The organism is Stackebrandtia albiflava, from assembly GCF_007994225.1.
In the GTDB taxonomy this organism is placed as follows: Bacteria; Actinomycetota; Actinomycetes; order Mycobacteriales; family Micromonosporaceae; genus Stackebrandtia; species Stackebrandtia albiflava.
In genome coordinates this window covers 57,358-112,630 of sequence record NZ_VLLL01000012.1, presented here as the reverse complement: position 1 = coordinate 112,630, position 55,273 = coordinate 57,358, and the positions used below count along the sequence as shown (strand labels likewise).

Genomic DNA, 55,273 nt, shown 5'->3' with positions numbered 1-55,273 from the left:
TCTCACGGTAACCGGCGAGCCGGTCCCGCCCCACCGACATGTCCTGCGGCCCGGTGATCGTGGCGATCCGGGTCCTGCCCTGTGCCACCAGGTACCGCACCGCCTCCCGCGCACCACCCCGGTTGTCGCTGTCGACGTACGGGACCTCCAGCCCGGTGACCGGCGCCCCGCACAGCACGATCGGCAGGCCGGAGTCCCGCAGGTGGGCGGGCATCGGATCGTCACCGTGCAGCGAGATCAACAGGGCGCCGTCGACGTGCTTGCCCAGCAGGTACGGTTCCAGCCGCTCCCGTTCCTGCCGGGACGACGCCATGGTCAGCATCAGGCGCAGCCCCGCCTCGTCCAACTGCTTGGAGATTCCCCGGATGACCCCGGCGAAGTACGGCTCACCCCACAGGCGGTCCGCCGACTCCGAGATCACCAGCGCCACCGTGTCGGTGCGGCGGGTGACCAGGGTGCGGGCGGCCTGGTTGGGGACGTAGCCGAGTTCCGCGATCGCGCGGTTGACGGCCTCCCGGGCACGCTGGCTCACCTGGGAGGACCCGTTGATGACCCGGGAGACGGTGCCACGACCGACTCCGGCACGGGCCGCGACCATGTCGAGCGTCGGCGCGGCGGACGATTCCATACCTCAGATACCTCTCGAACCACCGCGGCGCGCCGGACGGCACACCACGGTGGTCCGAGCCTACGTAACCCGGGCGACCGCGTGACGTCCCGGCCGTCAGCCGTCGAGCCGGCCGGACACGAAGTCGGCGTACCAGCGTCCGCTGTCCTTGACGGTGCGGCGCTGCGTGTCGTAGTCGACGTGGACGATCCCGAACCGCTTCGTGTAACCCCAGGCCCACTCGAAGTTGTCCAGCAGCGACCACGTGAAGTAGCCGCGCAGCGGTACGTCCGCCTCGACGGCCTCCTGACAGGCCGCCAGGTGGTCGCGCAGGTAGGCGAGCCGTTCCGGGTCGTGCACCGCGCCGTCCTCGGAGACGACGTCGTCGAAGGCCGAGCCGTTCTCGGTCACCACGAGCGGGACACCCGGGTAGTCCCGCGACAGCCGCACCAGGATGTCCCGCAGTCCGCCCGGGTCGATCTCCCAGTTCATGCCGGTGACGGGGAGTCCGCTCCCCACGAAGCCGATGTGGGAGTTGCCAGGCCACGCCGAGTCGACGTCGGTGGGCGCCGCCGACGCCGAGGTGCTGCCGGAACCGGCGGCGGTCACGGTGAACCGGCTGTAGTAGTTGACGCAGAGGGTGTCCACGGGGCTTCCGATGACGTCGAGGTCGCCGGGCCGGATCACCGACAGGTCGGCGACGGCCGACAGGTCGTCGAGCACGTCGGCCGGGTACTCGCCGCGCAGTACCGCGTCGGTGAAGAACCGGTTCTGCATGCCGTCGATCCGGCGGACCGCGTCGGCGTCGGCCTCGGAGTCGCCCGCCTGGTGCACGGGGTAGAAGTTCAGGCCCACACCGATCCTGCTGTCGGACCGTTGCGCCCGCATCGCCCGGACGGCCAGGCCGTGACCGAGCATGAGGTGGTGTGCCGCGGCCACCGAGGCGGCCGGGTCGCGACGTCCGGGCGCGTGTTCCCCGGACGCGTAGCCGAGGAACGCGGCGCACCACGGCTCGTTCACGGTGATCCACTCCTGGACCCGGTCGCCGAGCGCGTCGTGGACGACCTGCGCGAAGTCGGCGAACCGGTGGGCGGTGTCGCGGTGCGGCCAGCCTCCGGCGTCCTCCAGGGCCTGCGGCAGGTCCCAGTGGTACAGCGTGATCCAGGGGGTGATGCCGGCGTCGCGCAGGGTGTCCACGAGCCGCCGGTAGTAGTCGAGTCCCGCGTTGTTGAGTTTCGTGTCGCCGTCGGGCTGGATGCGCGGCCACGACACCGAGAACCGGTAGTCGGTCAGGCCGAGCCGCTTCATGACCTCGACGTCCTCCGGGTACCGGTGGTAGGAGTCGACCGCGACGTCGCCCGTACCGCCGTCGACCACCCTGCCTGGCGTGTGGGCGAAGGTGTCCCAGATCGACCTGCCCCTGCCGCCCTCGTCGGCGGCGCCCTCGATCTGGTAGGCGGATGTCGCCGCCCCCCAGGCGAAGTCGGCCGGGAACGCTCCCACTCGGAGGTTCGTGCGTGTCGATCCAGTCATGACTTAACCGCGCCTTCCATGAGCCCGCCCACGATCTGGCGGCCGAATGCGATGAAGATTATCACCAGGGGCACAATGGACAGTAGTGTCCCGGTGAAGATCATTGAGTAGTCGGAACCGTAGTTGGTGTCGGACAGGCCCCGGATCGCCACCTGGATCGTCGGATTGTCCGGCCGCAGGATGATCAACGGCCACAGGAACTCGTTCCAGTTCTGCATGAACGTCAACAACGCCAACACCGCCATACCGGGCCGCACCGCCGGCAGCACCACCCGCCAGTAGACCGTCCACGTGGACGCGCCGTCCATCCGCGCCGCCTCCACCAACTCGTCCGGCACCGCCTGCAACGTGTACTGCCGCATCAGGAAGATCCCGAAACCGTTCACCAGGAACGGCAGGATCACCGCCTGCATGGTGTTGGTCCAGTCCAACTCGATCATCATGATGTACAGCGGCACCACACCGACGTGCTGCAACGGCACCATCATCGTCAACAGTACCGACACCAGCAGCACCGTCCTGCCGCGAAACCGCAGCTTGGCGAACGCGAAGCCCGCCATCGTGGAGATCAGCACGACCGCCACCGTCACCGAACCCGCCACGACGAACGAGTTCCCCAACCCGACGAGCAGATGCGCCGAGTCGTCGGCCAGCGCCCGCGAGATGTTCTCACCCAGGTTGCCGCCCGGCAGCAGCGGCGGCGGAACGGCCGTGGCGTCGGAGACGGTCCGCGACGCGATCACCACCATCCAGTACAGCGGCCACACCGACAGCAGCAGGGCGAAGCCCAGCGTCACCCGCGTCAGTACGGTGGCGTCCCACAGCCGCACACCGCCACGCGATCCGGCCCGCGTCATCGGTCACCTCGAATCCGGTTGGTGAACAGGTAGTTGACCGCCGCGACGATCAGGATGAACATGAACAACAGCCACGCCGCCGCGGCGGCCAGGCCGTAGTTGTTGCGTTCCCGGAACGCCTGGATGATGTAGAGGCCGATCGTCTGGAACTGCCCGGCGGCGCCGCCGTCGTACCGGCCGGAACCGAACATCAGCGGCTCGGCGAACAGCATCATCCCGCCCATCGTGGATATGAAGACCACGAAGATGATGACCGGCCGCAACTGGGGCACCGTGATCTGCCAGAACTGCCTGCGCGGCGAGGCGCCGTCGATCGCGGCGGCCTCGTACAGGTCGCGCGGGATGGTCTGCATGGCGGCCAGGAAGATGATCGCGTTGTAACCGGTCCAGCGCCAGTCCACCATCGCCGAGATCGCCAGCCACGACGGCAGCTTCTCCGACTGCCACTGGACCGGGTCGAGTCCGACGGTCTCCAGCAGCCAGTTCACCATCCCGTACTGCGGGCTGAACAGTTGACTGAAGACGATGGCCACCGCCACGACCGACGTCACCATCGGCAGCAGGATGCCCATCCGGTACAGCAGCCGGCCGCGCATCCGCTTGTTCAGGGCGTTTGCCAGCAGGATCGCCAGCACCAGTTGCGGGATCGTCGCCATCACGAACATGCCGAGGGTGTTCCCGGTGGCGTTCCAGAACCCGGCGTTGGTCAGCAGGAAGCCGTAGTTGTCGAAGCCGATGAACTCCTTGTCGCCGGCGAGCCGCCAACTGTGCAGCGACACCCACAACGTGAACCCGAGCGGGAACAGCCCGAAGACGGCGAACAGCAGGAAGTACGGGGATATCAACAGGTACGGCATGGCCTTGAGGTCGAACCGCGCCCGGATTCCCGGTCGCCGGTTCGCGCCGTGCGCGGCCTTGGGCGTCATGTGAGGTCCTTTGCGAGTCGAACGGGGTCGGGCGCCCCGGTGGCCGGCCATGTCGGAGGACATGACCGGCCACCGGTCCGTACGGGGTCACATGCTGGTGTCGACGACCTCCTGGCCGGCGGCCACGAAGGAGTCCCACGCCTCGTCGGGATCGGTGGAGCCCTCCACCATCCCGAACAGCACGTCCTCGACGGCGGCGCGCACGGCGGAGTGCAACTCGCCGTAGAACACCGGTTGGAACCCGGCGACCGACTCGGCGAAGATCCGGCCGGACGGCGCGTCGTTGAAGTACGGGTTGGTCATGTCGGCCACCGTCGGCTCGGCCTGGGCCTCGGGCGAACTCGGGAAGTTGCTGACCGCCTCGAACGCGGCGACCTGTGCCTCGGGGCTGGTCAGGTAACTGGCCAGCGCGGCGGCCTCCTCGGGGTGCTTGCTCTGCGTCGGCACACCGAGCCAGGAGCCGCCCCAGTTGCCGCTGCCACCGGGCACCGTCGCGACGTCCCAGTTGCCAGCGTTCTCGTCACCGGAGGTGTCGGCGATGACGCCGAGCATCCACGCGGGGCAGCCCATGGTGGCGAAGCCACCGGCCTGCATGGCCTGCTTCCACTCGTCGGACCAGTTCTGGAACTGGCCGACGGCGCCCTTCTCGGACAGTTCGGCGACGTAGTCGAACGCCGTGCGCACGGCGGGGCTCTCCGCCAGCGCGTATTCGCCCTCACGGTCGAAGTAGCTGATGCCGTCTCCGGCGCCGGCCTCCTGGACCATGCGGATGTTGTAGAGCTGGTTGGGGCTGTCGACGAAGGCGGCGTCGACACCGGAGGCGACGAACTCCTCGGCGACCTCGGTGAAGCCGTCCCAGTCGGGCCACAGCGCGCTGACCTCTTCGCGGTCGGTGGGCAGGCCCGCCGCCTCGAACAGGTCGGTGCGGTAGCACATCGCCATGCCCCCGACGTCGGTGCCGAGGGCGGCGAGCTTGCCCTCGGGGGTGTGCCCGAGTTCCCACTTCCAGTCGGTGTAGTCCGACTTGCGGGAGTCGAGCCCGTACTCGGCCAGGTCCACCCAGTACTCCGACATGGCCATCATCTGGCCGACGCCCTGCTCCTCGATACCCACCACGTCGCCGGCGCCGTCACCGGCGTCGAGCTGCTGGATGAGGTTGGGGCGGAACTCGTTGTCGTAGTCGTCGGTGACGATCTGGTAGTCGACCTTGATGCCGGGGTTGTCCTTCTCGTACTGCGCGATCAGGTCCTCGTATCCGAATCCGGCACCGCCGAAGACCTGCACGGTCAGCACGATGTTGCCGTCGGCGTCGAGGCCGTCATCGGAGTTGCCGCACGCGGTGAGCGCCATGGTGGCGACCGCGGCGGCGGCCAGCGCGGCGCTCGTGCCGCGACGTCGGATGAGTGTCATTGCTCGTCTCTCTTCGGGTCTGGCCAGGTGCGCCGGTGGCCGGGTGGGTGGGGGCGTTCGGTCCCGGGGAGGCGGGGACGGTGGGGCCGTCCCCGCCGCATCGGCGTTCACCGATGTATGGGAGCGCTCCCAGTAACGTAACCCGCGTCACGCCCACGGTCAATGCCGATGTCGGCAACGGTTATGAATCCGTAACCTGCGCGAATTGACAAATGTGGATGTAACGGGTGGTATCGGACGACTCCGGTAACCGCCTCGTCGTAATCGGTCGAACGCGACCCGTCGCCGATGCTGGGAGCGCTTCCAGGCCGACCCCTTCAGTCCGGGAGACCGGTCCGCTGATTGTGGCGGCCCGCGATGAGTTCCTGGAGACGGATCTTCGCCTTGATGAGCGGCCTGCGGATCCGCACCTCACGCCAGACGGCCCGGGCCAGCTTGCGCTGCCCGCGCCGGCCCCGCCGGTAACGCCAGCGCGCCCACGGCGAGCCCGGCCTGGCCAGCCGGATCGCACCGATGTAGATCAGCGGCCACAGGAACAGGCCGAGCAGGCCCGTCCAGATCTTGCCCTTGAGCAGCGTGACGACCGCCAGGGCGAGGTTCAGGACGGTGAACGCCAGGCCCCACAGGATGGGGTGCGACGGCGCGTAGGCGGACTCGGCGAGGTCGAAGTCCTCGATGCCGATGGGCCGCAGCCCCAGCAACAGCAGGCCGGTCACCGCGACCGCCACGAACACCGCGTCGATGGACGTACGGCCGGTCTCGGTCCAGTACACGTCACGCAGGTGCAGGATGAGCGCGAACTCGTCGAGGACGAGGGCCGCGCCGACGCCGAACACGGCGGCCGCGGCGGCCCGCCCCGCGGTCAGCTCGTCGGGCACCACCATCTGGGCGACGCCGCCGACGAGCAGGAACACCACGCCGAACACCACGTGGTGGATGTGCAGTCCGCCGGGCGTGATGTTCCCGGGCCACCAGCGCACCTGCGCCCGGATCAGCCTCACCGACAGCCGGATGAATCCGAAGCCGCACACCATCGCGGTGAAGAAGCAGAACAACGGCAGGCGGCCGGTGTCCACGATGCGTTCCTGAAACCACCAGCCCACCCGTCGATAGTGCTTGATTCACGCGCCGTTCGCCGGGCCTTGACGGCGGTGGGCTCGATGACGTCAGTGCGACGTCGTTGCCCTCGGCCGGGGCGTGGCCGGGCGGGACTTCACCGGTGCACGGCCATCAGGCTGCGGGACAGCTCCGCCCGGCTGTGACGGTAGGCGTCGGCCTGGCGCCGCTGTTCATGGCGGTAGGAGTCGAGGTGTGCCGCCGCCCGTCGCTCACGGGCTTCGCGGACCGTCGCACTGACGCGGATGAACGTCTCTTTGATGTAGGTCATGACATCAGTATGACGTCATGATGCCGAAGGTGCAAGTCGGGGGTCCACGAAGGTGAGATCGTTACCTGACCGTGACCGTTTCCAACCGGTCCCTACGCCGTTACTTAGGACGGAGGGTCATATATCCATGCAGCTGACACGGACACAACAACCACGCATGCACAGCGCATACACCCGGCAGAACCCGCCGTCGTACGAACCACCCGCCGGCGTCGAGGAGACGATCGGCTGGCAGCTCGCCGCCCAGACGTGGCGCGAACACCTGCCCGACGACCTGTTGGGCCTCGAATGCGAGACCTGCCACCGGACCTGGCCGTGTGACGCCTGGGAGATCGCCGAGGATCTGCTGAACGGCTCCCGCGCCTACGCCGCCCACGACGGTCCGGACGGCCCCGAGCAGGAGGACGACCTGCTCCCCATCACACCGGTGTTCACCACCTCGACCCCCGCCATCCCCAGACACCGCGCCGGCTGACCCGCCACCTCCCGCGCGGACACCGTGACCAGGTCCCATCACCTGGGCGTGAGACCGGTGCCCGCCCGGATTTGGCTAGTGTGGGGAAGGTGAACCCCAACCTCGTCCGCCGAAGCCGCCGCGAGGAGATCCTCGACCTCGCGGTGGAACTGTTCGCCGCGCGCGGCTACCACGGTGTCTCCATGGACGACATCGGCGCACGGGCCCACATCACCGGACCCGCCCTCTACCACCACTTCAAGGGCGGCAAGGAGGCGATGCTGGCCGAGGCGCTCACACCGGTGAGCCAACGGCTGCTCGACGGCGGTCGCGAACACGTCGCCAGACACCGCGACGACCCACGCGCCGCGGTCCGCGCCCTGGTCGCCTTCCACGTCGACTTCGCCCTCACCTCCCCGGCAGTCATCGCCGTCCAACTGCACGAACTCGACCGGCTGCCCGACGAACCGCGCCGGGAGATCCGCCGGCTGCAACGCGCCTACGTGGAGGAGTGGGTCGGAGTGCTCCGTCGGCTGCGCCCCGAACTCACCGCGGAGTCCGCCCGGGTCCTGGCGCACGCGGCGTTCGGCCTCATGAACTCCACCCCCTTCCTCAACCGGGAGATCCCCGGCGAACGCGACCAGGTCGCCGCGCTGCTGACCGATGCCGCGCTCGCGGCCCTGGACCCACGGCACCGTGGCTAGCCCGAGCCTGGAATCCCGGTTCCCGGCCACACACCGGCCGCGCCACCTGAACGATCGTTCAGGTGGCGCTATGCTCAAGCCATGTTCGACAGCCTGCTGATCGCCAACCGCGGAGAGATCGCCCGCCGCATCGGGCGCACCGCCCGGTCCATGGGCATCCGCACTATCGCCGTCCACTCAGACATCGACGCCGACCTGCCACACGTCACCGAAGCCGACCAGGCCGTCAACCTCGGTGCCGCCGAACCCGCCGCCTCCTACCTCAACACCGAGGCCATCCTCGCCGCCGCCGCCCAGACCGGCGCCAAGGCCATCCATCCCGGATACGGCTTCCTGTCGGAGAAACCGGCGTTCGCGCAGGCCGTGGTCGACGCCGGCATCACCTGGGTCGGGCCGTCACCGGAGGCCATCGAGGCCATGGGCGACAAGGTCAACGCCCGCAACCTCATGGCCCGCCACGGCGTACCCGTCGCACCCGGAGCCTCCGAACCCGTCCACGACGCCGCCGCGGCACAGGCCGTCGCCGAGACCGTCGGCTACCCCGTGATGGTCAAGGCCGCCGCGGGCGGCGGCGGCATGGGGATGGCCGTCGCCGAGGACGCCGCCGCACTCGCCGAACAGACCACCCGCATCAGCGGATTCGCGCAACGGCTCTTCGGCTCCGGCGACGTACTCATCGAGCGCTACTACCCCCGGGTCCGCCACATCGAGGTCCAGATCCTCGGACTGCCCGACGGCCGGATCATCGCCCTCGGCGAACGGGAGTGCTCCGTCCAACGACGCCACCAGAAACTCGTCGAGGAGACGCCGTCACCCGCGCTCGACGACAAGAGCCGCGCCGACATCCTCGCCGCCTCCCGCCGCGCCGGTGAGGCCGTCGGATACCTCGGCGCCGGAACCGTCGAGTACCTGTTCGACGCCGACACCGGCGGCTTCTTCTTCCTGGAGATGAACACCCGCCTCCAGGTCGAACACCCCATCACCGAGGCCGTCCACGGCATCGACCTGGTCGAGGCGCAACTGCGGATCGCCGCGGGCGAGGAGATCGAGGAACCGGGCGCACCCGTCGGCCACGCCGTCGAACTGCGCATCAACGCCGAGGACCCCAAGCGCTTCCTGCCCGGCCCCGGCGCGATCACCGCCTGGCGGGAACCCGTCGGCGAGGGCATCCGCGTGGACGCCGGATACCTGGCAGGCACCGAGGTCCCCAGGCACTACGACTCCCTGATGGCCAAACTCGTCGCCCACGGTGCCGACCGCGACGAGGCCATCCGCCGCGCCGCCGAGGCCGTGGCCGGCTTCGAGATCACCGGCCCCAAGTCGAACCTCGCCTTCCACGCCGAACTCCTCGCCAACCCCGAGTTCACCTCCGGTGAGTACGACACCGGCATCGTGGGGAGGATGCGATGACCGCCGTCCCGGCCGGCGACTGGCCCCGGCGCAGGTCGGCCCTGCCGGAGCGGGTATCCATCCGTGAGGTGGGGCCGCGCGACGGCCTGCAGAGCGAGGACCCCGTACCGGCCGCCGACAAGGTGCGACTCATCGACGCCCTGTCGCGGACCGGGCTGTCCCGGATCGAGGCGGTCAGTTACGTCCATCCCAAGGCGATACCGCAGATGGCCGACGCCGACGAGGTGTGGTCGGCGGTCGACAGGCGACCGGGCGTGCGCTACTCGGCGCTGGCCCCCAACCGCAAGGGGGCCGAACGCGCGCTCGACGCCGGTTTCACCGAGATCGAGGTCGTGGTGTCGGCCTCCGACACCCACAACCGCCACAACGTGCGACGCGGTACCGACGAGTCGCTCGACGACATCGCGGAACTGATCACCGTCCTCCACGACCGCGGCGCGACCGTGGAGGTCATCGTCGCCACGAGCTTCGGGTGCCCCTACGAGGGCGACGTCCCGGTGAGCAGGGTCGCGGGCATCATCGACCGGGTGGTCGCCGACGGAGCCGACCGCATCGCCTTCGGCGACACCACGGGCATGGCCACGCCGCGCCGGGTCGCGGAACTGCTCGACGCGGTCCGGGGCGGTCACCCCGACGTCGACCTGCTGCTGCACTTCCACAACACGCGCGGCACCGCGTTGGCCAACGTGCTCACCGCGATGGACTACGGCGTCACCGAGTTCGACTCCAGCGTCGGTGGACTGGGCGGTTGCCCGTACGCGCCGGGCGCCAGCGGCAACCTCGCCACCGAGGAACTGGTGCACATGCTCGACGACATGGGTGTCGAGACCGGTGTCGACCTCGACGCGTTGCTGGAGGTCGCGGAGCTGGCCGAGCGGCTGGTGGGCCGCACGCTCCCCAGCGGGGTGCTGCGGGCCGGTCCCCGCTCCCGGCTGTCCGGCTGACCGATCCCCGAACGCCCTCGGTGCCCCGCGCGCGCCGGGGGCGTTCGGCGTGTCACGGCACCCACCGGCGTCCACTGTGATACCTCAAAGGACGGACATTCCGCGTCGTCGTGCGGTGCGGCAACGGGCTGAAGAATTGACCTATCAGAATCTTCCCTGATCAGGATGCGAGTGCCCCACGGCCTCCGTCGTCCCCCGGTAAAAAACCGGGCGGCTCCCGTAACCGCTTCATCACCGGAGCGTTTTCCCAAGTGGTTGCCGCGAACGTGACGGCTCGGCCACGGTCGACGCCGCCGCCTTCGTGAGCGCGGTAGACACGACCATCACCACCTTGTGGAGGAACCGTGAGGGTGCTCAACCGGAAGCCTCGCGACTGCCGTCGCGCTGCCCGGTCGCGCCAGCCGCACACCGCCACGGTCCGCAGGGTGGTGATGCTGCTCGGTCTCGCCGGCGCCGCCTGGCTCGCCGGAACCACCGCCGCGTACGCCGATCACTCCGCAGATGGTGGGATCGGCATACCGCCGTCACCCGTCCTCACCCCGGTGCCCGGTCAGTGGACCGCCGCACCAGAGCAGGCCGCGCTGGTCCCAGAAAGCCAGCTGGAGTCGGCCACCGCACCGATCACCGATGAGACGGACGACGGCCCGCAGCACCACCGGCCGGACGGCGGCGCGGATCCGCGTCACGCTCCGGACGCCGATCCGGCGAGGCTCGCCGGTGAAGGCGACGTGCTGCCGAAGACCACGAGTGAGCTGTTCACGCCCCACGGTGTGACCGGCGGTCACCGGACCGGCACCGGAGACGGCGGGATACTCGCCGTGGCCCGGCCGGTCACGGACTCACTCACCAGCATGACGAACCCGGACGCGCCACCGCGACCGTCGGTCGCCACGCCGGTCAATGGGCGGCCGGCGGACACCGCGGTACCCGTGGTGTCCACGCTCACCGGGTTCACCCACCACGCCACGGCCGTGGCGGCTCCGGTGGGGACCATGCTCATGCCGGCCGCGCCGCACCCCGGTTCCGGGGCGGCGGAGGGGAATCCGCCGACCGGCTCGGCCGGCGCGGATCCGACCGCACCGCACACGGGTGCCGGTACGCCGGCATCGGATCGTCACCGGCCCACCGAGACCTCCGCCGTCGCCGAGCGGGTGCAGGCCGTGGGCCACACGGACGACGACCCGGGACGACGGCCCGAACCGACCGGAGACACGGTGCCACGTGACTCCGCACCCGGGCCGATCCGCGACGTGGCGTTCCCCGATCCAGGGATCGCCGCCACGGGAGGCAGCGCGACCGGGGGATACCCCGCCGGCTGCTCCCCGTACGACAGTGGGGCCGGACGCGGCGCGTGCGACCACACTGACCGTGACGCGCAGGTGTCACGCGTCACGCCGACGACGGCCACGGTGGACCTCCCCGATCATGTGGAGGATCCGGCCGTCTCACCTGATTAATCGGTAACCGCCGGCGACGAACGCATCGCGTCTCCAACGCGATCCGCGGGCCCGGGCATCTCGACACAGGCCCGGTGGCGGTTCACCCGACCGCGCAGGCACAGCGCGCGCCACCACCTGAAGAGACTTCGCCCGAACTGAACGATCAGACAGTTCCACAACGGCACACCTGCGACAACCAGCCAGGTGGACCGGGTCTATCCGGCAGACCTCTCGCATTGAAGCCGCAATGTCGTGAGTCGGAGATGCCACGCCAAGCAAGACCGAGAAACAGAGAGGCAACGAAAGCAAATGTCCAAGCGCGTTCTGCGTAATGTGTCGGTGGTCGGTGCGATGGCCGCCGGCGCCATCCTGGCGGCCGGGGGGGCCGCCCAGGCCGCACCCGACGTGACCAGCGTCGGCAACAACGGAATCCTCAACGGCAACCAGGCCGTCGTCCCGATCCAGGTCCCGATCAACGTCTGCGGCAACGCCGTCGCCGTGCTCGGTGTCGCCGGTGCCGGCTGTGACGGCGGGGCCTCCGCCGACATGGGCCACGGCGGCCGCCACGAGTCCGGCGCCCTGGGCGACATGGTGAGCGCCGGCAACAACGGCATTGCCAACGGCAACCAGGTGCAGGCGCCGATCCAGGTCCCGGTCAACGTCTGCGGCAACGCCGTGGGCGCACTGATCGGTGTCGCCGGTGCGGGCTGTGACGGCGGTGCCGACGCGGACCTCGGCCACGGCGGTCACGACCGTGAGGGCGGAAAGGTCACCGAGGCGAAGAACACCGCGCTGACCGCCGGCAACCAGGGCATCGGCAACGGCAACCAGCTCATCGCGCCGATCCAGGTGCCGGTCAACGTCTGCGGTAACGCGATCGCGGTGCTCGGTGTCGCCGGTGCGGGCTGCGACGGCGGCGCCGACGCCGACCTCGGCCACCACGCCGCGCCCGACATGGTGAGTGCCGGCAACAACGGAATCCTGAACGGAAACCAGGCCTTCGTGCCGATCCAGGTGCCCGTCGACATCAGCGGCAACGCGATCGCGGTCGCCGGTGTGGCCGGTGCGGGCAGCACCGGTGGCGCCGACGCCGACCTCGGCCCGTCCCGCTGAACGGCCACCGGCCGGTGAACCACACCGGCCGGTCCTCGCCGGAGGCACCGACAAATGCCTCATTGACGGCGTGGTAACCGGAGGTGCCGCCGTCGCGGTCCTACCACGACGGCGGCACCACCGCCCACGCCGGCACGTGAACGCGGCCGACGGCCGCGCGAGAGATCTCACACGCAACGAGAACCTGAGGAAGGTAAGTACTCAATGAACAAGACGTGGGCCCGCCGCACCGCACAGACCGGTGCCATCGCCGCCGGGATCATCCTGTTCGCCGGTGGAGCCGCCTCCGCCGCCGAGGACATGGTGACCGCCGGCAACAACGGCATCGCCAACGGCAACCAGGTCAACGCGCCGATCCAGGTGCCGATCAACTTCTGCGGCAACGCGATCGCGGTCCTCGGCGTCGCCGGTGCCGGCTGCGACGGCGGAGCCACCGCCGAGAACTCCGGCACCTCGACCGACATGGTCAGCGCCGGAAACCACGGTATCGGCAACGGCAACCAGGTCAACGCGCCGATCCAGGTCCCGATCAACATCTGCGGCAACGCGATCGCGGTCCTCGGTGTCGCCGGTGCCGGCTGCGACGGCGGAGCGTCCGCCGACATGAACGGCCACGACCACCACCGGGGCCACCACGGCACCGAGTCGCAGCGCAGCCCCGAACTGCTCACCGGCACGCTGCCCGGTACCGACGCGGTGACCCAGATGGCGGGACAGGCCACCAAGACCCTGCCGCTGCCCGTCGGCGGCGACGCGGTCGGCAACCTGACCGGCAGCCTGCCGACCCAGGGCGTCACGAACAACCTGTCCGGCGGAAGCCAGTCGCCCGCCGACGCCGCCGCGATGGGCTCGCAGGCGGCGGCCGACGCCAAGGTCGGCAAGAGCCGGGAGAACGGCGGCAACGACGGCACCGACATGGTCAGCGCCGGCAACCGGGGCATCCTCAACGGCACCCAGATCAACCTGCCGGTGCAGGTGCCCGTCGACGTCAGTGGCAACGCGATCGCGGTCGCCGGAATCGCGGGTGCGGGCAGCACCGGCGGCTCCAGCGCCTGGATGAACGGCTGACGACCGGTCGACGCGGCCGTAACGGCCCGAACCGACCGGAGACACCCGGCGTGACACGCCGGCGACATGACACCGGCACCCTGCACGGGGCGAGCCGCCAGACGGCGGCTCGCCCCGTCGGCGTTCACGCGCCCGATGTCACACCCGCCGCCTAGCCTGACCTGGTACGGCAATTCGGTACCCCACCGGCCACCAGGTAGTCTTATCCGTCGGCCGTCGCCAGACGCGACGACCACACAGTGAGACCCTCCTGCCGCGGAACGACCGCGGCCGACCTAGACCACAGGAGGTGGAAGAGTCTTGCGCCACTACGAAGTCATGGTGATCATCGATCCCGACCTGGAAGAACGCCAGGTGACCCCGTCGCTGGAGACGTTCCTGAACGTCATCCGGGAATCGGGCGGATCCGTCGAGAAACTCGACGTGTGGGGTCGCCGTCGCCTCGCCTACGAGATCAACAAGAAGAGCGAAGGCATCTACGCCGTCATCGACCTGCAGTCGGAACCGGCCGCGGTCGCCGAGCTTGAACGGCAGATGCGACTGAACGAGTCGATCATGCGAACCAAGGTGCTGCGTCCCGAACTGCGCTAACAGCCCTCCGGCATCCGCCGGAACAAGCCAGAAGGAGAGGTCATGGCAGGCGAAACTGTCATCACCGTCATCGGCAACCTGACCGAGGACCCTGAGCTGCGCTACACCTCCTCCGGTGCGGCGGTGGCCAAGTTCCGGGTCGCTTCGACTCCGCGGACGTTCGACAAGGCGTCCGGTGAATGGCGTGACGGCGAGGCCCTGTTCCTCAGCTGCAACGCCTGGCGCCAGCTCGCCGAGAACGTCGCGGAGACCCTGTCCCGCGGCAGCAGGGTCATCGTGCAGGGACGGCTGCGTCAGCGGTCCTACGAGACCCGCGAGGGCGAGAAGCGCACCGTCTTCGAGATGGAGGTCGACGAGGTCGGCCCCAGCCTGCGGTACGCCACCGCCAAGGTGCAGAAGGTGTCCCGCTCCGGCGGAGGCGGCGGAGGCCGCCCCGGCGGCGGTGGGATGTCCGACGACCCGTGGGCCACGGCGACCCCGGCTCCGGCCGGTGGATCGTCCGGCGGCTTCGACGACGAACCGCCGTTCTAGCGGACACCCGACCGGCGTCGGCGGCGACAGCCGCCCGGACCAGGGCCGGAGACCGTCCCGACGGCGACACACGCTCTTCGCGCCGGCGCCCCACGCGCCGCGCGCAGTATTGAAAGGCAAGACACATGGCAAAGGCTGCGCCCGTACGCAAGCCGAAGAAGAAGTCGAACCCGCTCGACAAAGAGGGCATCACCTACATCGACTTCAAGGACACCGCGCTGCTGCGCAAGTTCATCTCCGACCGCGGCAAGATCCGGGCCCGCCGGGTCACCGGGGTCACCGCCCAGCAGCAGCGGCAGATCGCCCGCGCGGTCAAGAACGCCCGCGAGATGGCGCTGCTGCCCTACACCAGCCAGTCGCGATAGGAGGCCGGTATGAAGATCATCCTCACCCAGGAAGTCTCCGGCCTCGGATCGCCCGGCGACATCGTCGAGGTCAAGAACGGCTACGGCCGTAACTACCTGCTCCCGCAGGGTTACGCCATCGCCTGGACCAAGGGCGGCGAGAAGCAGGTCCAGACGATCAAGCGCGCCCGCGCCGCACGGGACGTCCGCGACGCCGGACACGCCCAGGAGATCCGTCAACAGCTCGACGCCGTGAAGGTGCGCATCACCGCGCGCGCCGGAACCGGTGGCCGCCTGTTCGGCTCCATCACCCCGGCCGAGGTCGCCGACGCCGTCGTGGCGGCCGGCGGACCCAAGCTGGACCGTCGCCGCCTCGAACTGCCCGGCCACATCAAGTCGGTCGGTTCCTACAAGGTGTCGATCAAGCTGCACCCCGAGGTGCACGCCACGTTCAACCTGGACGTGGCCGCCGCCAAGTAAGGCACCACGGCACGCCACGCGGGCCGGCCCGGGATCTCCCGGACCGGCCCGCGTCGCCGTATCCGGGCTCAACCGATGTCGTAGCCGACGCTGCGCAGGATCGCCGTCGTCAGCCCCGCGCCCAGGATCGCCGCCGCCGTCCCGGTGGCACCGGCACGCCACCCCACGGCGGGAAGCCGCAACAGCACCGCGATGAGCAGGCTCAACGCCAGCGACGGGAACGCCCACGGCAACGCCCCCGACAGGCCCCGCACCAACTGCCCGAACCGGCCGCACACCTCCGCTCCACACCGGTCACCGCCGAAACTGAACACCCACGCCGCGTACAACACCACCGGCAGCAGGTACCACGCCACGGTCGCCAGCAGAGTGGGTGCGAAAGCCCGCTCGCCGGTGGCGTCCTCCGCGTCGTCGGGGCGGCGGTCCGTCTCGGTCACGACGTACCCTCCCGTCCGGTGCCGCGGCGGCGCGCGTCGGTGGGTCTCACGGTCACGGTGTCGGGCTCTCTCGTCACGGGTGGTTTCGTCCAGTCTGCGGTGAATTCCACCCCGCCGGTATCCTCCGAGCGGCCCGGTCGGCGACGCACAGCGAGATTACTTTCGTCCACAGCCTGTGGATAACGAAACGGCTGCTCAACGCCGGTGAAAGCCGGCCACGGCCCGGAAATCCACAGGTTGCACACATCGTTGTCCACAGGTTCTCCACCGGTTGTCCACAGGTTTTCCACAGGGTTGTCCACAGGCCGGTTTGCCGCCGGAGGTTCGGCGCCATAGGGTCGAGTGCTGCGGCCGTTTCCGTCGGACCCGGCTGGTATGAAGAACGACGAGAACGGGGGTGGTTCACATGAGCGATGGTGCCACCGATCGCCGGGCGGGCCGGGCAGCCGTCACCTCCCACATGGACGACGACGTCCCGCTGCCCCCCGAGCCGGGAGTCGAGTTCGAGCGCACGCCACCACAGGACGTGCTGGCCGAACAGTGCACCCTCGGCGGGATGCTGCTGAGCAAGGACGCCATCGCCGACGTCGTCGAGATCCTCAACTCCAACGACTTCTACAAGCCCGCGCACGCCATCATCTACGACGCCATCTGCGACAAGTACGCGAAGGGCGAACCGGCCGACGCCATCACCCTCGCCGCCGCACTGGCCGACTCCGGCGACCTCGGCAAGATCGGCGGCGGCCCCTACCTGCACACCCTCATCGCGTCGGTCCCGACCGCCGCCAACGCCTCCTACTACGCGCGGATCGTGTCGGAACGCGCGATCCTGCGACGGCTCATCGAAGCCGGCACCCGCGTCGTGCAACTGGGTTACGGCGCCGCCGCCGGTGGCGGCCGCGACATCGACGACCTGGTGGACCTCGCCCAGCAGGCCGTGTACGACGTCACCGAACGCCGCGTCAGCGAGGACTTCGCGGTACTGTCCGACCTGCTGCAACCCACACTGGACGAGATCGAGGCCGTCGGTGAGTCCGGCGGCACCATGACCGGCGTCCCCACCGGCTTCGCCGACCTCGACCGGCTCCTCAACGGCCTGCAACCCGGTCAGTTGATCATCGTCGCGGGCCGGCCCGGCGCCGGGAAGTCCACCGCCGCCATGGACTTCATCCGGCACGCCTCGCTCCATCACCAGCAGGCCGCCGCCATGTTCTCGCTGGAGATGAGCAAGATCGAGATCGTCATGCGGGTGCTGTCCGCCGAGACCCGGGTACCACTGCACGTCCTGCGGTCCGGCGGCCTCTCCGACGACGACTGGACGCGACTCGCCCGCCGCATGGGCGAGATCGCCGAGGCACCGCTGTTCGTCGACGACACGCCGTCGATGACGCTCATGGAGATCCGCGCCAAGGCGCGCCGCCTCAAACAACGGCACAACCTGAAACTCATCGTCGTCGACTACCTCCAGTTGATGAGCTCCCCGAAGCGCGTGGAGAGCCGCCAACAGGAGGTCTCCGAGATCTCCCGGGGCATGAAACTGCTCGCCAAGGAGGTCGAGTGCCCCGTCATCGCGGTCGCCCAGCTCAACCGCGGCCCCGAACAACGTACCGACAAGCGCCCCCAACTGTCTGACCTCCGTGAATCGGGCTCACTAGAACAGGACGCCGACGTCGTGATCCTGTTGCACCGCGACGACTACTACGACAAGGAGTCGCCCCGCGCGGGCGAGGCCGACTTCATCGTCGCCAAGCACCGTAACGGCGCCACCGACACCATCACCGTCGCCGCGCAGCTGCACCTGTCGCGGTTCGTGGACATGGCGGTGTGACCGCCCCGGCCACCGGCGAAACCGGATGAACCACCCGGAAACGCCCAAACCGGGCGATGTGCGCGGCTCGGATATCCTTGGGTCCGTAGTCCCCCATCAGGAGGAGAACCTCGTGGCCCGATTCGCCACCCGTATGCTCACCGCCGCCGCGAGCGGCGCCATCGCCGTCGCCGCATTCACCGGCTGCTCCCAGGTCAACGCGGCCGTCGACTGCGCCACGGTCGCCGACACCATGATGGAGGTCAGCACCAACGTCACCGGCGACCCCGAGACGCTCAAGACCAGCACCGAGAAGCTGCGCACGCAGGCCGAGGACATCGAGGACCAGGCGTTGAAGCAGTCCGCGATCGACTTCGCCGACCAGGCGGACGAGCTCAACGCGGTGCTCAACGGGGACATCAGCGCCGACATCAGCGCCGACCCCACCGCGCTTCAGGACTCGCTGGACGCGTTCACCCAGCAGTGCGGCGTGTAACCACCGACAGACGGGAGCCCTCACCGGTGACGGTGAGGGCTCCTGCCGTTTCACGGGTCACCGGCGTAGTTGCGCCACCCCGATGGCGGCCAGGCCGGCGACGACCGCCAGACCGAGCAGCCACACGGCGCCCGTCAACGCGAACGCGCCGGTGAGCAGCGGAGCCACCACGGCCGCGACGATCCCGAAACCCGCGAGTTGGTCGTGGTCGGCGACCACCCGCAACTGCGTGGCGACCTCCGGCGGCAGCCTTCGCCACATGACGACGAGCAGGATGATCGCGATCACCGTCGCCACGCCGGCCCAGGTCCGGCCGGTCGACACGTCGCCACCGGACCACAACGACACCATCACCGGCAACAGGATCCCGATTCCGCCGGCGGTTCGCAACAGACGGCGTATACCGCTCGGCAGGGAGGTGGTGGGTGTCGCCCGCCGAGGCGCCCCCGGCGCGTCCTCGACGAGACCGGCGGTGAACGGCCGGTCCGGGCGGCCGCGCAGCAGCGCCGGACCCAGCGGCCAACCCACGGTGGTGATGGCCGCGTTGAGGCGGCGGGCGGTCTTCCTGGCGCGCTTGGCCAGGTCGTCCAGTCCCAACGCGCCGGCGACCGCCCACAGCGTCAGGTGGGCGCGGGGTTCCTCGGGGGCGAGTTTGACGGCCACCCACGCGGAGTCCAGGGCGTCCTGGCCGTTCTTGGCCTCGAACACGACCAGGGCGTGGTGCACGTTGTGCCACCAGGATTCGGGCGCGCGTTGCTGGATCTCGTCGGCGGCCCGCAACGCCTGGTCGGTGCGGCGGGTCAACGCGAGAGCGTGTGCCCGCGCCAGGATGGCCGGTTCGTGGGTGGGTTCGGCCGCCAGTGCGGCGGTGGCGGCGGTCAACGCCTCCTCGTTGTTGCCGACGAGCATCTCCAGGACGGCGAGGAGGGTCAGCGACGGCACGTGCGCCGGGTCGCTGGACAACGCGCCGCCGAGTTCCTCCCGCGCCTCGTCGAAGCGGTCCAGCTCGAACATCATCTCGGCGCGGGTCAGGTGGGTATCGGCGTCACCGATGTTGCCGAAGGAGGAGTTCACGCATTGAAGCGTAACCGCCGGGCCTGGGCCGGTTCCGGAGCCGAGTCTCCGTTCAGCGGGGGCGGAACGGCGGGTGACGGGGTGCGGGCGGGTGGGAAGCCGAACGAGGTGTGCGGGGCCGCGCAGTCCGGGCAGTCGCGGGCGGGGCACTCCACCGCGTGCGCGACCATCCGCCGTGAAGCCGCGATCTCGGCGGCCCGCCGTTCCAGGCGTTCGGCGTGCCCGCGGAGCATGCGGACGCGGTCGGTGGGGTCACCGGTCAACATGACGCGGATCTGTTCCAGCGACATTCCGGCCGCCTTGGCGCACTGGATGAGCCGGATCCGGGAGTCGTCCTCGGTTCCGTACACGCGGTGGCCGGCGCGATTCCGGGACGGGTGCAGGAGCCCGACGTCCTCCCAGTGGCGCAGTACGTGCGCCGGGACGTGGTGGGTCTCGGAGGTCTCTCCGATTGTCGCCATGTGACCGGTCTCTCCGTTGACTTCAGGTCGGCCTGAAGGTGAATGCTTCCCGCAAGCCTATTCACGCGATCCGAGGAGAGAGATGAGCGCGACCGCGACACTGATCCGCATTCTTCACGACTTCAACGAGGGGGAGGCGTTCCATGGGCATCTGGCGCCGGACGTCGTCCTGGAGTTCCCGTACGGTCCCACCAGCGGCATCCCGGAACGTTTCGAGGGCGCGCGGGACGTCTCGGCCCACCTACGCGGTGTTCAGGAGGCCGGGTTGACGTTGGTCGATCCGGTGGTTCGGGAACTCACGTCGGGAGGCTACGTGGCGGAGTACACCGGCCGGTATCGCGTCGGCGGCGGCCGGTCTCTGGACGTCCCGCTGATCTCGCTGATCCGGTTGACGGGAGTCCGCGTCGCCCTGATCCGGGAGTACTGGGACACCAAACGGTTGGCTGACGCGATGCGTTGAAGTCCTTCGCCCCGTCGTCGGCCCGGCGGCGGCGGGGCGACACGCGTCGTCCACAATCCCCGGGTTATCCACAGCCCACCCCGCGACGGCTGGACTCGGTACCGGTCGCCCCCATAGGCTCGACGCCATGGGGAGGAGGAGTGGCGGCCCCCCACACGAGTGACCGGGGCGGTGAATCGCTCCGCCACCCGCCGGGCCGGTCAGATCCGGTAGACGAGCGCGACGGCGGTGGCGGCGAGTCCTTCGCCGCGGCCGGTGAACCCCAGGCCGTCGGTGGTGGTGGCCGACAGGCGCACCCGGGCTCCCAGCGTCTCGGTCATCAACTGCTCGGCCTCGCTCCGGCGTGCCCCGAGCTTCGGGTACACGCCGATGATCTGGACCGCCACGTTGCCTATCTCGTAACGTGCCCGCCGGACCCGGCGGGCGGTCTCCGCGAGCAGCGCCAGTCCGGAGGCGCCGGCCCATTCGGGGCGCGAGGTGCCGTAGTTGCTGCCGAGGTCTCCGAGACCCGCCGCCGACAGCAGCGCGTCGCAGGCGGCGTGGCAGGCGACGTCACCGTCCGAGTGCCCGGCGAGGCCGGGCGTGTCGTCCCAGCGCAGGCCCGCCACCCAGCAGGGCCGTTGCGGGTCGTAGGCGTGCACGTCGGTGCCCATGCCGATCTCGGGGATAGTCACAGCCCCACAGCGTACCGGCGTGGTGGTGCGTCGTTCCGGGCGGAGACGGCGAAGAGGGAACCCACCGGTCCTTGCCACCGGTGGGTTCCCTCTCGACGATCAAGCCTCCGTGAGAACCTTGTCGAGCAGCAGCTCCGCGTCGTCCTTGGTGCTGGACTCCGCGAGGGCCACCTCTCCGACGAGAATGTCACGCGCCTTGGTGAGCATCCGCTTCTCACCGGCGGACAGGCCACGCTCACGGTCACGGCGCCAGAGGTCGCGGACTACCTCCGCGACCTTGAGGGGGTTGCCGGACGCGAGCTTCTCCAGATTCGCCTTGTATCTCCGAGACCAGTTGGTCGGTTCTTCGGTGTGCGGTGCGCGCAGTACATCGAACACCTCGGTCAGACCCTCGGCGCCCACTACCTCCCGGACACCGACCAGTTCGACGTTGGTCGCCGGAACCCGCACCGTGAGATCACCCTGTTCGACGCGCAGGACCAGATACTCCTGCTCGACGCCTCGGATGGTGCGAGTTTCGACTGCTTCGATGAGTGCGGCCCCGTGATGGGGGTAAACAACGGTCTCGCCGACACTAAAACTCATAGGATCGAAACCCCTTTCGCTGTGTCAAGGGTAACACGGCCGTGCCCTGCGACGTCGTTCTCCGAGACAGAGAAATTGCAGGTCAACCAATGTGTGAGCAAAAGCTCGCGCGGCGGATACCCGTCGTCCTCACGGATCGTGACGACACTGTGGTGGGTGCTCCGATCCGTTTCAAGGGTACTCGGGGCGCCGGAAACCCCGCCAGCTCTGGCGATCCGGGTCACTTTCCGGCAAGCTGAGATCGTCGGCATACGGAAGGCGTGCCATGCCAGGACGACCCGATGAGAACGGCATCCCCGGCCTGCCCGAGGAGTGGGGTGTCATCCGCGTCCCCGACGACGCGGCGGAGCTCGAACCGCTCGCCGTGGCCGTGCGGCGCGAACTACGGCGCCGCGAGGCACGCGAACGCCGCCTCCCCTACCTGGTGCTCACCGTCACGGTCGTCGTGACGTTGATCGGGATGTTCGCCGTGCCGTGGCTCGGTGGCGCGACGCGGCCCGCGCCGCAGCCGACCGTCACGACCACCACCGTCCCGGCCACGGGTTCTCCCGGGGCGTGTGGGACGGCGGTCACCTGCGCGGACTCCGACGAGTCGTCTCCGGCCGCACGCACGAGCGCGGCCGGGCCCGGTACCGACGGTGCGTCGTGACCGGGCACGGCCGCGTGGTCGTCACTTCTTCGCGGTTCCGGCGGACCGCAGGTTCTCGCACGCCTCCACGACGCGCTTCGCCATTCCGGCCTCGGCCGCCTTCCCCCAGGCGCGGGGGTCGTACGCCTTCTTGTTCCCGACCTCGCCGTCGACCTTCAGGACGCCGTCGTAGTTCTGGAACATGTGGGCGGCGGCGGGCCGCGTGAACGCGTACTGCGTGTCGGTGTCGACGTTCATCTTCACCACGCCGTAGTCCACGGCGCTGCGGATCTCCTCCAGCAGCGATCCGGAACCGCCGTGGAAGACCAGGTCGAACGGACGCTCCTTGCCGTATTTGGCGCCGACGGCGTCCTGGATCTCCTTGAGGATCTCCGGGCGCAGCTTCACGTTGCCCGGCTTGTAGACGCCGTGGACGTTCCCGAAGGTGAGGGCCGTCATGTAGCGGCCCTTCTCGCCCACTCCGAGCGCGGCGGCGGTGGCGAGACCGTCCTCGACCGTGGTGTACAGCTTGTCGTCGATGGCGCCGACGACGCCGTCCTCCTCACCGCCGACCACACCGACCTCGATTTCCAGGATGATCCTGGCGGCGGCGGTCTTGGCGAGCAGTTCCTCGGCGATCTCCAGGTTCTCGGCCAGCGGCACCGCGGATCCGTCCCACATGTGCGACTGGAACAGCGGCTCCTGGCCCTTCGCGACCCGCTCGGCGGAGATGTCCAGCAGCGGGCGTACGAAGCCGTCGAGCTTGTTCTTCGGGCAGTGGTCGGTGTGCAGCGCGATGTTGACCGGGTAGTTCTTGGCGACCTCGTGGGCGAACGCGGCGAAGGCGACCGACCCGGTCACCATGTCCTTCACCGTGGGGCCGGAGAGGTACTCGCCGCCGCCGGTGGAGACCTGGATGATGCCGTCGCTCTCGGCTTCGGCGAATCCGGCGAGCGCGGCGTTGAGGGTCTGTGAGGAGGACACGTTGATGGCGGGATACGCGAAGGCGCCGGCTTTGGCGCGGTCGAGCATGTCCGCGTAGACCTCGGGTGTCGCGATGGGCATTGCTGCTCCTTCTTACGAGTGTGTCGTGCTGGCCAAGACGGCGCTGTCCCACCTGGCATTCTGCTCCATCAATTCCGGGCTGTACCGCTCGGCGTGCGGATTGGCGTCGTAACGTGGCAGGCATGGCGACCGAAGACTGGGAAGTTCCCGACGCCGACAAGGCGGAGCAGACCGCACCGGTGTCGGACGACGAGGAGTCCGACGGTGATCTCCCCGAGACCGACGAGGCCGACGTGGCCGACGCCCTGGAGCAGACCAGGGCGGTACCCGATGACGAATACCGCCCGGAGTAAACGGGTGTGACCCGAGGTGGTGGTGTTTGGTAGATTGGCCATCACCTCGGGAGGCCTCGCATAGTGGACTAGTGCAGCGGTCTTGAAAACCGCCAGGCGTGGCGACACGTCTCGTGGGTTCGAATCCCACGGCCTCCGCCGACACCCCTCTGACCAGCGGCGACGCTGGAACCACCCCACCTGCGCTGTGCGACCGCGTGCGGCCCGACGCGGGTGTCCGTGACCGCGGCGCGGTCGGGGATCGCGTCGGCTTGTTCGTCCATCGTGGGCGAATGCGTCGTTCCCGAACGGGTCACTGTGTCGGCCGTGACGCCGGTGCGGCGCCGGTAGGGTGGGCGCGTGTCGACTGTTTCGCCGGGCGCTCGGGCGCGCATCGTCACGGGTTTCCTCCGCGACGGCGACCGGGTCCTGTTGTGTCATCGATCCCCCCGGCGGCGGGTGCTTCCCGACGTGTGGGATCTACCCGGTGGGCACGTGGAACCCGGAGAGCCCCCCGCCGCGGCACTCGCCCGGGAGTTGCGTGAGGAGCTAGGGATCGATGTGGCGCCGCCGGTCGGCCCGCCCGTGTGGCGGATCCACGGCGATACGTTCGACATGCGGATCTGGCTGATCGACGCCTGGTCCGGGATCCCGGTCAACGTCGCGGTCGGTGAGCACGATGCCGTCGGGTGGTTCCAGGCGGATGAACTCGGCGGGCTGCGACTGGCTCACGACGCCTATCCCGTGATGTTCGCCGAGGCGTTGCCGGTGCATTGAGCGGCACCCGGGGGTGTCGGCGGCCGTGTCCGGAGAAGTGTGTCCGCGAGGACCGGCCCCGTACCGACCGGCGCCCGTCCGGATTCGTCTCATGTGGAGAGTGCTCCGGACGGCCGTGATCCGGCGACCGGCTCAGCCGGCGAGATGGCGGTTCAGGACCTCCGCCTCCGCCCGGAGCCGTTCGGCGGTCTCGGTCTGGCCGAGCCGTTCGTACTCCTCGGCGGCGGAGTTCCGCTCCCGTACCTCGGCCGCCACGACCGCGCGGACGTCTGCGTCCGTGAGGTGACGGCGTGCCGTCTCCCCGGCACCGAGGCCGACGGACCCCGCGACGTGCGCGTTCCCCGTGCCCGCCTCCGCGGTGTCGTCGACCGGGACGGCGCCCGCGTTGTCGACGGCCGCCAACGCCGATCGCAGCGCCGCGACCGCGACACGATCACGCTGCTTCATGGCGGACTTGAGGCCGGTGCGCATGTCGTCGAGCATGTGGGGAAACCTAACCCCGGCCGGTGCCCGCCGCAACGCGTTTCCGGTCTCCCACCGTGGCGAGTGGGAGACCGTCGTTCCCGTCAGTGGTGTTCGGCGTGGACCGTGCGGCCGGACAACTGGTCGTCGAGCAGTTGCCGGTCGGCGTCGACCATGAGTTTCGCCAGGTCACGCCAGTGCGTCTTCGCCTCCCAGCCGAGAATCCGCTTGGCCTTGGAGGCGTCGCCGATCAACGCGTCCACCTCGGCGGGCCGCTCCTGACCCGAGTCGTGCCGGACGTACTTCTCCCATTCGAGACCGGCGTGACCGAACGCGACCTCGACGAAGTCGCGCACGGTGGCGCCCTCCCCGGTGGCGAGCACGTAGTCGTCGGGCGTGTCGTGTTGCAACATCCGCCACATGCCCTCGACGTACTCGGGTGCGTAACCCCAGTCGCGGACCGCGTTGAGGTTGCCCATGTAGACGGCGTCCTGGATACCGGCGGCGATCCTCGCCACGGCACGGGTGATCTTGCGGGTCACGAAGGTCTCGCCGCGGCGCGGTCCCTCGTGGTTGAACAGGATGCCGTTGCTGGCGTGCAGCCCGTACGCCTCCCGATAGTTGACGACCGCCCAGTACGAGTACAGCTTCGCGACGCCGTAGGGGCTGCGGGGGTGGAACGGGCTCTCCTCGTTCTGCGGCGGCGGCGTCGACCCGAACAGTTCGGAGGTGGACGCCTGGTAGAACCGGGCGCCGCAGTCGGACGCCCGGACCGCTTCGAGCAGCCGGATGGTTCCCAGCGCGTCGACGTTGCCGGTGTAGTCGGGGATCTGGAAGCTGACGTGGACGTGGCTCTGCGCCGCGAGGTTGTACACCTCGTCGGGTTGGATGTCCCGGATGACGTTGGTGAGCATGCTGGCGTCGGTGATGTCGCCGTAGTGGAGGAAGAGCTGCTGGTCGGGGGTGTGCGGCGGCTGGTAGATCCCGTCGAGTCGGGAGTTGCCGCTGATGGTGGAGGACCGGCGGACGATGCCGTGCACCTCGTAGCCCTTGCCGAGCAGCAGCTCGGCCAGATGGGAGCCGTCCTGTCCGGTGATGCCGGTGATCAGTGCGGTGCGACGGGGTCGATTCATGGTCGTCCTTTACGTTTCTGTGATCCGCGACGGTTGAGCCTACACAGCTTCGCGGGATCGGCTCGGCGGTGAGGTTGGTAGGCTTCACGCCCGACGCGTGCGCCTAGCGAGGAGAGACGATGCCGACGGATTTCCATCACGACATCCCGAAGGACGCGAAGATCTACATCGCCGGTCACAGCGGGTTGGCGGGGTCGGCGATCTGGCGGGCGTTCGAGGCCGAGGGGTACCGGAACCTGGTGGGCCGGCGCAGCGCCGAACTGGATCTGATGGACCGCGCCGCCACCTACGACTTCCTGTCGCAGGAGCGTCCGGACTACCTGATCGCCGCGGCCGCGAAGGTCGGGGGCATCTACGGGAACGCGGCCGCCAACGCCGACTTCCTGTCGGACAACCTGCGCATCCAGTTGAACCTGCTCGACGGTGCCCGGGAGTTCGGGGTGACCCGTGCGGTGTTCCTGGGGTCGAGTTGCATCTACCCGAAGTTCGCGCCTCAGCCGATCCGGGAGGATTCGCTGATGACGGGGCCGTTGGAGCCGTCGAACTTCGGATACGCGATCGCGAAGATCGCCGGCGTGTACCACGTGCAGGCGTTGCGGGAGCAGTACGGCTGTTCGTTCGTCTCGGCGATGCCGACGAACCTGTACGGGCCGGGCGACAACTTCGCGCTGCCGGGCGCGCACGCCTTCCCGATGCTGCTGCGTCGGCTGCACGACGCCAAGGTCGCCGGGGACGAGGAGTTCGTCGTGTACGGCACCGGTACGACGATGCGGGAGTTTCTGCACGCCGACGACCTGGGCCGGGCGGTGTTGACGTTGCTCCGCCGGTACGACGGGCCGGAGCCGGTCAACGTCGGTTTCGGTGAGGACATCGTCATCAACGATCTGGTGGCGTTGATGGCGAAGGTGGTCGGTTACGAGGGCCGGATCGGCCACGACCTGTCCAAGATCGACGGCACGCCGCGCAAGCTCATGGACTCCGGCCGGATCCGTTCTCTCGGTTGGGAGCCCCGGATCGGATTGGCGGAGGGTGTCACCTCGACGTACGAGTGGTTCCTGGCGAATCAGGAGACGTTCCGGCGCTGAGCCGCCGCGTCCAGGCGCCGGTTGCGGCGGCCGTCGGTGAGTACCCCGTACACGAACGAGGTGTTGCCGATGAGGTATCGCCTCCACAGTCGGCGGGGCTCGGTCGCCAGCCGGTACGCCCATTCGAGGCCGTTCCGCTGCACGAACTTCGGTGCCATCGGTTTGTTGCCGGACCAGAAGTCGAAGGCGGCGCCGACGGGGACGAGTGTGCAGCGGAGCCGGGCGGCGAATCCGGCGACGAACTCGTCCTGCCGGGGCGTGCCGAGCCCGACCCAGAACAGGTCGGGTTTGACGTCGGCGACGCGGCTCTCCAGGTCGGCGGCCTCGGCGTCGGTGAGGGGCCGGAACGGCGGTGACTCGGCGGCGACGATGTCCACGCCGGGGAGTTTCGCCTCCAGGGCGGTCTTGAGTTTCGCGACGGTCTCGGGCGACGCCCCGTACAGGTAGTGCCGCAGCCCGAGTTCGCGGCCCGCGTCCATGGCGTGGAACATCAGGTCGGGGCCGTAGACGCGTTCGGTCATGAGGGTCTGGCCGCGTCGTTTACCGACCATGGCCAGGTAGTGGCCGTCGGAGAAGTTGATGTCGGCGTCGTTGAGCATGTCCCGGTACGCGGGGTCGCGCAGCGCCAGCGACAGCGTGTAGGCGTTGCACAGGTGGGTGCGGCGCGGCGTGCCGTAGCGCGAGGCGAGCAGCGCCGTGGTCGCGGTGGCGGGGTCGTACCCGTCGATGAGCACTCCGCAGCAACGGAACCGGCCGGGGGAGTCGGGAATGTCTGACATCGTCGGCCAGGATACCGAATCCGGGACGGTGTGGTCGTCACCGAAGTCCCGGGAACGGGCGAGGTGGGCCGGTGTCGGGCGGAACGGGGCGTCGAAGCCGGCCCGGCCGGCCGGTTGCGGCGTATCCGCCGCGTGACCGGGCATGTGTCGGGTGCGCGTGTCGGACTGGCGGCCAGACCCCGCCCCGACCGGGGGCAGACCACCCGCGACGATGCGTCCATCCTCATCCGGGTCACCGTCGGTCGTCAATCCGTTATTCAGGGTGGCTTCAGGTTCGCCCGCCCGCGCCGCCGCCGCCACGTCCTCGGCCGCGTCTCACCCGTCCCGCATCCCGGCTGTCCTGGTGGCGACCGGCACCGCGGCCTACGATCGAGACATGTACGCCGTGGAGATCGACTCGCCGGGTGGACCCGAGGTGCTGCGTTGGCGTGAGGTGGCGGATGTGGTCCCCGGTCCCGGTGAGGTCCGGATCGACGTCGCGGCGGCCGGAGTGAACCGGGCGGACCTGCTGCAGCGGGAGGGCCGTTACCCGCCGCCGCCCAACGCGTCGGAGTTCCCCGGCCTGGAGTGCTCCGGCGTGGTCTCGGCGGTGGGGGAGGACGTCACCGCCTGGCAGGTCGGCGACCGGGTGTGCGCGCTGCTGTCCGGCGGCGGGTACGCCGAACGGGTCACCGTAGACGCCGGCCTGGTGCTTCCGGTCCCGCTCGGGGTGGGCCTGATCGAGGCGGCGGGCCTGCCCGAGGCCGCCGCGACCGTGTGGTCGAACGTGTTCGCGCTCGCCGGTCTCGCCGAGGGCCGGACCCTGCTGGTGCACGGCGGGTCGGGCGGTATCGGCACCTTCGCGATCCAGTTGGCGGCGGCGCGCGGCTGCCGCGTGATGGCGACCGCCCGCGACGCCAACCGGGACGCGTTGCGGGCGTTGGGTGCCTCCGTCGTCGTGGACTACCGCGACGAGGACTTCGTGGCGGAGGCGCACCGGTTCACCAACGACCGCGGCGTCGACGTGATCCTGGACAACATGGGCGCCGCCTACCTGGAACGCAACATCGCGGCGCTGGCCCCGGGTGGTCACCTCGCGATCATCGGCATGCAGGGCGGCACGAAGGCGACGCTGCACATCGGCGCGCTGTTGGCGAAACGCGCGGGCATCACGGCCACGGGCCTGCGTTCCCGGCCGTTGGACGAACGCATCGACATCGTCGACGCCGTGAACAGGGAGGTGTGGCCGCTGCTGGCGCGTGGCGCGATCCGGCCGGTCGTGGCGCGGCGGCTGCCGATGGCCGAGGCCGCCGAGGGCCACCGGATCCTGGAGGCCGGCGGACACGTCGGAAAGGTCCTGTTGACGGTGTGACGTCACCGCCGCGCCGGGTCGGCGTTGACGTACCCGGGATTGGCGGCGACCCAGGCGGCCAGCGTGTCGTCTCGGATCGCGGCGAACAGCGACTGTGACAGCACGTCGTCGGTACTGCCGGGTTGGATGACCACGTATGAGACGCCGTCGATGTTCTGTGTCGTCGACGGCAGTTTCAGGGTCTGCATGGTGTCGGGGTCGATGTGGCGCAGCGCCACCGCGAAGTCGACGACGTCGCGGCCCTGCAGGTCGTAGACGATCTGCCCTGCCATCGCGTCGATCAGCGCGACGACCTTCGTCGGGTCGGACAGGTAGCCCTCCTGCTCGGCTCTCTTGAGCAGTTGCCTGAGGAAGTGTTGCTGCATCCGCTGCCGGCCGTAGTCGCCGTCGGGCCAGTTCTTGCGTTCCCGCACGATGGACAGGGCGTCGGAGGGGTCGTACTCGTTGCATCCGGCGGGGTAGAAACCGTCGCCGTGTTCGGTGTAGAGGTCCTGCGAGAGACACAGTTCGATGCCGCCGAACATCTCCACGGTGCTGAGGAAGCCCTCGAAGTTGACGACGGCCGCGCCGTCGAAGGTCACGCCGGTGAGGTCGGTCAGGGTGGTGGCGAGGTTCGCCATGGAGTCCTCCACCTTCGGGCCGACCAGCGAGTACGAGGCGTTGATCTTGTCGAGGCAGCCGGCGCCGCCCGCGTCCGGTCCGCAGTCGGGGATGTCGACCCGCAGGTCACGGGGGATGGAGACCAGGGTCGCGGTGTCCAGGTCCCGGTCGATGTGCAGGACGATGATGGTGTCGGCCAACGCCCGGTTGTGCCGGTCGACCCGCAGGTCGGCGCCGACGAGCAGGATGTTCAGCGGCCCGGTGATCTCGTCGCCCGGGTCGGGGGCCTCCTGGTCGGGCAGCAGCGGCTTGTCCTCCAGCGCGGCGTCCACGGAGTGGAGGAGGACCGCGCTGTAGCCGAGTGTCGCGATCGACAACACGGTCAACAGCGCACCGAACCCGGTCAGCGGGAACGCCCACCAGGGCGGGCGTGGAACGGCGTGCCGGCGTCCGGCTTCACGTGTGCCCATCGTGTCGTCCTCGGTCGGGGAGTGGGACCACTTGAGGAACGCACTGAGACGGGTGTGGAGTTGCCCGGTGACGTGAGTTGGTCGGGATCGTGGCGACGCCGGAGGTCGATCCGGGTGGTCACTTGTCGTTGTTGACCCAGTCGGGGTTCTTACCGACCCACGCCGACAGGTCGTCGGTGCGGACCGCCGCGTACAGGGCCTCGGCGGCGATCTCCTGCGGCCCCGGTTGGGTCACGACGTAGGAGGTGCCGTTGATGTCCATGGGTTCGGACGGGATCCGGATGGTGGTGAGCGCGGTCGGGTCGATGCCGCGCAACGCGAACGCGAAGTCGATGACGGACCTGCCGCCGAGGTCGAGCAGCATCTGGTCGCCGATGCCCTCGATGAGGGTGCCGACCTTCGTCGGGTCGGTCATGTAGCCGAGGTCCTTGGCGCGTTTGAGGAGCTGTTTGATGAAGTGCTGCTGCATGTGCTGCCGCCCGAAGTCCCCGATTCCCCATTCGGGTGTCCAGCCGGGCGTCTCGGGGCCGTACGAGTAGCGTTCCCGGACGATCCCCAGGGCGAGCCGGGCGTCGTAGTCCTTGCAGCCCTTCTCCACGAAGGTGCCCTTCGGGTGGGCCAGCGTCATGTCGAACGGGACGCACAGTTCGACGCTTCCCAGTGTCTCGACCATGTCCGCGAAACCGTCGAAGTTGATCATGGCGGCGCCGTCGAAGGTGATCCCGGTGTGTGAGGTGAGGGTCTGGGCGAGGTTCTGCACGGACGCGGCGGCGTCCTTGCCGCCGGCGGCGAACGCGTCGTTGACCTTGGACTGGCAGGGGCTGGTGTACAGGTCGCCGCAGTCGGGGATGGTGACGTACAGGTCACGCGGCACCGAGATGATGTTCGCCGACGTCAACGTCTCATTGACGTGGACGATCATGATCGAGTCGGAGTGGGCGCTGTCCCAGTCGTCACGCATGTCGGAACCGATGACGAGGAAGTTCAACGGTCCGGTCAGGTCTCCCCCCGGCTCGCTGTCGTCGCCCAGGAGGTCGTCGGTGGTGATCGCGTCGTTGACCTGGTTGAGGAGCACCTGCGCGTACCCGACCGTGGCCAGCGACACGACCATCAGGACCGCCCCGAACCCGACGAACCCCTTGGCCCACCATGGGGAACGGGCGGGGGTCATCCGCCGGCTGCCTCGTCGTCTGCTCATGAGTGTCGTCCCTTGATCGCCGATGCGGTCCGATGTCGAACGGTCTCGCGGGGGTGCCGGGCGGCGCGGCGCGCGGCCCGGTGCGGCAGGGGACCAGTCTAAGCACCCGAACGGATGAACGGCGACGGCCCGACACGCCGCGCCGGGCGCGTTCGGCCGGGAAATCCCGCCCGGTCGGCGGAGTGGCGCGCACCGCCGGGCGGGTCGTCACTGGGTATCGGCGTCGCTTCCCTTGACGGCGTCGGGGTGGTTCTTCACCCATTCGGCCATCTCGTCGTTGCCGATCGCCTGGAACATCGGCCCCGCGTTCTCCGGATCCGACACGACGACGTCCTCGTCACCGATGATCTGGCTTCCCAGGTTGGGGCAGGTCAGGAACACCAGGTCGTCACTGCGCAGGTGGGAGAATTGCAGGGCCGTCGCGACCAGGTCGAACTCCTGGTCCACCTTGACCGCGTCGAGTACCGACGTCAGGAACGACTGGAGGGCGTTCGGGTTGGTGATGATGCCGGCGCTGGTCGCCTTGTCCATCATGGCCATCAGCAGTTCCTGTTGGTGCCGCATCCGCGCGAAGTCGCCGTCCTGGAACTGTTTGCGCTGCCGGACGTAGTCCAACGCCTCCTCGCCGTCGAGTTCCTGCTCGCCCGCCTGGAACTCGCGGTAGGGCTTGTGGATCGACACGAGCGTGTCGTAACCGGTGGCGGGTTCCACGTCCATCGTGACGCCGCCGAGCGCGTCGACGACCTCCTTCAACCCGTCGAAGTCGATCTCCATGACGTGGTCGATCCGGACGCCGCTGTAGTTCTCGACGGTCGCCACCATCAACGGCAGTCCACCGGAGGACAGCGCCGAGTTGAGCTTGCCCATGCCGCCGCCCCACGAGCCGTCCTCGCTGGCGGGGATCTCGACCCACAGGTCACGCGGCAGCGAGACGATGTACGCCTTCCCGCCGTCGGCGGGGACGTGCAGCATCATGATGGTGTCGGCGCGTGAGCCCTCGCTGCTGTCGGGGTTGCGGGAGTCACTGCCCAGGACCAGGACGTTGAGGCTGCCTTCGACGACCTTGTCGGGGCGGTCGTCGAGGCCATCGAACGCGTCGAACCGGTCGAGGCCGCCGTTGAGGGACGCCAGGTAACCCCAGCCGCCGATGCCGCCGATCGTGGCGACGATCGACAGGATCAACGCCACCAGGACGAACCGGTTGGCGCGGCCGCCGGGTGGTGTCGTGCGGCGTCCGGAGCGTCCGCCGTAGGTGGTGCCCCGGCCGCCCGAGCCGGCGGCGCCGCGGCGCCGTTCCCCCGCCGTGGGCACCCGCGACACGGCCCGGGCGCTCGGCCGTCGCGATCCGGGGCCGTTGCGGGATGAAGCGGTCATGTCACAAGGTTACGACCACCGCGCCGTCACTTCCGGCGTAACGCGTGTCTCGCGTGACGGATCGTTCAGTACGCGCCCTTGCGGCGCAGCACGACGGCGACGGTGCGCATGAGGATCTGCAGGTCCGCGGTGAGCGACCAGTTGTCCACGTAGTACAGGTCGAGGCGGACGGCGTCGTCCCACGACAGGTCGGAGCGTCCCGACACCTGCCACAGCCCGGTGATGCCGGGACGCACCAGCAGGCGCCGCCGCACGTCGCCCAGGAAGTCGCCGTTCTCGGCGGGCAGCGGCCGGGGACCCACCAGCGACATCTCACCCTTGAGGACGTTGATGAGCTGCGGCAGTTCGTCCAGGGAGGTGCGGCGCAGGAACCGGCCCGCCGACGTCACCCGCGGGTCGTCCTTGATCTTGAACAGCAGCCCGTCGGACTCGTTCTGCATCATGAGGGCGGCCTGGCGTTCCTCGGCGTCCATGTACATGGTGCGGAACTTCCAGCACCGGAACGTCTTGCCCTCCATGCCGACCCGCGGCTGCCGGAAGAACACCGGGCCGGGGCTGGTGACCCGGATCGAGATCGCCACCGCGATGAACACCGGCGTCAGCAGGGCGAGGCCGATGAGGGCCGCCGCCCGGTCCAGCAGGGTCTTGACCAGCCACGACACGCCCGCGAGGGTGGGTTCCTCCACGTACAGCAGCGGCAGGCCCTCCACGGGCCGGATGTGCACGCGGGGGCCGGCGATGTCGGTGAGTTGGGGGGCCACGACGAGGTCGCGGCCGGTGCCCTCCAACTGCCACGCGAGGCGGCGGAGTTCACCGGGTTCGGCGCCGGCGTTGCCGCACACGGCGATGGTGTCGGCGTCCAGGTCGGCGGCCAGTGTCACGACGTCCCGGTTGGCGAACGTCGGGACCGGCGTGTTGATGCCGCGCACCGAGGCGGCGCCCTCGGTGAGGAAGATCCCCACGGGGACCAGGCCGGCCTGCGCGGTGCGGGTCACGACCCGGTGCACCTCCAGCGCCTCCGGGTACGACCCGACGAGCAGTACCCGCTGCACCGCCTTGCCGTTCTTGCGAAGCACGTACAGGGTGCGCCGCGCCAGGTAACGCAGCAGCGAGATCAGCAGCAACGCCACGGTGAGCGCGGTGAACACCGCGAGCCTGGACAGGTCGGTCTTGACCATCAGCGCCAGCACCGACACCACCGACACGACCGACACGAACGCCCGCACGACCCGTTTGAACTCGTCGGTGCCGATGCCGAGGTAGCGGCGGTCGTAGGCCCCGTTCGCCCACAGCGCCAGCAGCCACGTCAACGGGAGCAGCCAGTACGCGATGGCGAAGAAGATCGGGTCGAGTTCCTGGGTGACCTTGTCGGTGAATCCGGCGGTGGGGCTCGGTGTGAACACGATCGCGGTGGCGCTGGACACGACGGCGGCGAGGAAGTCGAGCGCGAACAGCAGCGTCGCGTAGGGGCGGTGCCAGGTCGCGGCGGTGGATCGGCGCAGCCACGCCGACCGGGGCACGCCGTTTGTCACCGGTTCGACGTTCACAGTCACTCGCGTCTCGATCAGGCGGCGTCCCATCGGATTCGGACGCTGCAGGCTTGTGGTCACCACATATCCTTCACACCAGAATCGTCAAGGTACCGGGCCGGAGGGGCCGGACGACGCGACGGGTTGGCTCGGCGCACGAATGCACTTTAGTGGGCGGCTTCGCGCCGGTCGCCATTCGGGGAGTACGCGGCGACGTTCGGCGGATGCGGTGCTGGTGGCGGCGGCGTCACCGGTGGATGCCGGCGGCGGCTCTCGCGCCACCCGGCCTGCCGGGGCGGGCCACTAGGATTGTCCGGTCGCGGCGGACCCGGCGCGGCGTTCCCGGTGATGGAGTGGGATGTGAAGGTCGTCGTCGCGCACAACCGGTACTCCTCGGCGCAGCCGTCCGGCGAGAACGCGGTCGTCGACACCGACATCGCCCAGTTGCGGGCCGCCGGTGTGGAGGTCGTGCCGTTCCTGCGGTCGAGTGACGAGATCGCGGACCTGTCGGCGGTCGGGAAGTTGACGCTGGCGGCGTCCCCGGTGTACGCGGCCGGGGCGCAACGCGACCTCGCGGCGCTGCTGGAGCGGGAACGCCCCGACGTCCTGCACCTGCACAACCCGTACCCGCTGCTGTCCCCGGCGGTGGTGCGGACCGCGCAACGCCACGGGGTGCCGGTGGTGCAGACGGTGCACAACTTCCGGCACGTGTGCGTCAACGGGTTGTTCTTCCGTGACGGGGGCCCCTGCCACGACTGCATGGGACGCGCCGTGCCGCTACCGGGTGTGCGGCACGCCTGCTACCGGGGCTCGCGCGCGCAGAGCACGGTCATGGCCACCGCCCTGGTGACGCACCGGTCGACGTGGCGGCGGGTGGACCGGTTCATCGCCCTGACCGAGGCGATCGCGCAGTTCCTGCGGGACTACGGGATCGACCCGGACGCGATCGCGGTCAAACCGAACTCCATCCCCGACCCGGGCGGGCACGACACGCCGGGTGACGGGTTCCTGTACATCGGTCGCCTGTCGGCGGAGAAGGGCGTGGACCTGCTGCTGTCGGCGTGGCGGCGGCACCCGGAGGGGCGGCTCGGCACGTTGCGGATCGTCGGCGACGGTGAACTGCGTGACCACGTGACGGCGGCGGCGACCGAACGCGGCGACGTCGAGTACGTCGGGCCGGTGCCGCACGAGGAGGTGGCCGGGCACATCCGGCGGGCCTCGGTGGTGGTGAACGCGTCGGTCTGTGAGGACGTGCTGCCCACGGTCGTGATCGAGGCGTTGGCCAACGCCCGGCCGGTGTTGACGACCGACCTGGGCGGGCCGCCCCACATGATCGCCGACGCCGGTGTCGTGACGGCCGCCGAACCGGCGGCGTTCGCCGACGGCATGGCGCGGATCGCCGCGGCCTCGGACGGCCTGCGGGTCGCCGCGCGGGACCGCTACCTGGCGCACTTCTCGCCGGAGGTCGTGGTGGCGCGGCAACTGGAGATCTACCGGCGGGTCCGGGAGAGCCGCCAGGGGTGACGCCGTCAGCCCCGCAGGGCGGTGCGGGCGGTGAAGGCGATGCTCGCCAGTAGGAACAGCCCGTTGGTGACGGTGAAGAACCCCGTGAACCACACCATCCACTGTGGGGCGACAACGAGGATCAACGGCATCACCAGGACGATCACCCCGGTGTCGCGGATCAGTTTGATCACCTCGAACACCGGGTTGCGGGACGACACGATCGAACCGCCCAGCTCCCCGGTCTGCAGGATCGACGTCACCAGGTTCACCATCCACAGCGACGCGAACCCGGCGACGAACCAGGTCGGCAGCTCCGGCGAGTACGCGGTCGACACCGTCGCGACCGCCGCCACGAATCCGGTCTGGCTCACCACGTCGCACAGGATGTCCACGCGCGCGCCCGCCGCAGACTTCATGTCCGCCGCGCGCGCCAGCTGCCCGTCCGCGCAGTCGAGGCTGTACGCGAGCTGCCACGCCACGGCCGCCGCCACCGCGGTCGGCCACCACGGGGTGTCGCCGGCCGCCGCCGACGGCGCCACCACGACCACCAGCGCCGCCGCCCCCACCGAGAACAGCAGGTTGATCAACGTCAACACGGTGGGTGCCCACCCCAGCCGGTACGCCACCAGCGCCAACACCGCGCCGATCCGCTGGTTCACCACCTGCGTGTAGAGGTTGCCGCCGCGGTTGTTGCCGAGGAAGTCCTGGTAACGGAGGGTGCGGCCGGGTGCCTGTGAGCTCATCGTCTTCCTTGTCTCTGCGGTCCGCGCCGGGCGCGGGTCGACGCTCACGATACGGACCCGCCGCCGGTGCCCTGCGAGACCGGTACGCCACCCGGAAGTGCCGAACTTCGGGCAAGTCGTTGCGGTGCGGGGGCTTTGCCGGGATGATGTGGGAACGCCCACCGTTTCGGCAGGGGCCGTGGCGAGCCGGTCCCCCGGGAGATTGGAGGTGACGGCGATGCGAGTCACCGAGGCCATGACTACCGACGTGCTGGCGGTCGGGCCCGCGCACAGCCTGCGGCAGGCCGCCCGGTTGATGGCGGACCGGCGGGTGGGCGCCGCGGTGGTGGTGGACCCGGAGGCCCACGGTCACGGCATCATCACCGAACGGGACATCATGATCGCGATCGGCGCGGGCCGGGATCCCGACCTGGAACTGGTCGCCGCACACCTCACCGGCGACCTGGTGTTCGCCGATCCCGAGTGGACGTTGCGGGACGCCGCGGCCGCCATGGTGCGGGGCGGTTTCCGGCATCTGGTCGTGGTCGACGCGGGCGAGGTGCGGGGTGTCCTATCGGTACGCGACATCGTTCGAGTGTGGAGTGGAACCGCCGCGGCGGACGTCCCCGGATCGGCTCATCCCCCTGGTGAGCTGGCTGTCTAGTGTGCTGTCGGCCTTCCGACAGAAGTGATCCATCAGTGACCCATAACGGTTCTTTTCGGGCACGCGCGAGGTAGCGGATCCGTCACTTGTCGCTCTACGGTTGTGGTCTACCACAACTAGACCGGGGAGGTCCGGATGGGTGACGAAGTCGAGCGGAGGGCGTTCACGTTCGCCGACCGCAGACACTACCGATCCAAACTGCGACAGTGCCTGGACGCCTTGCGGCTGCTCGCCGACGAGGACCGGTTCGCGGTGGAACGCACTTTAACCGGCATGGAACTGGAGCTCAACCTCGTCGGCGACGAGTGCGAGCCCGCGATGAAGAACCACGAGGTGTTGTCCTATCTGGCCGAAGGCGGCGGTGTCGCGGGCGTGGACGTGCAGGACGAACTCGGCCGGTTCAACCTGGAGTTCAACCTCCCGCCTCGCGGCGTGGCCGCGAACGGCCTGGCCGATTACGAACGACTGCTGACCTCGTGGCTGCACGAGGTCGACGAGCGCGCCCGCAAGGCACACGCCGGGTTGGTACTGATCGGCACGCTGCCGACGATGCGGCACGAACACGCCCATCCGGGGGTGCTGTCACCGGGAGACCGGTACCGGCTGCTCAACGAACAGATCCTCGCGGCTCGTGGCGAGGAGATCGAGATCGACATCAAGGGGGTGGAGTCACTCAAGGCCTTCGCCGACTCCATAGCGCCGGAGGCCGCCAACACCAGCGTCCAGTTCCACCTGCAACTGACGCCCGAGCAGTTCCCCCGCTACTGGAACGCCGCGCAGGCGTTCGCGGGCCCGCAACTCGCCGCGGGCGCGAACTCGCCCTACCTGTTCGGGAGCCGCCTGTGGGCCGAGACCCGCATCGTGCTGTTCGAGCAGGCGACCGACACCCGGACCGCCGAGATGCGGGTGCAGGGCGTCAGGCCGCGCACCTTCTTCGGTGAACGCTGGATCAAGTCGGTCATGGACCTGTACGAGGAGAACGTCCGGTACTTCCCGGCCCTCCTGCCGATATGCGACCCGGAGGAACCGGTGGAGCTGGCCAGAAGCGGACGCACCCCTCGGCTGTCCGAACTGCGGCTCCACAACGGCACCGTGTACCGGTGGAACCGGCCGGTGTACGACGTCGCCGACGACGGACCGCACCTGCGAGTCGAGAACCGGGTACTGCCCGCCGGCCCCACCCCGGTGGACGTGTGCGCCAACATGGCGTTCTACCTGGGAGTGGTACGGGCCCTCGCCGAACAGGGCGAGCCGATCTGGCGGAAGCTGCCCTTCGCGGTGGCCGAACAGAACTTCCACGCCGCCGCCCGGCACGGGCTCGACGCGCACTTCAGTTGGCCGGGCGTCGGGGAGATCCCCGCGCGGCGGTTGATCCTCGACCGGTTGCTTCCGTTGGCGGACGCCGGACTCGCCGACCTCGACGTCGACGCGCCGGTGCGCCGCCGACTGCTCGACGTCATCGAGGGCCGGTGCGTCACCGGCGTCAACGGCGCGATCTGGCAGATCCGCTGTGTGGAACGGCTGGAGAAGACCGGTCTGAGCCGCACCGAGGCGCTGCGGGAGATGCTGCGCCGCTACATCCACCACTCGTCCGCGAACCGACCGGTGCACGAGTGGCCGTCGGAGTGAACCAGCTCGCGACCCGTGACTCGTGACACGGCGTCGAACCGCCGGACGGGCCGGCCCGGCACAACGGGGTGCCGGCCGGCCCGTCCGACCCGAGTCCTCTGAGGACTCACGTGCGTGTGACCCGTCAGGAGACCCTGCGCAGCACCGTGTACTGGGTCGCGTGCGGCCGGTAACCGAGCCGGTTGTTGACCGCCAGCATGGGCGCGTTGTCGGCGTCGTTGTTGGTGTAGGCGTCGGTGGCGCCGCGGGCGGCGGCGTCCCGGAGCGCCGCGATCTTGACCAGCCGGGCCAGGCCACGACCCCGGTACTCCCGGTCGGTCCCGGTCAGGCCCGACCACACCCGGTCGCCGATGCGGTCCAGCCACGCCACCGCGACCGGCCGGTCCCCGTCGAAGAGCAGGGTGGTCGACTCACGGTCCAGGCGCGGATCGGAACCGTGCAGGGCGACCCAGTCGTCGTAGCTCAACACGCTGTACGGCTCGTCGGACGGGATGTCGGCCACCACGACCGAATCGATCCGGTGCAGGGCGTGCATGTCGGGAAGCTCGGCCAACCGCCGCAACCGGTACCCCGCCGGGAGCTCCGGCAGTTCCGGCAGGCCGGTCAACGGCCGGTGCGAGATCCGTTCGGTGCGGGACTTCGAGAACCCGTTGCGCGCGGCGAACCGCGCGGCGCCGTCGTCGGTCAACCGGCCCGCCACCATCGTCGACCCGATCCGTCGCCAGTGCCCGCGCAACTCGTCGATCAACCGGGTACCGACCCCTTGTCGCCGGTGGGCCTCGGCCACCACGACCTGCGCCACGGTCGCGCCCGGCAGGTCGCTCTCCGCGTCGAGCTGGGTGGAGGCGAACCCGACGACCCGGCCGTCCTGTTCGGCGACCAGGTCCAACCGGTGATGGCGCGCGGCGGCGCGGATCCGGTGCGCCAGGTAACCGGCGTCGTACAACAGGAAGGGGAACGCCTCCCCGAACAGGCCGGCCACCGTCTCGGCGTCGGCGGTCAGGTCGAGCGGGCGGATCTGCGCGGACGTCATACGACCGATACTGGCACCGGCCGTCCACCGGCGCACCGGAATATCGCGGCGCGCGCCGCCGTCAGTCCGCCTTCTTACGGCCCAGCCGTTTCCGCTTCTTGGGTTCGGGTTCGGCGGGTTCGGTCGCGGCCGGCTCGGTCTCCGCGAAACCGTACGGGTCGTCGTCCTTCAGCCCGGTCACCCAGTCCTCGGTCGCGTCGGCCGCGGCCGGTTCCGGCACCGGATCGGGCGTCTTCGTCTTCTTGGTGGCCCGTCCCCCGGCCTTCTTGGGGGCGGTGACGGTGGTGGCCGGTTCGGGTTCGGGTTCGGGGTCCGGGCCCGGCGGCGGGGGCGGCATGATCGGATCGGTCCGGTCGGTCGCCGCCCAGGGGTTCTCGTCGTGGTCGACCCGCAGGTACGGCGCAGGTGACACCGGTTCCGGCTCGGTGACCCCGGTCGGCTCCGGCACCGGCTGTTCCGTCGGGGCGGGCGCGGGGCGGCCCCGCAACGCGGTCACCAGCAGCGAACCCAGCAGCCCCGCCACCGTGGCGTACAGGCCGGTCCAGATCCCCGACCACTGCGGGTCCACGCCCACGTCGGGTTGACCCGCGGCGGCGTAACCGACGATGAGCAGGACCGGCCCCGCCATGCCCGACACCGCCACGACACGCGAGTCCGAGTCGCCGGACCGGCCGGCGGCCCACGCGGTCACCGCACCGATCAAGAGCGAACCCAGCAGCATCGGCGGCGCCAGCGACACCGCGCCGGTGCCCAACGCCCCCACCAGGTCCCGCCAGGAACCCCAGATCCCCAACCGGATCGGCTCGTCGAGACCGCCGACCGGAACGAAGGTCGCCAGTCCGGCGAGCAGCCACGTCAACAGGATCGACGCCGCGACGTTCACCGCGACCGCCCGCGACGCCAGGGCCACCGCCGTCACCGCCACACCGGCCAGCACGCCGATACCGGTGGCGTAGAACGGCGCGGCCGACAGTCCCGCGTCGGCGAACCGCATGGCCGGGATCGCGATCAGCGGGGCCACGGTGAAACCGCCCAACGCGGCGGCGGGCAACGCCAGCACCCGGCCCGCGGTTCCCTGCGCCATCCGGCTCCCGATCGCACCTCCCACCACTGTGGATGCGGCGGCGAGCCACGCCGCCCAGGACAGGTGGGACGCCCAGTAGTCCGGGGTGGTCTCCCGCCAGATCAGGATCGCCAGGCCGGACGCCAGGCCGAGCTGTGCCAACGCGGTGGCCACCGCGGCGCCGAACGCCGCACCGGCCGCCGCCATCGGAGCAGATTTAGACATGGATGAGAGCCTATGGGTTGCGAGGTGTGGCGGCAAATTCCGGCACGAAACGTCACCGCGGCACCGCCGACCGTGACAGATTTTCGACGCGAAGCCGGAAATGCCCGCGAAACCGTGACGCATCGGGCACCCTGACGGAGTGAAACAACCCGATGACAAGAACGACCTCCCCCCGGACGGATACGACCCCCGGCAACGCGACCCCGGCAGACCCGTCGCCGTCGACGACCGGCGCGACCCGACCGGTGCCGAATATCACCGGCTGCCGCGCGGCGAATACCCGCAGGGCTTCCGCGCCGACCGGATGCCCAGGCCGCGCGACATGACCGTCGACGAGTTCGACGGCCGTGACGACGCTCACCGGTCCATGGCCGTACACCCACTTTTTCGCGGACTGCTCCAGGAACTGCCGCCCCGATCCTCGGCCCCGTCGAAGGAATGGCTGGACAGGTGGAGTGAGACCGCCCGTTCCATCCTCGACCTGCTGTACAGCCGGGATAACGGCGGCTGAGCTCCCGATATAGCCTCACAACCGACGACAGGCGTCGAAGCGTGAGGAGTGCCATCACAATGAGTGACCAGTACACGAGGTTGACGCGGCGGCTCGCCGACGCCGACCCCGATATCGCCGCGCTCATCGAGGCGGAGGGCAGGCGGCAACACGACAAGATCCGGTTGATCGCCAGCGAGAACTACGTGTCGCAGGCCGTCCTCGACGCCACCGGCACCGTGCTCACCAACAAGTACTCCGAGGGCTACGCCGGACGCCGGTACTACGAGGGCCAGCAGATCATCGACCAGATCGAGGAGATCGCGGTCGCCCGCGCCAAGGCGCTGTTCGGCGTCGAACACGCCAACGTGCAGCCGTACTCCGGCTCCCCCGCGAACCTCGCCGTCTACCTGGCCTTCATGCAGCCCGGCGACACCGTACTGGGCATGTCACTCCCGATGGGCGGACACCTCACCCACGGCGCGAAGGTCTCCGCCACCGGCAAGTGGTTCAACGCCGTGCACTACGGGGTGCGCCGCGACACCGGCCGCATCGACTTCGACGAGGTCCGGGAGGTCGCGCTGCGGGAACGGCCCAAGCTCATCGTCGCCGGCGGCACCGCGATCCCCCGCACCGTCGACTTCGCGGCGTTCGCGCAGATCGCCACCGAGGTGGGCGCCATCCTGTTCGCCGACATCGCCCACATCGCGGGCCTGGTGGCCGGTGGCGCGCACCCGACACCGGTCGGGCACGCCGAGGTCGTCTCCACCACGACCCACAAGACGCTGCGAGGGCCGCGCGGCGCCATGCTGATGTCCACCGCCGACCGGGCCAAGGCGCTCGACAAGGCGGTGTTCCCCGGCCTGCAGGGGGGACCGCACAACCACACCACCGCCGCCATCGCGGTCGCATTGCGGGAGGCGGCCCAGCCCGACTTCGGCACCTACGCGCACCAGATCGTCGCCAACGCCAAGGCACTGGCGGCGGCGATGACCGAACGCGGCTTCGACCTGGTCAGCGGCGGCACCGACAACCACCTGATCCTGGTGGACCTGACCGGTAAGGAGATCGGCGGCAAGCCCGCGGCCAAGGCACTGGACGCCGCCGGCATCGAACTGAACTTCAACACGGTGCCGTTCGACACCCGCAAACCGATGGACCCGTCCGGGCTGCGCATCGGGACGGCGGCCGTCACGACACGCGGCATGACCGAGAAGGACATGCCGCAGATCGCGGCGTGGATCGACGAGGCCGTCACCGCCGCCCGAGAGGGCAAGGAGGAGGCCCTCGACGGTATCGCCGCCCAGGTCCGCGACTTCTGCGCGGCCTTCCCCATCCCCGGATGGTCGCAGGACTGAACCGTCACACCGGCGGCCGGGATCCGTCCCGGCCGCCGGAGGTGGGCGATGCGGTCGCCGCTCGGACGTGGTCGGGGGCCGCCACTCCTCCTCCCCATGGCGTCGAGCCTAGGTCCGTTGCCGGGACCGTGTCGAGGCGTCGCCGTCGCGCCTGTGGAGAACCCCGGGATTGTGGATAAGCCACTGTGGAGCGGTCTGGCGGTATCGTCCCCCCGTCGGTCCCCGCCGCTAACATCCCGGCATGACGGTTCCCGGTCTCCGGTACATTCCCGACTGGCTGCCTGCCGCCGAGACGGCACGGCTTCTGGCCGCCGTCGACACGGCCGAGTGGGACGACACGTTGCGGCGGCGCGTCCAGCATTACGGCCACCGTTACGACTACGGCAGCCGCCGGGTCACGACGACCCGGCCCGCGCCACCGATGCCCGAGTGGGTGACCGGCGTCCTCGACCGTCTCGTGTCCGAAGGACACATGGCCCGCCCGGACCAGTTGATAGTCAACGAGTACGCACCGGGCCAGGGCATCTCCGCCCACGTGGACCACGTCTCGGGTTTCGGGCCGGTGGTCGCGTCGATAAGCACGGGTTCCCGCTGCGACATGGACTTCACCCACCCCGGAACCGGCGCGAAGCAGACCGTGACGCTGGATCCGGGCGGCCTGTGCCTCATGACGGGCGAAGCCCGATACACGTGGCGGCACGGCATCGCGGCCCGCCGCACCGACCCGTCCCGCCACGGACGCATACCACGCGGCCGCCGCGTGTCGCTGACGTTCCGCACCGTCGCAGCCGGGTGATCACAGTCCCGCGAGCGCGCCCTCGTTCGCCCGGAACACCTGCCAACTGTGGCAGTCGGAGACCGACGCCAGCCCGCCACCGGTCAACACCTCGGCCGCGTCCACGAGCGCGACCAACCCGAACGCCACCGGCAGCGCCGCGTGCTCCGGGCCGGTCAGCATCCGGGCGCTCCGATACCCGGCGACGAGCGCCTCGGCCGGTGCGGCGGGAAGCCCGCGGTCGGGCTGCGCCACCGCGAGGTAGAACAACGCCCGCGCCAGATCGATCACCAGCGGTCCGTGGTTGAGCTCGTCGAAGTCCAGTACCGCCGTGATCCTTCCGTTCTCCACCAACAGGTTCGCACCGTGCATGTCGTGGTGCAACGGACCGGCCGGCAGCTCCGCCAACTCCGCCAACCCCGTCGAGTTCTCCGCCAGGAACGACTCCACGGCCGCCCGCCACTCCTCGGCACCGGGCACCTCGAAAGGACCGTCGATCGTCGCCCGCAGCGCGGCGACCCGGTCGTACTCGGGTATCCGCGCGTCCAACCAGCCCGACGTCAGGGTGTGCAGCCGCGCCAGCAGTTCACCGGTCTGGGCGGCCGGTGCCCCGTCGGAGCCGTCGGCGGCCCGGCCCCGGGCGAACTCGAACACCGCCACCGGCGGCTCCTGTTCCGACAGGAACCGTCCCGCCCGCAACGGCAGGGGAGCCGGAGTCGGGTAACCCCGCCGTGCGAGGAAGTCCACCAGTTCCAGCTCCGCCCGGATCCGTTCCAGCGGCGACCTCAGGTACTGCCGCACCACGACGTCACCGAGGTCGGTGCCAATCCGCAGGTTCCGGTTGTCCTGACCTCCCGGCAGCTCCACGGGTTCGGTGGTGGGGGTACGGCCGTACCGGCTGAGCAGCTCGGCCGGGTTCAGGTCCATTGTCATGCGTCATCCTGTCTGAGGCGATCGGGCGACGAATCGGAAAACCATCCACAATGGCGACACGTCGACCGGCCCACGGCTGCGGAACCCCCGGAGTTTACCCACCGGATCGATGTCCGATTCGTCACGCAGCGTGCCGGACGCGCATGTCGTGGTCAGTCCAGGCCGGGCAGCAGCCGAGTCAACGTCGAGGGGCTGCTCGGACTCGTCCCGGATGATCGCCACGGCGTTCTGCCGCATCTCGTCATCATGACCCGCCCGCGCTCCGGAGGATCCGGTGACGGCGCGCGGACGCCGGGATATCGTCGGTCGCGCGCGACCGCCGCCCGGCGGGGCGGCGGGGACACGGGAGGTATGCGGTGCGGATCGATCTGTCGGGCAGGACCGCGCTGGTCAGCGGTTCGACGCAGGGCATCGGGTTGGCGATCGCCACGGGACTGGCGGCGGCGGGCGCCCGTGTCGGGGTCAACGGGCGCGGTGAGGAGTCCGTCGCGGCGGCGGTGGCGGCGGTGAGGGAGAACGTGCCGGGAGCGGAGCCGGTCGCGGCCGTCGGCGACCTCACCACCGAGGAGGGCACGGCTGCGGTGTTGGAGGCGGTGCCGACCGTGGACATCCTCGTCAACAACCTCGGGATCTTCGGTGAACGGCCGGCCCTGGAGATCACCGACGACGAATGGCGTCGCTACTTCGAGGTCAACGTGTTGTCGGGCGTGCGGCTCACCAGGCACTATCTGCCGCGGCAGATGGAGGCGGGATGGGGCAGGGTCCAGTTCGTCGCCAGCGACTCGGCGATCGCGACACCGGCCGAGATGATCCACTATGGTATGTCGAAGACGGCGTTGCTGGCGGTGTCGCGCGGCTTCGCCAAGACCACCGCCGGGACCGGCGTCACGGTCAACTCGGTGATCGCCGGGCCCACCGAGACCGGTGGAGTCCGCGACTTCGTCTACGAGCTGGTCGACCCGGCACTCCCGTGGGAGGAGGCGCAGCGCGAGTTCATGCTCCGCCACCGGCCCAACTCGTTGCTGCAGCGGCTGATCCGGCCGGAGGAGATCGCGAACATGGTCGTGTATCTGTCCTCCACGTTCGCCTCGGCGACCACCGGTGGCGCGTTGCGGGTCGACGGCGGGTACACCGACGCGATCCTGCCGTAGCCGGGACCTCCGTCCGTTGTGGGCGGAGATCCCGGATTGGGCGACGGCGATGCCGGGAGGCCGGTCGCCGTCGCGTAGAAGTTCTCAGTGGATGGTCAGCAGCAACGGTAGGTGCTGGTGCGCTTGGCGGTGCACGAGCTCGTGATCACCCATCGCCATTGGGCGGTGCCCTTGGCCCACACGCAACCGTCGTGGCCGTAACAGGTGGTCTCCCAGTAGTACTCGGTCGGGCAACCCGCACCGGCACGCCTGCCGATCACGAGCCGGTCGAGGGCCGAGTCGGCGAGTCTCGTCAAGGTCTTGAGCATGTATTCGTCGCCTTCTGTGTGAGCGGCGCGATTCGTTGACCGCCCCAGCCTACCGCCCCCGTCACCATCCCGCCACGCTCCGAAAGACCCATCGGCCGATCCGGGCCGTCCGTGGGGGTTTCCGCGAGCCCCGGGCACCGTGCGTGATCGTCATGTGCGCAGAGGGTTGCTTTCCACTCGGTGACGCCCTATGCTTCATGTCAGAGTCACATTAATTGGGATCGCGTCGCAACCGGCGACACGTCTCATTTGCCGAACACGCAATGGCCACCGTGTCGGGCAGGTCGCCCGGTACGTGAGAACCCGACACTCCCGTATCCCGTGGCGCCTGTTCCGCGGCACGTAACCGAACTCCACTCGATTCATCCGACGAAGTAATCACCGTTGTTGGAGGCGCAATGTCCGAATCAGACGTCGTCGTAGTCCTCACCGCGCTGAACCTCGAATATCAAGCAGTGCGACGACACCTTTCAGGAATCCGGAAGCAACGTCACAGTGCGGGAACCCGCTTCGAAGTCGGCACGGTCCACGGCACCGGATGCCGGATCGCACTCGGGCTCACCGGCGCCGGCAACTCGGCATCCGCGGTGCTGGCCGAACGCGCGATCCAGGAGTTCTCTCCCGCCGCCGTCCTGTTCGTCGGTGTGGCCGGTGCCCTGCGAAGCTCGTTGCGATTGGGTGATGTGGTGGTCGCCGACCGGGTCTACGCCTATCACGGCGGCACCAGCGAGGACGACGGCCTCAAGGCACGCCCACGCGTATGGGAGGCGTCGCACCCTCTGAGCCAACTCGCGAAAGACCTCGCTCGTGACAAGGACTGGATGAGACGGCTACCACCGGAATCCGGTGCCCCGCAGGTGCGTTTCGGTTCCATCGCGGCCGGTGAGGTTCTGCAGAACTCGCGGAGATCGCCCGAAGCGGCGTGGATACACAACAGCTACAACGATGCGATCGCCATAGAGATGGAGGCCGGCGGAGTCGCCCAGGCCGGTCACCTCCACAACACCCACGTGGGAATCGTGCGCGGAATCAGCGACCGCGCCGACGGCACCAAGAACCCCCGAGAAGACCTCACCCGCCAGCCACTCGCGGCGGCCAATGCCGCCGCCTTCGCGGTGACACTCGCCGCCCACTACCTCGACGAGAGGACGGAGAACACCATGTCCACGCCCGATGCCGGCCGCGCCACTCCTGAGACTGCGGGCGGTCCCGTGTTCAACGTGTCGTCGGGAACGGTCGGAATCCAGGCCGCCCACGTCTCCGGCAGCACCGTGTCGATCAACGCGACACCCGTCGCGGGAACGCTCGACGAACTGCTGAAGGTGGTTTCCGCTCTTCGAGACCGACTCGACCGCGACCACGCCAACGGTGAAATCGACGACGACTCCTATGTGGCAGCCCGCGACGAGATCGCGAACGCGGAGAACGGGCTACGCGTACCCGATGGAGAAGGGCGCAAGAAATCGGTTCTCGCGTTGAAACGCCTCAGTGGCCTGGTGGCCGGGACCACGAACATCGCGGGGGACGTCGCTCAGGTGATCTCGGCCGTGAACGGGTTGTCATGAACGGCAGTGCTTCCGGGGTTCCGCCCCACACCTCCACCACCGCGAACTTCGCCGCTCACGGCGCCACCGTCGGTATCCAGGCGCGAGAGGTTCACCACGCCACCGTCTATCAGGTGGCACCGGATTCGTCGCCGCAGGAAAAGTACCGGGTCGGACTGCGTTACCTGGAGGACGGTGTGCCGGTTCGGGCCGAGGAACTGATCAGCGAGGCGATCGCAGGCGGGCATGACAGCGCCGAGGTCCGGTTTCATTGGGTACTGGCAATGCTGAGCAAGCGTGCTTATCGAGACTTGTCACGTCAGGAGCGCGATCGGCTTGGCGCGGTCGCGCGGGACGGGAGGGTCTATCCGGACGAGCACATGGAGGTGCTCGATGCGGTCAGGGAGTTGCTACGCCATCTCGAATTCAACGAGGGTGACCATCAGTCGGCGGAGAAGCGGATCCTGGAGCTTCCACCCGGCCTTCGTACGAAGATCGACCGTCATCTCGGCCTGGTGCTGTCCGGTGCCGTCAGGGACGAACTGTGGCGGGAAACGAAGGCGAACGCCGAAACCGAACGGTTCGGTAACGGTCGCCGGGATCGGATGTGGGCCTACTTCCATCCGATTCCGGCTCCCCCGAGAACGAAACCGGCGGATCCGTCGAAGGCGACGCCGGCGGATCGTCTCAGGGCGCGCATCTCCACATCGTTGTTCGGTGCCTTGGCCGCGTACCTGGGCTGGTTGACGCTCGGAACCGCCGACGTCTTGCCGCTCTTCGCGTTTCCGAGTGCCGTCGTGGCCGGCTTCATCGGGGCGCGTCATGGATTCGAATGGTGCTATAGCGCTCGTCGTATCGATTCGGAGAACCGGGATTACCGACGACATACGGCCATCGGTCACCTCCGTGGTACCGGGTTCGCCAAGGCGGTGAGCGTGGCGTTCGACCACTACTTCGTGAAGTATCGACCCCATGGTGTGGGCGTGGAGGCGTGGCTTCATGAGATCGCCGACATCCGAGGCCGACTCCGCAAGGAGGTGGCCGGTGTATACCGCGAGACAGGCATCCCGGTAGGACGCGTCAAGTGGTTGATCGGATACCTGGCACGCGACGCCAGAACCCGTTGGCGGAACGGTGAACTGTACGCGCATCTTGAACGGTATCGGATCGCACTATCCACCAGGGTCCACACTCTGTTGGGTCTCTCCGTCGTTCTGTCGTGTGCGGTCGTCGTCGCGGTGTCGGTGTTGAGGATCGAACCGCTGGCCGGTGCGATGACGATCATCGGGATCGCAGCCACGGGTACCTATGCCGCGCGGAAGTGGGAGTTCATACTTCGCGAACAACGTCGTGAGGCGGAGGACATGGAGGATTGCGAACGGCGCCACGCCGACAGACTGGCGGAATACCGTCGTTGGAAGGCCAAACTCGACGCGACCCGGCCCTCTGAGAACGAGATGGAGACCTGGCTGCAATGCGACAGAACGGTCCTGATCGACAACGCTCTTCGGCATTACCGGCTCTCGTGGCGAGATGTCGTCTCTCACGCCGTGTTCCAGGGACCGGCCAAGGGACGGACGCGGGCGCGGGTATCCGGTGGGCCGTGGCGGTTCTCCAAGTACGCGCTCCGCTTGTTCCTCATCACCGAGGACGGCGTCAGGGAGGTCGCCTCAGAACTAGACTTCCGGGCGCCGAAGTTCATCGGAGAACAACGCGACAACTATCGATTCGAGGCGGTTTCCTCGGTCCGGGTGGAGTCGGATTCGGGCAAGCGACTCACGATGAAGCTGACCTTGATGAATGGACCTGCTAGGGGCATCACCGTCACCGAGAGCGAAGAGCTAACCGCTGACGCGGGCGATGAGCCGAAGGATTTGCAGAGGATAAATCTCGCCGCCTCGGGATTCGCTCACGCGTTGCGGCTGCTGGAGGGGATCGCCGCGGAAGGGAAGGGATGGCTTGAACGCGACGGCGCGGCCGGGGCGGACGGGTCCACGGTAAGCATTGTGGCGCAACGACAGCGAGAATGAATAGGATTCACGCATGCCCGGTGCCGCACTGTCTGTCGACTTCGGAACCTCACACACGGTCGCCGTCGTGAGGCGTGCCGACGGGCGGGTGGAGCCGTTGCTGTTCGACGCGACGCCGTTGCTGCCCTCGGCCGTGTTCGCGGCGGCCGAGGGTCTGACGGTGGGCCGGGAGGCGGTGGACGCGGCCCACTTCAGGCCCGCCTGTTTCGAACCGCATCCCAAGCGCCGCATCGACGACGTCACCGTCCTGTTGGGGGACGAGGAGTTCACCGTGGTGGCGTTGTTCGCCGCGGTGCTGGGCCGGGCGTGGGACGAGGCGGTGCGGGTCCTGGGCGAGACACCCGGCACCACGGTCCTCACACACCCCGCGCAGTGGGGCCCGACCCGGCTGCTCGTACTGCGGGACGCCGCCGAGCAGGCCGGCCTCGTCTCGCCGGTGTTCGTGCCGGAACCGGTCGCCGCCGCGCACTACTACCTGACCCGGCTGGCACACGACGTGCCGACGGGTTCGGTGGTGGTGGTGCACGACTTCGGCGGCGGCACCTTCGACGCCGCCGTGGTGAGACGCACCGGCACCGGTTTCGAGGTGGTGACGGTCGACGGGCTCGACGACCTCGGCGGCGTCGACGTCGATGCCGCGATCATCACGCACCTCCGTCACCGGATCGACCGGCCCGGCGACTGGAACGCGCTGCTGTCCCCGACGACGGGTGCGCAGCGCCGCGCCTGGCGCAACTTCCACGAGGACATCCGGCAGACCAAGGAGACCCTGTCGCGGCGCAGTGGGGCGGACCTGTACGTGCCGACACTCGACGTCGACACCCATCTCACCCGGGACGAACTCGACGCGCTCACCCGGCCGCTGCTGGCCCGGGCGGTCCGGGTGATGCGGGCGGTGATCCGGTCCTCCGGTGTCACCGACTCGGAGATCGCCGGTGTCTTCCTCGTCGGCGGCGCCTCCCGGATGCCGTCGGTCGCCACCACGATGCACCGGGAACTCGGCCACGCGCCGACGATCACCGACCAGGTGGAGCAGGTGGTAGCCCACGGTGCACTCCTGTCGGCCGACACGGCGAACCGGGCCACGGCCCCTTCGGCGGTGCCGCCCGTCCCGGCCACCGTGCCACCGGAACCGGCGGTGGCGGCCGCGCCGCCGGTGTCGTCGCACTCGGTGGCGGTCTTGTCTTCGCCGATCGCGTCGGAGCCGCAACCCGTGACACTGCTCCCGCCGTCACCTCCGGTCACGACCCCACCTCCGGGAGCCGTGGCCCCGCCGCCGATCGCTGCAGAGTCGCGACCGAGGCCGGCCGGCGGCGAATCCTCGCGCCCGCCGTCGCAGCCGGACCCGGCCGCCGACCCCGGTCCAAACGGTGTCCCGCCGCGTCGCGCACTGCTCATCGCCCGGGTGACGATGGCGGTGCAGGTCCTCTTCGCGTTGCGGGTGTCGGTCGTGGATCTTCCCGCTTGGGTGGGCGTGGCGCTGACACTCACCGTGTTCGGACTCTCGTGGCTGCTTCACCGGCGGGCCGTGCGGGTGGCCGTCCTCGCCCTGCAGGTGGTGTACTTCGTCAACGTGGCGGCCACGGGGGCATATGGTCTGGGACGGGTCGTCGCCATGGAGTCCACGGAGTGGTGGTTCCTGCTGGACCTCGGCGCGGCGGCGACGGCGGTGGCGGTGCCGGCCCTGTTGACGCGCCACCGCAATCCGATGCTCGCGGCCATGGCGATACCGGCGGGCGCGATGTGCTGCCTGAACGTCTTCGGCACCTACGACACGATCGCACTCTACAGTGGAGGCGCGCTGATGGTCGCCGGCGCGTTGTTCGGCCTGCGGCCGTGGAGATCGGTGCTCCACGGTGTGCCGCGTTGGTTGCGCGGCCGGTCGGTCCGCGTCGGCGTCACCGCCATGGCGGCCTTGATCCCGATCGGCACCGCGACGTACGAGGTCACCCAGTGGCTCGACCACGTCGGCACCGTCACCGAGGGCATGTCCGACGAGATGATCGCGTTCATCGGTGATTGGCCGCAGGTGTTGACCGGTTGTGAACCCGAGGAGGTCGCGAAGTCCTTCGAGGCCCACGTGTGCACCGTCGACGAGCCCGAGATCCAGGAGGTGCACTTCATGCGCCTGGAGACCGTCGCCCTCGCCGCCCGGACCGCGCATCTGAGGGAGGACCACGAGGGGACGGCGGACACCGCCCACCGCTCGTACGCCTACCACACGTCCGCGTCGCTGTCCTATTGGGACGAGGACCATCCGCGGTGCCTCGCGGTCCTGGACGCCCGCCAGGTGAACACCGTGCCCGCCATGGACCTCGACGTGCTCACCGACTACTACCTCACCTACCGGGCCGTCCCGTGACGCCGGTCAGCCGGTCTTGACCGTCGCGTCCTCGGGGAGCGGCTTCGCCGGCGGCGACACGAACTTGTAACCGACCTGCCGGACGGTGCCGATCATCGCCTCGTTCTCGCTGCCGAGTTTCGCGCGGAGCCGCCGCACGTGGACGTCCACGGTGCGGGTGCCGCCGAAGTAGTCGTAGCCCCACACCTCCCGCAGCAGTTGGTCCCGTGAGAACACCCGGCCGGGGTGCTGCGCGAGGAACCGGAGCAGCTCGAACTCCTTGTACGTGAGGTCGAGCGGGCGGCCCCGCAGCTTCGCCGCGTACGTGTCCGGGTCGATCGTGAGGTCGCCGGAGCGGATCACCGAACGGCCGGTGTCGACCTCGGCGGCGGAACGTCCCGCCGCGAGCCGCAGCCGCGCCTCCACCTCGGCCGGCCCCGCGCCCGCCACGATGACGTCGTCCACGTCCCAGTCGGCGTGAACGGCGGCGAGCCCCGCCTCGGTCAGTACCGCGATCAACGGCACCGTCAGTCCCGTCGATTTCAGGACACGGCACGTGGAACGCGCTTCGGCCAGGTCGGCGCGGGCGTCGACCATCACCACGTCGGCGTGCGGCCCCGCCAGCAGCACCCCCACGTCGGGGCGGGTGCAACGGCATCGATGCGGTAGCAGGTCCAGCGCCGGAAGCACCGTCCCCGCCGTCTCCGGCGAGGCCAGTGAGGTGAGGATGGTGATGTCCACAGTGTCTCCTACATGCAGCGCGTATCGGGCGGCCCGACGTCGGCGGCGGGGGGACTGCCTGCCACCCTATCGGTGCCCGGGCGGCTTGTCGACCTCGATCGTTGACATCATGCCCCCGAATCGTTACAGCGGTGTTTCCGCCGTTTCGGCCCGGTGAAAGGGCCCGCCTCCACGCCGTGCAGAGCCGTCATACCCGTTTCCCGTGTGAATCAGTCACGCCCGTCCGGCCGTGCCGTACCGGATCGACGCGACACGTAATCTCGACGGCGTGATTGATCCCAGGCACCGGCCCGCCCGTCCCCGGCCTGAAGCCGCTCCGGCGCCCGCCGAGCCCGATTACAGTGACCCCACGATGCCGCCGCCCACGCCCCGGCGGCTCGCCTCGGCCGCGGTCGTCGTCTGGGTGTTGCTCGTGACCTGCGGAATCCTGTTCGGTGCCGGGCTCGACCGGCTCGTGTTCACCGCCGGAATCGCCGGCCTGCAGGTCCTCACGGTGGTCGGTTACGTCCTGCACCGCCGACCGCCCGGCCCGTTCGTGGTCGCCGGCGCCGGCCTGGTCGCCGCGCTCGGCGCCGACCTCGTGATGCTCTACACCGACCCGTTCGACCCGGGCGGCCTCGTCTACGTCCTCGCGGGCGCGTTCGGTGTCGCCGTGATCGGTCAGTTCTTCCGCGGCGAGGCCCGCGAGAAGTTGACGGTGTCGATGGGCGCCGCCGCGTACCTGGCCGTCCTGGCCGCCGCGTACTCCGGGTTCATCGGCCTGCTCCGGCACCCCGGCGGGCAGGCCGCCCTGTGGACCTGCGTCATCGCCGCCGGGACCGCCGTCATGACGGCCCGCGCCATCGACCTGACGATCCCGAAGCCCCGCATCAACCGGCAGGTGCCGCGCGGCGCGTTCGGCGTCGTCATCGGCGGGATGGTCGGCACCGCCGCCGCCGCGTACGCGGGGGTGTTGCTGGACGGTCCCACACCCGACAAGGCCGCGATGGGGGGCCTCGTGATCGGCCTGGTCGCCGTTTTGGGAGACCTGTCGGCCGGGTACAGCCATGCGGGCCGCCGGATCGATGGCGACGGCGTGGCACCATGGCCGGTACGCCACGGGCTCGGGCCGCTCCTGGCGTTCGCCACCGTCGCGCCGGTGGTGTACCTGCTCAGCGTGTACTACATCGTCCGCGGACTCTGACCTCTCTTCCGACAGGAGCACTCCTCGATGGCATCACGTCGTAAGAAGCTGATCATCTCGCTGATCTCACTGGGCGTCGTCGCCGGGATCCTGGTCGTCGGCGACCGGGTGGCGGCCGGCGTCGCCGAGGACAGGATCTCCGGACTGATCGCGGACCGGGCGGCCGACCACGGGGTGCGTTCCCAACGGCCACCGGACGTCGACATCGCGGGCTTCCCGTTTCTGACCCAGGTGTTGGGAGGCGAGTACCAGCAGATAGACATCAACCTCGTCGACCTGTCGTCGGGTGAACTGACACTGCCGAGACTGGAGATCCAGGCGACCTCGGTGACGGCCGCCCTGTCGGACGTCATGAACGGTTCCGGGCCGATCGTGGCCGGCCGGATGACCGCCGACGGCCACATCTCCTACGAGTCGTTGACGACGGTGCTGGAGGAGGCGACGTCGGCGACGATCACGCCCCTGGGCGACGGCATGCTGGAGATCAAGGCGAACGTCGACGTGTTCGGGCAACAGATCCCGGTGACGGGAACGGCGTCCGTCACCTTCGACGGCACCGTCCTCCAGGTGACCGGGCAGGGCTTCACCGCCGACGGCGTCGAACTGCCCCAGGGCGGCCAGGGCCTGTTGGACACCATGGCGCAGAACTTCACACGGCAGATCGCGGTCCCGGAACTGCCGTACGGGTTGACGCTGGAGGACCTGCGGCTGGAACAGGACGCCATGGTGGTGTCCGCCTCGGCCGAGAACGTCCCCATCGCCTGACCCGTCTCCACATCGGCCCGCACACCGGGTGGCGGCGGCCGGCGGATTATGGCCGCCTCATGGAACCTGCTGGTGGTATTCCTCGAATGCCGACCAGCCCGGTCGGCTGCCCTCGATGCCGCTGGGCGGCGCGCTGCCTCCCGGTGTTGGTGGGCTCTCCTCGAATGCCCAGGGAGGGTCGATGCGACCACGAGATCTCAGGCACGGCCGGCGAGCCGCCGTCGCCCTGACGGCACTGGCCATGACGGCCGGCGTCGCGGCCGGTTCCGGAGGGACCGCGCAGGCGGAACCCCCCGC

General features: G+C 69.4%; 59 protein-coding genes and 1 tRNA gene (2 of these 60 running past the window's edge). 33 read left to right on the top strand and 27 right to left on the bottom strand.

Going from position 1 to position 55,273, the window contains the following annotated elements:
• The 7 genes from LX16_RS25840 to LX16_RS26815 all read right to left on the bottom strand — a co-directional run.
• A protein-coding gene (locus LX16_RS25840) for a LacI family DNA-binding transcriptional regulator (RefSeq protein WP_147144589.1) crosses the window boundary here: on the bottom strand, positions 1-628 show its 5' portion. The gene continues 389 nt to the left of window position 1, outside the view; only the first 628 of its 1,017 coding nucleotides appear in the window; it begins with the start codon at positions 626-628; the stop codon falls past the left edge of the window.
• A gap of 96 nt (positions 629-724) precedes the next feature.
• On the bottom strand, positions 725-2,140 hold the full coding sequence (locus LX16_RS25835) for a GH1 family beta-glucosidase (protein ID WP_147144588.1): 1,416 nt from the start codon (positions 2,138-2,140) through the stop codon (positions 725-727).
• Complete coding sequence (locus LX16_RS25830) at positions 2,137-2,997, bottom strand: carbohydrate ABC transporter permease (protein ID WP_147144587.1); 861 nt, start codon at positions 2,995-2,997, stop codon at positions 2,137-2,139. The genes LX16_RS25835 and LX16_RS25830 overlap by 4 nt, the downstream gene beginning before the upstream one ends.
• Positions 2,994-3,923 carry a carbohydrate ABC transporter permease gene (locus LX16_RS25825; protein ID WP_211354778.1) on the bottom strand — a complete coding sequence of 310 codons (930 nt, stop codon included), beginning with the start codon at positions 3,921-3,923 and terminating at the stop codon, positions 2,994-2,996. Before LX16_RS25825 ends, LX16_RS25830 begins: the two co-directional genes overlap by 4 nt.
• An 87-nt stretch (positions 3,924-4,010) precedes the next feature.
• Positions 4,011-5,333, bottom strand: a complete 1,323-nt coding sequence (locus tag LX16_RS25820; protein ID WP_147144585.1) for an extracellular solute-binding protein — start codon at positions 5,331-5,333, stop codon at positions 4,011-4,013.
• A gap of 317 nt (positions 5,334-5,650) precedes the next feature.
• Positions 5,651-6,436, bottom strand: coding sequence for a hypothetical protein (locus tag LX16_RS25815; RefSeq protein ID WP_147144584.1), 786 nt, complete (start codon positions 6,434-6,436; stop codon positions 5,651-5,653).
• Positions 6,437-6,546: 110 nt separating this feature from the next.
• The gene (locus LX16_RS26815) at positions 6,547-6,720 is read right to left on the bottom strand and encodes a hypothetical protein (protein WP_158645747.1); all 174 of its coding nucleotides are present in this window, start codon (positions 6,718-6,720) and stop codon (positions 6,547-6,549) included.
• 157 nt (positions 6,721-6,877) lie between these two features.
• Between LX16_RS26815 and LX16_RS25810 the strand changes: the two genes are divergently transcribed.
• The 11 genes from LX16_RS25810 (at position 6,878) to rplI (ending at position 15,798) form a co-directional block, all read left to right on the top strand.
• A complete protein-coding gene (locus tag LX16_RS25810) occupies positions 6,878-7,195 on the top strand; it encodes a hypothetical protein (protein WP_147144583.1) in 318 nt (105 codons plus the stop codon).
• Positions 7,196-7,284: 89 nt separating this feature from the next.
• Complete coding sequence (locus LX16_RS25805) at positions 7,285-7,878, top strand: TetR/AcrR family transcriptional regulator (RefSeq protein WP_244615984.1); 594 nt, start codon at positions 7,285-7,287, stop codon at positions 7,876-7,878.
• Positions 7,879-7,959: 81 nt separating this feature from the next.
• Complete coding sequence (locus LX16_RS25800; protein ID WP_147144581.1) at positions 7,960-9,288, top strand: acetyl-CoA carboxylase biotin carboxylase subunit; 1,329 nt, start codon at positions 7,960-7,962, stop codon at positions 9,286-9,288.
• A complete protein-coding gene (locus LX16_RS25795; protein WP_147144580.1) occupies positions 9,285-10,232 on the top strand; it encodes a hydroxymethylglutaryl-CoA lyase in 948 nt (315 codons plus the stop codon). Before LX16_RS25800 ends, LX16_RS25795 begins: the two co-directional genes overlap by 4 nt.
• Before the next feature lie 425 nt (positions 10,233-10,657).
• The gene (locus tag LX16_RS25790; RefSeq protein ID WP_147144579.1) at positions 10,658-11,689 is read left to right on the top strand and encodes a hypothetical protein; all 1,032 of its coding nucleotides are present in this window, start codon (positions 10,658-10,660) and stop codon (positions 11,687-11,689) included.
• Between the two features lie 291 nt (positions 11,690-11,980).
• The gene (locus LX16_RS25785; RefSeq protein ID WP_147144578.1) at positions 11,981-12,784 is read left to right on the top strand and encodes a chaplin family protein; all 804 of its coding nucleotides are present in this window, start codon (positions 11,981-11,983) and stop codon (positions 12,782-12,784) included.
• Between the two features lie 204 nt (positions 12,785-12,988).
• Positions 12,989-13,852 carry a chaplin gene (locus tag LX16_RS25780; protein WP_147144577.1) on the top strand — a complete coding sequence of 288 codons (864 nt, stop codon included), beginning with the start codon at positions 12,989-12,991 and terminating at the stop codon, positions 13,850-13,852.
• Between the two features lie 300 nt (positions 13,853-14,152).
• On the top strand, positions 14,153-14,443 hold the full coding sequence (rpsF, locus tag LX16_RS25775) for a 30S ribosomal protein S6 (RefSeq protein WP_147144576.1): 291 nt from the start codon (positions 14,153-14,155) through the stop codon (positions 14,441-14,443).
• 42 nt (positions 14,444-14,485) lie between these two features.
• Positions 14,486-14,974 (top strand): single-stranded DNA-binding protein, encoded by a 489-nt coding sequence (locus LX16_RS25770; protein ID WP_147144575.1) that lies wholly within the window; start codon positions 14,486-14,488, stop codon positions 14,972-14,974.
• Positions 14,975-15,099: 125 nt separating this feature from the next.
• Positions 15,100-15,339 carry a 30S ribosomal protein S18 gene (gene rpsR / locus LX16_RS25765; protein WP_147144574.1) on the top strand — a complete coding sequence of 80 codons (240 nt, stop codon included), beginning with the start codon at positions 15,100-15,102 and terminating at the stop codon, positions 15,337-15,339.
• A gap of 9 nt (positions 15,340-15,348) precedes the next feature.
• A complete protein-coding gene (rplI, locus tag LX16_RS25760; RefSeq protein WP_147144573.1) occupies positions 15,349-15,798 on the top strand; it encodes a 50S ribosomal protein L9 in 450 nt (149 codons plus the stop codon).
• A 68-nt stretch (positions 15,799-15,866) separates the two neighbouring features.
• Here rplI and LX16_RS25755 read toward each other — a convergent pair whose 3' ends face one another.
• Positions 15,867-16,235, bottom strand: coding sequence for a hypothetical protein (locus LX16_RS25755; RefSeq protein ID WP_147144572.1), 369 nt, complete (start codon positions 16,233-16,235; stop codon positions 15,867-15,869).
• 460 nt (positions 16,236-16,695) lie between these two features.
• On the opposite strand from LX16_RS25755, the gene dnaB reads away from it, so the two are divergent.
• Positions 16,696-18,063 carry a replicative DNA helicase gene (gene dnaB / locus LX16_RS25750; protein ID WP_147144610.1) on the top strand — a complete coding sequence of 456 codons (1,368 nt, stop codon included), beginning with the start codon at positions 16,696-16,698 and terminating at the stop codon, positions 18,061-18,063.
• 112 nt (positions 18,064-18,175) lie between these two features.
• Positions 18,176-18,538, top strand: coding sequence for a hypothetical protein (locus LX16_RS25745; RefSeq protein ID WP_147144571.1), 363 nt, complete (start codon positions 18,176-18,178; stop codon positions 18,536-18,538).
• A 57-nt stretch (positions 18,539-18,595) separates the two neighbouring features.
• Here the strand turns inward: LX16_RS25745 and LX16_RS25740 are convergent, their stop codons facing one another.
• On the bottom strand, positions 18,596-19,612 hold the full coding sequence (locus LX16_RS25740; protein WP_147144570.1) for a hypothetical protein: 1,017 nt from the start codon (positions 19,610-19,612) through the stop codon (positions 18,596-18,598).
• Positions 19,609-20,073 carry a MerR family transcriptional regulator gene (locus tag LX16_RS25735; protein ID WP_147144569.1) on the bottom strand — a complete coding sequence of 155 codons (465 nt, stop codon included), beginning with the start codon at positions 20,071-20,073 and terminating at the stop codon, positions 19,609-19,611. The genes LX16_RS25740 and LX16_RS25735 overlap by 4 nt, the downstream gene beginning before the upstream one ends.
• An 82-nt stretch (positions 20,074-20,155) precedes the next feature.
• Here LX16_RS25735 and LX16_RS25730 point away from each other — a divergent pair, with 82 nt between their 5' ends.
• On the top strand, positions 20,156-20,533 hold the full coding sequence (locus LX16_RS25730) for a nuclear transport factor 2 family protein (protein ID WP_147144568.1): 378 nt from the start codon (positions 20,156-20,158) through the stop codon (positions 20,531-20,533).
• A 200-nt stretch (positions 20,534-20,733) separates the two neighbouring features.
• Here LX16_RS25730 and ispF read toward each other — a convergent pair whose 3' ends face one another.
• Positions 20,734-21,186 (bottom strand): 2-C-methyl-D-erythritol 2,4-cyclodiphosphate synthase, encoded by a 453-nt coding sequence (gene ispF / locus LX16_RS25725; protein ID WP_425304444.1) that lies wholly within the window; start codon positions 21,184-21,186, stop codon positions 20,734-20,736.
• A 120-nt stretch (positions 21,187-21,306) separates the two neighbouring features.
• Positions 21,307-21,792, bottom strand: a complete 486-nt coding sequence (locus tag LX16_RS25720) for a CarD family transcriptional regulator (RefSeq protein WP_142039675.1) — start codon at positions 21,790-21,792, stop codon at positions 21,307-21,309.
• 265 nt (positions 21,793-22,057) lie between these two features.
• Between LX16_RS25720 and LX16_RS25715 the strand changes: the two genes are divergently transcribed.
• A complete protein-coding gene (locus tag LX16_RS25715; protein WP_147144566.1) occupies positions 22,058-22,441 on the top strand; it encodes a hypothetical protein in 384 nt (127 codons plus the stop codon).
• Between the two features lie 21 nt (positions 22,442-22,462).
• Here the strand turns inward: LX16_RS25715 and fbaA are convergent, their stop codons facing one another.
• Positions 22,463-23,485, bottom strand: a complete 1,023-nt coding sequence (gene fbaA, locus LX16_RS25710; RefSeq protein WP_147144565.1) for a class II fructose-bisphosphate aldolase — start codon at positions 23,483-23,485, stop codon at positions 22,463-22,465.
• A gap of 122 nt (positions 23,486-23,607) precedes the next feature.
• Here fbaA and LX16_RS26965 point away from each other — a divergent pair, with 122 nt between their 5' ends.
• The 3 genes from LX16_RS26965 (at position 23,608) to LX16_RS25700 (ending at position 24,534) form a co-directional block, all read left to right on the top strand.
• Positions 23,608-23,778 carry a hypothetical protein gene (locus tag LX16_RS26965; RefSeq protein ID WP_170283894.1) on the top strand — a complete coding sequence of 57 codons (171 nt, stop codon included), beginning with the start codon at positions 23,608-23,610 and terminating at the stop codon, positions 23,776-23,778.
• 49 nt (positions 23,779-23,827) lie between these two features.
• Positions 23,828-23,916: transfer RNA gene (locus tag LX16_RS25705), tRNA-Ser, on the top strand.
• Between the two features lie 201 nt (positions 23,917-24,117).
• The gene (locus LX16_RS25700; RefSeq protein WP_147144564.1) at positions 24,118-24,534 is read left to right on the top strand and encodes an NUDIX domain-containing protein; all 417 of its coding nucleotides are present in this window, start codon (positions 24,118-24,120) and stop codon (positions 24,532-24,534) included.
• A 132-nt stretch (positions 24,535-24,666) separates the two neighbouring features.
• Here LX16_RS25700 and LX16_RS25695 read toward each other — a convergent pair whose 3' ends face one another.
• A complete protein-coding gene (locus tag LX16_RS25695) occupies positions 24,667-25,017 on the bottom strand; it encodes a GatB/YqeY domain-containing protein (RefSeq protein ID WP_147144563.1) in 351 nt (116 codons plus the stop codon).
• Positions 25,018-25,100: 83 nt separating this feature from the next.
• A complete protein-coding gene (gene gmd, locus LX16_RS25690; protein WP_147144562.1) occupies positions 25,101-26,129 on the bottom strand; it encodes a GDP-mannose 4,6-dehydratase in 1,029 nt (342 codons plus the stop codon).
• Between the two features lie 119 nt (positions 26,130-26,248).
• Here gmd and LX16_RS25685 point away from each other — a divergent pair, with 119 nt between their 5' ends.
• The gene (locus LX16_RS25685) at positions 26,249-27,214 is read left to right on the top strand and encodes a GDP-L-fucose synthase family protein (protein ID WP_147144561.1); all 966 of its coding nucleotides are present in this window, start codon (positions 26,249-26,251) and stop codon (positions 27,212-27,214) included.
• On the opposite strand, the gene LX16_RS25680 is transcribed toward LX16_RS25685, so the two are convergent.
• A complete protein-coding gene (locus LX16_RS25680) occupies positions 27,193-27,993 on the bottom strand; it encodes a WecB/TagA/CpsF family glycosyltransferase (protein WP_158645746.1) in 801 nt (266 codons plus the stop codon). The genes LX16_RS25685 and LX16_RS25680 overlap by 22 nt on opposite strands.
• Before the next feature lie 376 nt (positions 27,994-28,369).
• Between LX16_RS25680 and LX16_RS25675 the strand changes: the two genes are divergently transcribed.
• Positions 28,370-29,344: an NAD(P)H-quinone oxidoreductase gene (locus LX16_RS25675; protein WP_147144559.1), complete on the top strand. Its 975-nt coding sequence runs from the start codon at positions 28,370-28,372 to the stop codon at positions 29,342-29,344.
• A gap of 2 nt (positions 29,345-29,346) precedes the next feature.
• Here the strand turns inward: LX16_RS25675 and LX16_RS25670 are convergent, their stop codons facing one another.
• The 4 genes from LX16_RS25670 to LX16_RS25655 form a co-directional block, all read right to left on the bottom strand.
• Positions 29,347-30,414, bottom strand: a complete 1,068-nt coding sequence (locus LX16_RS25670) for an LCP family protein (RefSeq protein WP_147144558.1) — start codon at positions 30,412-30,414, stop codon at positions 29,347-29,349.
• A gap of 118 nt (positions 30,415-30,532) precedes the next feature.
• The gene (locus LX16_RS25665) at positions 30,533-31,612 is read right to left on the bottom strand and encodes an LCP family protein (protein WP_147144557.1); all 1,080 of its coding nucleotides are present in this window, start codon (positions 31,610-31,612) and stop codon (positions 30,533-30,535) included.
• A 207-nt stretch (positions 31,613-31,819) separates the two neighbouring features.
• Positions 31,820-32,986 (bottom strand): LCP family protein, encoded by a 1,167-nt coding sequence (locus LX16_RS25660; protein ID WP_147144556.1) that lies wholly within the window; start codon positions 32,984-32,986, stop codon positions 31,820-31,822.
• A gap of 65 nt (positions 32,987-33,051) precedes the next feature.
• Positions 33,052-34,566, bottom strand: coding sequence for an exopolysaccharide biosynthesis polyprenyl glycosylphosphotransferase (locus tag LX16_RS25655; RefSeq protein WP_147144609.1), 1,515 nt, complete (start codon positions 34,564-34,566; stop codon positions 33,052-33,054).
• A gap of 309 nt (positions 34,567-34,875) precedes the next feature.
• On the opposite strand from LX16_RS25655, the gene LX16_RS25650 reads away from it, so the two are divergent.
• Positions 34,876-36,039 (top strand): glycosyltransferase, encoded by a 1,164-nt coding sequence (locus LX16_RS25650; RefSeq protein ID WP_147144555.1) that lies wholly within the window; start codon positions 34,876-34,878, stop codon positions 36,037-36,039.
• A 5-nt stretch (positions 36,040-36,044) separates the two neighbouring features.
• On the opposite strand, the gene LX16_RS25645 is transcribed toward LX16_RS25650, so the two are convergent.
• Positions 36,045-36,764 (bottom strand): CDP-alcohol phosphatidyltransferase family protein, encoded by a 720-nt coding sequence (locus tag LX16_RS25645; RefSeq protein ID WP_147144554.1) that lies wholly within the window; start codon positions 36,762-36,764, stop codon positions 36,045-36,047.
• Between the two features lie 217 nt (positions 36,765-36,981).
• On the opposite strand from LX16_RS25645, the gene LX16_RS25640 reads away from it, so the two are divergent.
• Both LX16_RS25640 and LX16_RS25635 read left to right on the top strand, forming a co-directional pair.
• Positions 36,982-37,407: a CBS domain-containing protein gene (locus tag LX16_RS25640; RefSeq protein WP_147144553.1), complete on the top strand. Its 426-nt coding sequence runs from the start codon at positions 36,982-36,984 to the stop codon at positions 37,405-37,407.
• 135 nt (positions 37,408-37,542) lie between these two features.
• The gene (locus LX16_RS25635; protein ID WP_147144552.1) at positions 37,543-39,036 is read left to right on the top strand and encodes a glutamate-cysteine ligase family protein; all 1,494 of its coding nucleotides are present in this window, start codon (positions 37,543-37,545) and stop codon (positions 39,034-39,036) included.
• A gap of 124 nt (positions 39,037-39,160) precedes the next feature.
• Here LX16_RS25635 and LX16_RS25630 read toward each other — a convergent pair whose 3' ends face one another.
• Together LX16_RS25630 and LX16_RS25625 are read right to left on the bottom strand one after the other, a co-directional pair.
• Entirely contained in the window at positions 39,161-40,069 is a 909-nt protein-coding gene (locus LX16_RS25630; RefSeq protein WP_147144551.1) for a GNAT family N-acetyltransferase, read from the bottom strand.
• Positions 40,070-40,130: 61 nt separating this feature from the next.
• The gene (locus tag LX16_RS25625) at positions 40,131-41,357 is read right to left on the bottom strand and encodes a hypothetical protein (RefSeq protein WP_147144550.1); all 1,227 of its coding nucleotides are present in this window, start codon (positions 41,355-41,357) and stop codon (positions 40,131-40,133) included.
• Positions 41,358-41,496: 139 nt separating this feature from the next.
• On the opposite strand from LX16_RS25625, the gene LX16_RS25620 reads away from it, so the two are divergent.
• The 3 genes from LX16_RS25620 to LX16_RS25610 all read left to right on the top strand — a co-directional run bounded on the left by LX16_RS25620 (position 41,497) and on the right by LX16_RS25610 (position 44,001).
• Entirely contained in the window at positions 41,497-41,868 is a 372-nt protein-coding gene (locus LX16_RS25620) for a hypothetical protein (protein WP_147144549.1), read from the top strand.
• A 59-nt stretch (positions 41,869-41,927) separates the two neighbouring features.
• Positions 41,928-43,205 (top strand): serine hydroxymethyltransferase, encoded by a 1,278-nt coding sequence (locus LX16_RS25615; RefSeq protein ID WP_147144548.1) that lies wholly within the window; start codon positions 41,928-41,930, stop codon positions 43,203-43,205.
• 241 nt (positions 43,206-43,446) lie between these two features.
• Positions 43,447-44,001, top strand: a complete 555-nt coding sequence (locus tag LX16_RS25610; protein WP_147144547.1) for an alpha-ketoglutarate-dependent dioxygenase AlkB — start codon at positions 43,447-43,449, stop codon at positions 43,999-44,001.
• Here the strand turns inward: LX16_RS25610 and LX16_RS25605 are convergent, their stop codons facing one another.
• Entirely contained in the window at positions 44,002-44,913 is a 912-nt protein-coding gene (locus tag LX16_RS25605) for a phosphotransferase (protein ID WP_147144546.1), read from the bottom strand.
• 3 nt (positions 44,914-44,916) lie between these two features.
• Positions 44,917-45,150 (bottom strand): hypothetical protein, encoded by a 234-nt coding sequence (locus LX16_RS25600; protein ID WP_147144545.1) that lies wholly within the window; start codon positions 45,148-45,150, stop codon positions 44,917-44,919.
• 119 nt (positions 45,151-45,269) lie between these two features.
• Between LX16_RS25600 and LX16_RS25595 the strand changes: the two genes are divergently transcribed.
• On the top strand, positions 45,270-46,064 hold the full coding sequence (locus LX16_RS25595; RefSeq protein WP_147144544.1) for an SDR family NAD(P)-dependent oxidoreductase: 795 nt from the start codon (positions 45,270-45,272) through the stop codon (positions 46,062-46,064).
• Positions 46,065-46,159: 95 nt separating this feature from the next.
• On the opposite strand, the gene LX16_RS25590 is transcribed toward LX16_RS25595, so the two are convergent.
• Positions 46,160-46,372: a hypothetical protein gene (locus tag LX16_RS25590; protein ID WP_147144543.1), complete on the bottom strand. Its 213-nt coding sequence runs from the start codon at positions 46,370-46,372 to the stop codon at positions 46,160-46,162.
• Positions 46,373-46,770: 398 nt separating this feature from the next.
• Here LX16_RS25590 and LX16_RS25585 point away from each other — a divergent pair, with 398 nt between their 5' ends.
• Genes LX16_RS25585 through LX16_RS25575 form a run of 3 tightly spaced genes read left to right on the top strand, consistent with a single transcriptional unit; the run spans position 46,771 to position 52,308 of the window.
• Entirely contained in the window at positions 46,771-47,937 is a 1,167-nt protein-coding gene (locus LX16_RS25585; protein WP_147144542.1) for a 5'-methylthioadenosine/S-adenosylhomocysteine nucleosidase family protein, read from the top strand.
• Complete coding sequence (locus tag LX16_RS25580) at positions 47,934-49,946, top strand: hypothetical protein (RefSeq protein ID WP_147144541.1); 2,013 nt, start codon at positions 47,934-47,936, stop codon at positions 49,944-49,946. The genes LX16_RS25585 and LX16_RS25580 overlap by 4 nt, the downstream gene beginning before the upstream one ends.
• Positions 49,947-49,959: 13 nt before the next feature.
• Positions 49,960-52,308 carry an Hsp70 family protein gene (locus LX16_RS25575; RefSeq protein ID WP_147144540.1) on the top strand — a complete coding sequence of 783 codons (2,349 nt, stop codon included), beginning with the start codon at positions 49,960-49,962 and terminating at the stop codon, positions 52,306-52,308.
• Positions 52,309-52,314: 6 nt separating this feature from the next.
• Here LX16_RS25575 and LX16_RS25570 read toward each other — a convergent pair whose 3' ends face one another.
• A complete protein-coding gene (locus LX16_RS25570; RefSeq protein ID WP_147144539.1) occupies positions 52,315-53,028 on the bottom strand; it encodes a winged helix-turn-helix transcriptional regulator in 714 nt (237 codons plus the stop codon).
• A gap of 268 nt (positions 53,029-53,296) precedes the next feature.
• On the opposite strand from LX16_RS25570, the gene LX16_RS25565 reads away from it, so the two are divergent.
• The 3 genes from LX16_RS25565 to LX16_RS25555 all read left to right on the top strand — a co-directional run.
• Positions 53,297-54,211, top strand: coding sequence for a hypothetical protein (locus LX16_RS25565; protein ID WP_147144538.1), 915 nt, complete (start codon positions 53,297-53,299; stop codon positions 54,209-54,211).
• A gap of 27 nt (positions 54,212-54,238) precedes the next feature.
• The gene (locus LX16_RS25560) at positions 54,239-54,976 is read left to right on the top strand and encodes an LmeA family phospholipid-binding protein (RefSeq protein WP_147144537.1); all 738 of its coding nucleotides are present in this window, start codon (positions 54,239-54,241) and stop codon (positions 54,974-54,976) included.
• Between the two features lie 181 nt (positions 54,977-55,157).
• Positions 55,158-55,273: the 5' portion of an N-acetylmuramoyl-L-alanine amidase gene (locus LX16_RS25555; RefSeq protein WP_147144536.1), read on the top strand. 1,828 nt of this gene lie beyond the right edge of the window; the window shows 116 of its 1,944 coding nt (coding positions 1-116); the start codon lies at positions 55,158-55,160; its stop codon lies off the right edge, out of view.

Bases quoted from the DNA above. Each gene is read 5' to 3' on its own strand.
- LX16_RS25695 (WP_147144563.1), bottom strand. From the start codon at position 25,017: ATGCTCGACGACATGCGCACCGGCCTCAAGTCCGCCATGAAGCAGCGT.
- LX16_RS25825 (WP_211354778.1), bottom strand. From the start codon at position 3,923: ATGACGCCCAAGGCCGCGCACGGCGCGAACCGGCGACCGGGAATCCGG.
- LX16_RS25640 (WP_147144553.1), top strand. From the start codon at position 36,982: ATGCGAGTCACCGAGGCCATGACTACCGACGTGCTGGCGGTCGGGCCC.
- LX16_RS25835 (WP_147144588.1), bottom strand. From the start codon at position 2,140: ATGACTGGATCGACACGCACGAACCTCCGAGTGGGAGCGTTCCCGGCC.
- LX16_RS25590 (WP_147144543.1), bottom strand. From the start codon at position 46,372: ATGCTCAAGACCTTGACGAGACTCGCCGACTCGGCCCTCGACCGGCTC.
- LX16_RS25795 (WP_147144580.1), top strand. From the start codon at position 9,285: ATGACCGCCGTCCCGGCCGGCGACTGGCCCCGGCGCAGGTCGGCCCTG.
- LX16_RS25600 (WP_147144545.1), bottom strand. From the start codon at position 45,150: ATGCGGCAGAACGCCGTGGCGATCATCCGGGACGAGTCCGAGCAGCCC.
- LX16_RS25715 (WP_147144566.1), top strand. From the start codon at position 22,058: ATGCCAGGACGACCCGATGAGAACGGCATCCCCGGCCTGCCCGAGGAG.
- rpsR (WP_147144574.1), top strand. From the start codon at position 15,100: ATGGCAAAGGCTGCGCCCGTACGCAAGCCGAAGAAGAAGTCGAACCCG.
- LX16_RS25770 (WP_147144575.1), top strand. From the start codon at position 14,486: ATGGCAGGCGAAACTGTCATCACCGTCATCGGCAACCTGACCGAGGAC.
- LX16_RS25645 (WP_147144554.1), bottom strand. From the start codon at position 36,764: ATGAGCTCACAGGCACCCGGCCGCACCCTCCGTTACCAGGACTTCCTC.
- LX16_RS25660 (WP_147144556.1), bottom strand. From the start codon at position 32,986: ATGACCGCTTCATCCCGCAACGGCCCCGGATCGCGACGGCCGAGCGCC.
- LX16_RS25670 (WP_147144558.1), bottom strand. From the start codon at position 30,414: ATGGGCACACGTGAAGCCGGACGCCGGCACGCCGTTCCACGCCCGCCC.
- fbaA (WP_147144565.1), bottom strand. From the start codon at position 23,485: ATGCCCATCGCGACACCCGAGGTCTACGCGGACATGCTCGACCGCGCC.
- LX16_RS25630 (WP_147144551.1), bottom strand. From the start codon at position 40,069: ATGACGTCCGCGCAGATCCGCCCGCTCGACCTGACCGCCGACGCCGAG.
- LX16_RS25655 (WP_147144609.1), bottom strand. From the start codon at position 34,566: ATGGGACGCCGCCTGATCGAGACGCGAGTGACTGTGAACGTCGAACCG.
- LX16_RS26815 (WP_158645747.1), bottom strand. From the start codon at position 6,720: ATGACCTACATCAAAGAGACGTTCATCCGCGTCAGTGCGACGGTCCGC.
- LX16_RS25785 (WP_147144578.1), top strand. From the start codon at position 11,981: ATGTCCAAGCGCGTTCTGCGTAATGTGTCGGTGGTCGGTGCGATGGCC.
- LX16_RS25580 (WP_147144541.1), top strand. From the start codon at position 47,934: ATGAACGGCAGTGCTTCCGGGGTTCCGCCCCACACCTCCACCACCGCG.
- LX16_RS25780 (WP_147144577.1), top strand. From the start codon at position 12,989: ATGAACAAGACGTGGGCCCGCCGCACCGCACAGACCGGTGCCATCGCC.
- LX16_RS25665 (WP_147144557.1), bottom strand. From the start codon at position 31,612: ATGAGCAGACGACGAGGCAGCCGGCGGATGACCCCCGCCCGTTCCCCA.
- LX16_RS25680 (WP_158645746.1), bottom strand. From the start codon at position 27,993: ATGTCAGACATTCCCGACTCCCCCGGCCGGTTCCGTTGCTGCGGAGTG.
- LX16_RS25735 (WP_147144569.1), bottom strand. From the start codon at position 20,073: ATGGCGACAATCGGAGAGACCTCCGAGACCCACCACGTCCCGGCGCAC.
- LX16_RS25685 (WP_147144561.1), top strand. From the start codon at position 26,249: ATGCCGACGGATTTCCATCACGACATCCCGAAGGACGCGAAGATCTAC.
- LX16_RS25830 (WP_147144587.1), bottom strand. From the start codon at position 2,997: ATGACGCGGGCCGGATCGCGTGGCGGTGTGCGGCTGTGGGACGCCACC.
- ispF (WP_425304444.1), bottom strand. From the start codon at position 21,186: ATGGGCACCGACGTGCACGCCTACGACCCGCAACGGCCCTGCTGGGTG.
- LX16_RS25560 (WP_147144537.1), top strand. From the start codon at position 54,239: ATGGCATCACGTCGTAAGAAGCTGATCATCTCGCTGATCTCACTGGGC.
- LX16_RS25800 (WP_147144581.1), top strand. From the start codon at position 7,960: ATGTTCGACAGCCTGCTGATCGCCAACCGCGGAGAGATCGCCCGCCGC.
- LX16_RS25585 (WP_147144542.1), top strand. From the start codon at position 46,771: ATGTCCGAATCAGACGTCGTCGTAGTCCTCACCGCGCTGAACCTCGAA.
- LX16_RS25810 (WP_147144583.1), top strand. From the start codon at position 6,878: ATGCACAGCGCATACACCCGGCAGAACCCGCCGTCGTACGAACCACCC.
- rplI (WP_147144573.1), top strand. From the start codon at position 15,349: ATGAAGATCATCCTCACCCAGGAAGTCTCCGGCCTCGGATCGCCCGGC.
- LX16_RS25625 (WP_147144550.1), bottom strand. From the start codon at position 41,357: ATGTCTAAATCTGCTCCGATGGCGGCGGCCGGTGCGGCGTTCGGCGCC.
- LX16_RS25675 (WP_147144559.1), top strand. From the start codon at position 28,370: ATGTACGCCGTGGAGATCGACTCGCCGGGTGGACCCGAGGTGCTGCGT.
- LX16_RS25720 (WP_142039675.1), bottom strand. From the start codon at position 21,792: ATGAGTTTTAGTGTCGGCGAGACCGTTGTTTACCCCCATCACGGGGCC.
- LX16_RS25605 (WP_147144546.1), bottom strand. From the start codon at position 44,913: ATGACAATGGACCTGAACCCGGCCGAGCTGCTCAGCCGGTACGGCCGT.
- LX16_RS25615 (WP_147144548.1), top strand. From the start codon at position 41,928: ATGAGTGACCAGTACACGAGGTTGACGCGGCGGCTCGCCGACGCCGAC.
- LX16_RS25635 (WP_147144552.1), top strand. From the start codon at position 37,543: ATGGGTGACGAAGTCGAGCGGAGGGCGTTCACGTTCGCCGACCGCAGA.
- LX16_RS25730 (WP_147144568.1), top strand. From the start codon at position 20,156: ATGAGCGCGACCGCGACACTGATCCGCATTCTTCACGACTTCAACGAG.
- dnaB (WP_147144610.1), top strand. From the start codon at position 16,696: ATGGACGACGACGTCCCGCTGCCCCCCGAGCCGGGAGTCGAGTTCGAG.
- LX16_RS25575 (WP_147144540.1), top strand. From the start codon at position 49,960: ATGCCCGGTGCCGCACTGTCTGTCGACTTCGGAACCTCACACACGGTC.
- gmd (WP_147144562.1), bottom strand. From the start codon at position 26,129: ATGAATCGACCCCGTCGCACCGCACTGATCACCGGCATCACCGGACAG.
- LX16_RS25610 (WP_147144547.1), top strand. From the start codon at position 43,447: ATGACGGTTCCCGGTCTCCGGTACATTCCCGACTGGCTGCCTGCCGCC.
- LX16_RS26965 (WP_170283894.1), top strand. From the start codon at position 23,608: ATGGCGACCGAAGACTGGGAAGTTCCCGACGCCGACAAGGCGGAGCAG.
- LX16_RS25820 (WP_147144585.1), bottom strand. From the start codon at position 5,333: ATGACACTCATCCGACGTCGCGGCACGAGCGCCGCGCTGGCCGCCGCC.